This is a genomic window from Stenotrophomonas sp. Steno-C17 (assembly GCF_056393165.1).
The window spans coordinates 1-56,907 of record NZ_JBWJPD010000014.1 but is presented as its reverse complement, the minus strand read 5'-3'; the positions used below and the strand labels follow the sequence as shown (position 1 = coordinate 56,907).

Annotated in this window: 54 protein-coding genes and 4 tRNA genes (1 of these 58 only partly in view); 10 read left to right on the top strand and 48 right to left on the bottom strand. The window is 66.3% G+C overall.

Annotated elements, in window-relative coordinates; translation table 11 throughout:
• On the top strand, positions 1-493 hold the 3' portion of the coding sequence (locus AC06FA_RS13600) for a TetR/AcrR family transcriptional regulator (RefSeq protein ID WP_478068757.1). 104 nt of this gene lie to the left of the window's left edge; 493 of the gene's 597 nt are visible here — the last part of the coding sequence; the start codon falls outside the window, past its left edge; the stop codon is at positions 491-493.
• On the opposite strand, the gene AC06FA_RS13595 is transcribed toward AC06FA_RS13600, so the two are convergent.
• The 14 genes from AC06FA_RS13595 to thrS all read right to left on the bottom strand — a co-directional run bounded on the left by AC06FA_RS13595 (position 490) and on the right by thrS (position 10,520).
• Complete coding sequence (locus AC06FA_RS13595) at positions 490-663, bottom strand: DUF1328 domain-containing protein (protein WP_108750190.1); 174 nt, start codon at positions 661-663, stop codon at positions 490-492. The genes AC06FA_RS13600 and AC06FA_RS13595 overlap by 4 nt on opposite strands.
• A 105-nt stretch (positions 664-768) precedes the next feature.
• Entirely contained in the window at positions 769-1,404 is a 636-nt protein-coding gene (locus tag AC06FA_RS13590) for a LysE family translocator (RefSeq protein WP_478068756.1), read from the bottom strand.
• A 94-nt stretch (positions 1,405-1,498) separates the two neighbouring features.
• Positions 1,499-1,858 carry a hypothetical protein gene (locus tag AC06FA_RS13585; RefSeq protein WP_478068755.1) on the bottom strand — a complete coding sequence of 120 codons (360 nt, stop codon included), beginning with the start codon at positions 1,856-1,858 and terminating at the stop codon, positions 1,499-1,501.
• Positions 1,859-2,061: 203 nt separating this feature from the next.
• Complete coding sequence (locus AC06FA_RS13580) at positions 2,062-2,403, bottom strand: low molecular weight protein tyrosine phosphatase family protein (protein ID WP_478068754.1); 342 nt, start codon at positions 2,401-2,403, stop codon at positions 2,062-2,064.
• Entirely contained in the window at positions 2,400-2,600 is a 201-nt protein-coding gene (locus tag AC06FA_RS13575; RefSeq protein ID WP_478068753.1) for a hypothetical protein, read from the bottom strand. Before AC06FA_RS13575 ends, AC06FA_RS13580 begins: the two co-directional genes overlap by 4 nt.
• 120 nt (positions 2,601-2,720) lie before the next feature.
• Positions 2,721-2,797 (bottom strand) — tRNA-Pro (locus tag AC06FA_RS13570).
• 68 nt (positions 2,798-2,865) lie between these two features.
• The gene (locus AC06FA_RS13565) at positions 2,866-3,222 is read right to left on the bottom strand and encodes a MerR family transcriptional regulator (protein ID WP_005410431.1); all 357 of its coding nucleotides are present in this window, start codon (positions 3,220-3,222) and stop codon (positions 2,866-2,868) included.
• A complete protein-coding gene (locus AC06FA_RS13560; protein ID WP_108750195.1) occupies positions 3,203-3,502 on the bottom strand; it encodes an integration host factor subunit alpha in 300 nt (99 codons plus the stop codon). The genes AC06FA_RS13565 and AC06FA_RS13560 overlap by 20 nt, the downstream gene beginning before the upstream one ends.
• A gap of 27 nt (positions 3,503-3,529) precedes the next feature.
• Positions 3,530-5,911: a phenylalanine--tRNA ligase subunit beta gene (gene pheT / locus AC06FA_RS13555; RefSeq protein WP_478068752.1), complete on the bottom strand. Its 2,382-nt coding sequence runs from the start codon at positions 5,909-5,911 to the stop codon at positions 3,530-3,532.
• A gap of 100 nt (positions 5,912-6,011) precedes the next feature.
• Complete coding sequence (gene pheS, locus AC06FA_RS13550; RefSeq protein ID WP_416056997.1) at positions 6,012-7,007, bottom strand: phenylalanine--tRNA ligase subunit alpha; 996 nt, start codon at positions 7,005-7,007, stop codon at positions 6,012-6,014.
• A gap of 198 nt (positions 7,008-7,205) precedes the next feature.
• Positions 7,206-7,565, bottom strand: coding sequence for a 50S ribosomal protein L20 (rplT, locus tag AC06FA_RS13545; RefSeq protein WP_005410435.1), 360 nt, complete (start codon positions 7,563-7,565; stop codon positions 7,206-7,208).
• An 11-nt stretch (positions 7,566-7,576) separates the two neighbouring features.
• Entirely contained in the window at positions 7,577-7,774 is a 198-nt protein-coding gene (rpmI, locus tag AC06FA_RS13540) for a 50S ribosomal protein L35 (protein WP_002811096.1), read from the bottom strand.
• A gap of 253 nt (positions 7,775-8,027) precedes the next feature.
• Complete coding sequence (infC, locus tag AC06FA_RS13535) at positions 8,028-8,570, bottom strand: translation initiation factor IF-3 (RefSeq protein ID WP_478068751.1); 543 nt, start codon at positions 8,568-8,570, stop codon at positions 8,028-8,030.
• A gap of 48 nt (positions 8,571-8,618) precedes the next feature.
• Positions 8,619-10,520, bottom strand: a complete 1,902-nt coding sequence (gene thrS, locus AC06FA_RS13530; protein WP_478068750.1) for a threonine--tRNA ligase — start codon at positions 10,518-10,520, stop codon at positions 8,619-8,621.
• Between the two features lie 422 nt (positions 10,521-10,942).
• On the opposite strand from thrS, the gene AC06FA_RS13525 reads away from it, so the two are divergent.
• The 3 genes from AC06FA_RS13525 to AC06FA_RS13515 are packed head-to-tail and all read left to right on the top strand — an operon-like array spanning position 10,943 to position 13,072.
• Complete coding sequence (locus tag AC06FA_RS13525) at positions 10,943-11,239, top strand: hypothetical protein (protein ID WP_478068749.1); 297 nt, start codon at positions 10,943-10,945, stop codon at positions 11,237-11,239.
• Entirely contained in the window at positions 11,239-11,502 is a 264-nt protein-coding gene (locus AC06FA_RS13520) for a hypothetical protein (protein WP_478068748.1), read from the top strand. Before AC06FA_RS13525 ends, AC06FA_RS13520 begins: the two co-directional genes overlap by 1 nt.
• Positions 11,503-11,512: 10 nt before the next feature.
• A complete protein-coding gene (locus AC06FA_RS13515; RefSeq protein ID WP_478068747.1) occupies positions 11,513-13,072 on the top strand; it encodes a PepSY-associated TM helix domain-containing protein in 1,560 nt (519 codons plus the stop codon).
• A gap of 228 nt (positions 13,073-13,300) precedes the next feature.
• Here AC06FA_RS13515 and AC06FA_RS13510 read toward each other — a convergent pair whose 3' ends face one another.
• On the bottom strand, positions 13,301-14,491 hold the full coding sequence (locus AC06FA_RS13510; protein WP_478068746.1) for a glycoside hydrolase family 18 protein: 1,191 nt from the start codon (positions 14,489-14,491) through the stop codon (positions 13,301-13,303).
• Between the two features lie 205 nt (positions 14,492-14,696).
• Between AC06FA_RS13510 and AC06FA_RS13505 the strand changes: the two genes are divergently transcribed.
• On the top strand, positions 14,697-15,674 hold the full coding sequence (locus AC06FA_RS13505; RefSeq protein WP_478068745.1) for a hypothetical protein: 978 nt from the start codon (positions 14,697-14,699) through the stop codon (positions 15,672-15,674).
• A 161-nt stretch (positions 15,675-15,835) separates the two neighbouring features.
• The gene (locus AC06FA_RS13500; protein ID WP_478068744.1) at positions 15,836-16,888 is read left to right on the top strand and encodes a serine hydrolase domain-containing protein; all 1,053 of its coding nucleotides are present in this window, start codon (positions 15,836-15,838) and stop codon (positions 16,886-16,888) included.
• Here the strand turns inward: AC06FA_RS13500 and AC06FA_RS13495 are convergent.
• The 28 genes from AC06FA_RS13495 to AC06FA_RS13360 all read right to left on the bottom strand — a co-directional run bounded on the left by AC06FA_RS13495 (position 16,857) and on the right by AC06FA_RS13360 (position 46,553).
• Positions 16,857-18,425 carry a winged helix-turn-helix domain-containing protein gene (locus tag AC06FA_RS13495; RefSeq protein WP_478068743.1) on the bottom strand — a complete coding sequence of 523 codons (1,569 nt, stop codon included), beginning with the start codon at positions 18,423-18,425 and terminating at the stop codon, positions 16,857-16,859. The genes AC06FA_RS13500 and AC06FA_RS13495 overlap by 32 nt on opposite strands.
• A 135-nt stretch (positions 18,426-18,560) precedes the next feature.
• The gene (pnp, locus tag AC06FA_RS13490; RefSeq protein WP_108750207.1) at positions 18,561-20,669 is read right to left on the bottom strand and encodes a polyribonucleotide nucleotidyltransferase; all 2,109 of its coding nucleotides are present in this window, start codon (positions 20,667-20,669) and stop codon (positions 18,561-18,563) included.
• Between the two features lie 150 nt (positions 20,670-20,819).
• A complete protein-coding gene (rpsO, locus tag AC06FA_RS13485) occupies positions 20,820-21,080 on the bottom strand; it encodes a 30S ribosomal protein S15 (protein WP_005410445.1) in 261 nt (86 codons plus the stop codon).
• A 173-nt stretch (positions 21,081-21,253) separates the two neighbouring features.
• Positions 21,254-22,162, bottom strand: a complete 909-nt coding sequence (gene truB / locus AC06FA_RS13480) for a tRNA pseudouridine(55) synthase TruB (protein ID WP_478068742.1) — start codon at positions 22,160-22,162, stop codon at positions 21,254-21,256.
• Between the two features lie 107 nt (positions 22,163-22,269).
• Entirely contained in the window at positions 22,270-22,653 is a 384-nt protein-coding gene (gene rbfA / locus AC06FA_RS13475; protein ID WP_312708167.1) for a 30S ribosome-binding factor RbfA, read from the bottom strand.
• Positions 22,654-22,878: 225 nt separating this feature from the next.
• Complete coding sequence (gene infB, locus AC06FA_RS13470; protein WP_478068741.1) at positions 22,879-25,524, bottom strand: translation initiation factor IF-2; 2,646 nt, start codon at positions 25,522-25,524, stop codon at positions 22,879-22,881.
• Between the two features lie 92 nt (positions 25,525-25,616).
• Positions 25,617-27,128, bottom strand: coding sequence for a transcription termination factor NusA (nusA, locus tag AC06FA_RS13465; RefSeq protein ID WP_478068740.1), 1,512 nt, complete (start codon positions 27,126-27,128; stop codon positions 25,617-25,619).
• Between the two features lie 4 nt (positions 27,129-27,132).
• A complete protein-coding gene (rimP, locus tag AC06FA_RS13460; protein WP_108753687.1) occupies positions 27,133-27,723 on the bottom strand; it encodes a ribosome maturation factor RimP in 591 nt (196 codons plus the stop codon).
• 399 nt (positions 27,724-28,122) lie between these two features.
• A tRNA-Met gene (locus AC06FA_RS13455) sits at positions 28,123-28,199 on the bottom strand.
• 82 nt (positions 28,200-28,281) lie between these two features.
• A tRNA-Met gene (locus AC06FA_RS13450) sits at positions 28,282-28,358 on the bottom strand.
• Positions 28,359-28,485: 127 nt separating this feature from the next.
• Positions 28,486-29,946 (bottom strand): NADH-quinone oxidoreductase subunit NuoN, encoded by a 1,461-nt coding sequence (gene nuoN, locus AC06FA_RS13445; RefSeq protein ID WP_478068739.1) that lies wholly within the window; start codon positions 29,944-29,946, stop codon positions 28,486-28,488.
• Between the two features lie 15 nt (positions 29,947-29,961).
• Positions 29,962-31,470 (bottom strand): NADH-quinone oxidoreductase subunit M, encoded by a 1,509-nt coding sequence (locus AC06FA_RS13440; protein ID WP_478068738.1) that lies wholly within the window; start codon positions 31,468-31,470, stop codon positions 29,962-29,964.
• A 23-nt stretch (positions 31,471-31,493) separates the two neighbouring features.
• Positions 31,494-33,671 (bottom strand): NADH-quinone oxidoreductase subunit L, encoded by a 2,178-nt coding sequence (gene nuoL, locus AC06FA_RS13435; protein WP_478068737.1) that lies wholly within the window; start codon positions 33,669-33,671, stop codon positions 31,494-31,496.
• A 7-nt stretch (positions 33,672-33,678) separates the two neighbouring features.
• Positions 33,679-33,984: an NADH-quinone oxidoreductase subunit NuoK gene (nuoK, locus tag AC06FA_RS13430; RefSeq protein ID WP_006381125.1), complete on the bottom strand. Its 306-nt coding sequence runs from the start codon at positions 33,982-33,984 to the stop codon at positions 33,679-33,681.
• Positions 33,981-34,637: an NADH-quinone oxidoreductase subunit J gene (locus tag AC06FA_RS13425; protein ID WP_478068736.1), complete on the bottom strand. Its 657-nt coding sequence runs from the start codon at positions 34,635-34,637 to the stop codon at positions 33,981-33,983. Before AC06FA_RS13425 ends, nuoK begins: the two co-directional genes overlap by 4 nt.
• A 9-nt stretch (positions 34,638-34,646) precedes the next feature.
• Complete coding sequence (nuoI, locus tag AC06FA_RS13420) at positions 34,647-35,135, bottom strand: NADH-quinone oxidoreductase subunit NuoI (RefSeq protein ID WP_108750217.1); 489 nt, start codon at positions 35,133-35,135, stop codon at positions 34,647-34,649.
• A 3-nt stretch (positions 35,136-35,138) separates the two neighbouring features.
• A complete protein-coding gene (nuoH, locus tag AC06FA_RS13415) occupies positions 35,139-36,233 on the bottom strand; it encodes an NADH-quinone oxidoreductase subunit NuoH (protein WP_478068735.1) in 1,095 nt (364 codons plus the stop codon).
• Positions 36,230-38,464: an NADH-quinone oxidoreductase subunit NuoG gene (gene nuoG / locus AC06FA_RS13410; protein WP_478068734.1), complete on the bottom strand. Its 2,235-nt coding sequence runs from the start codon at positions 38,462-38,464 to the stop codon at positions 36,230-36,232. The genes nuoH and nuoG overlap by 4 nt, the downstream gene beginning before the upstream one ends.
• Positions 38,461-39,801, bottom strand: a complete 1,341-nt coding sequence (gene nuoF / locus AC06FA_RS13405; RefSeq protein ID WP_108750220.1) for an NADH-quinone oxidoreductase subunit NuoF — start codon at positions 39,799-39,801, stop codon at positions 38,461-38,463. Before nuoF ends, nuoG begins: the two co-directional genes overlap by 4 nt.
• A 4-nt stretch (positions 39,802-39,805) precedes the next feature.
• The gene (gene nuoE, locus AC06FA_RS13400) at positions 39,806-40,333 is read right to left on the bottom strand and encodes an NADH-quinone oxidoreductase subunit NuoE (protein ID WP_006381132.1); all 528 of its coding nucleotides are present in this window, start codon (positions 40,331-40,333) and stop codon (positions 39,806-39,808) included.
• A 97-nt stretch (positions 40,334-40,430) separates the two neighbouring features.
• Positions 40,431-41,738, bottom strand: a complete 1,308-nt coding sequence (locus tag AC06FA_RS13395) for an NADH-quinone oxidoreductase subunit D (protein ID WP_108753693.1) — start codon at positions 41,736-41,738, stop codon at positions 40,431-40,433.
• Positions 41,735-42,484: an NADH-quinone oxidoreductase subunit C gene (locus AC06FA_RS13390; RefSeq protein WP_478068733.1), complete on the bottom strand. Its 750-nt coding sequence runs from the start codon at positions 42,482-42,484 to the stop codon at positions 41,735-41,737. Before AC06FA_RS13390 ends, AC06FA_RS13395 begins: the two co-directional genes overlap by 4 nt.
• Before the next feature lie 34 nt (positions 42,485-42,518).
• The gene (locus AC06FA_RS13385) at positions 42,519-43,073 is read right to left on the bottom strand and encodes a NuoB/complex I 20 kDa subunit family protein (RefSeq protein WP_079222612.1); all 555 of its coding nucleotides are present in this window, start codon (positions 43,071-43,073) and stop codon (positions 42,519-42,521) included.
• Positions 43,064-43,420, bottom strand: a complete 357-nt coding sequence (locus AC06FA_RS13380; RefSeq protein WP_079222613.1) for an NADH-quinone oxidoreductase subunit A — start codon at positions 43,418-43,420, stop codon at positions 43,064-43,066. The genes AC06FA_RS13385 and AC06FA_RS13380 overlap by 10 nt, the downstream gene beginning before the upstream one ends.
• A 110-nt stretch (positions 43,421-43,530) precedes the next feature.
• Positions 43,531-43,615 (bottom strand) — tRNA-Leu (locus tag AC06FA_RS13375).
• Positions 43,616-43,666: 51 nt separating this feature from the next.
• On the bottom strand, positions 43,667-44,104 hold the full coding sequence (gene secG, locus AC06FA_RS13370) for a preprotein translocase subunit SecG (protein WP_108750224.1): 438 nt from the start codon (positions 44,102-44,104) through the stop codon (positions 43,667-43,669).
• A 50-nt stretch (positions 44,105-44,154) separates the two neighbouring features.
• Positions 44,155-44,910, bottom strand: a complete 756-nt coding sequence (gene tpiA / locus AC06FA_RS13365) for a triose-phosphate isomerase (RefSeq protein WP_478068732.1) — start codon at positions 44,908-44,910, stop codon at positions 44,155-44,157.
• A 707-nt stretch (positions 44,911-45,617) separates the two neighbouring features.
• On the bottom strand, positions 45,618-46,553 hold the full coding sequence (locus tag AC06FA_RS13360) for an isopenicillin N synthase family dioxygenase (protein ID WP_478068731.1): 936 nt from the start codon (positions 46,551-46,553) through the stop codon (positions 45,618-45,620).
• Positions 46,554-46,740: 187 nt separating this feature from the next.
• Between AC06FA_RS13360 and AC06FA_RS13355 the strand changes: the two genes are divergently transcribed.
• Genes AC06FA_RS13355 through AC06FA_RS13345 form a run of 3 tightly spaced genes read left to right on the top strand, consistent with a single transcriptional unit; the run spans position 46,741 to position 50,640 of the window.
• Positions 46,741-48,624 (top strand): sulfatase-like hydrolase/transferase, encoded by a 1,884-nt coding sequence (locus AC06FA_RS13355; protein ID WP_478068730.1) that lies wholly within the window; start codon positions 46,741-46,743, stop codon positions 48,622-48,624.
• A 20-nt stretch (positions 48,625-48,644) separates the two neighbouring features.
• The gene (locus AC06FA_RS13350) at positions 48,645-49,790 is read left to right on the top strand and encodes a glycosyltransferase family 4 protein (RefSeq protein ID WP_478068729.1); all 1,146 of its coding nucleotides are present in this window, start codon (positions 48,645-48,647) and stop codon (positions 49,788-49,790) included.
• Positions 49,783-50,640, top strand: a complete 858-nt coding sequence (locus AC06FA_RS13345; RefSeq protein ID WP_478068728.1) for a polysaccharide deacetylase family protein — start codon at positions 49,783-49,785, stop codon at positions 50,638-50,640. Before AC06FA_RS13350 ends, AC06FA_RS13345 begins: the two co-directional genes overlap by 8 nt.
• Before the next feature lie 83 nt (positions 50,641-50,723).
• Here AC06FA_RS13345 and glmM read toward each other — a convergent pair whose 3' ends face one another.
• From glmM to trpB, 5 genes are all read right to left on the bottom strand, one after another.
• Positions 50,724-52,088 (bottom strand): phosphoglucosamine mutase, encoded by a 1,365-nt coding sequence (gene glmM, locus AC06FA_RS13340; RefSeq protein WP_199934485.1) that lies wholly within the window; start codon positions 52,086-52,088, stop codon positions 50,724-50,726.
• Positions 52,088-52,963 carry an acetyl-CoA carboxylase, carboxyltransferase subunit beta gene (accD, locus tag AC06FA_RS13335; protein ID WP_108750230.1) on the bottom strand — a complete coding sequence of 292 codons (876 nt, stop codon included), beginning with the start codon at positions 52,961-52,963 and terminating at the stop codon, positions 52,088-52,090. Before accD ends, glmM begins: the two co-directional genes overlap by 1 nt.
• Before the next feature lie 159 nt (positions 52,964-53,122).
• Positions 53,123-53,932, bottom strand: coding sequence for a tryptophan synthase subunit alpha (gene trpA, locus AC06FA_RS13330; protein ID WP_478068727.1), 810 nt, complete (start codon positions 53,930-53,932; stop codon positions 53,123-53,125).
• Between the two features lies 1 nt (position 53,933).
• On the bottom strand, positions 53,934-54,623 hold the full coding sequence (locus AC06FA_RS13325) for a hypothetical protein (protein WP_478068726.1): 690 nt from the start codon (positions 54,621-54,623) through the stop codon (positions 53,934-53,936).
• Complete coding sequence (gene trpB / locus AC06FA_RS13320) at positions 54,620-55,837, bottom strand: tryptophan synthase subunit beta (RefSeq protein WP_108750233.1); 1,218 nt, start codon at positions 55,835-55,837, stop codon at positions 54,620-54,622. The genes AC06FA_RS13325 and trpB overlap by 4 nt, the downstream gene beginning before the upstream one ends.
• 97 nt (positions 55,838-55,934) lie before the next feature.
• On the opposite strand from trpB, the gene AC06FA_RS13315 reads away from it, so the two are divergent.
• Positions 55,935-56,819 carry a LysR family transcriptional regulator gene (locus AC06FA_RS13315; protein ID WP_478068725.1) on the top strand — a complete coding sequence of 295 codons (885 nt, stop codon included), beginning with the start codon at positions 55,935-55,937 and terminating at the stop codon, positions 56,817-56,819.
• Positions 56,820-56,907 lie beyond the last annotated feature (88 nt).

Here is a 56,907-nt window from a genome sequence, read left to right as displayed (position 1 = left end):
CCTGAAAGTGCAGGACGTGGCCGACGCTGCCGGCGTCAGCAAGGGCGCCCTGTTCCACCACTTCCCCAGCAAGCAGGCGTTGGTCGAGGCGGCCCTGGCCGCGCTCACCGAGGATTTCGAGGTCCACGTCCGCTACCTGCTTGAACAGGACGAGGACGAGTACGGGCGCTTCAGCCGCGCCTATGTGCGTGCCTGCTTCGATCACCTGCTGCAGCAGGAGCAGGCTCATGACATCGGGCTGACCCTGGCGAACCTGCTTGAACCTGCACTGCTGGCGCACTGGCGGCAGTGGATGCGGCGGCTGTTGGGCGAGTTCCCTGCCGAGGCCTGCGATGCGCGCCTGTACGCGGCGCGCTGCGCGGCCGATGGTTACTGGGCCACGGCTTACGGCCAACCGCTCAACGAGCAGGAACGGCACACGGCCCTGGCCATGGCCGACGAGGCCCTGAAGCTGTGCCGCCCCCTGCCGTCGAGCACACCGATGGCCGCCTAGGCGACCTTCTTGGCCACCTTCATGCCCAGCACGAACAGGATCACGGCAATGATGATGCCGGCCCAGAACAGGAACTTGGCGATGCCCACGGCGGCGCCGGCGATGCCGCCAAAGCCGAGCACGCCGGCAATCAGGCCGATGATGGCGAAAATGATGGCCCACTTGATCATGTCAATCCTTTCCCCTGCGGGGCGTTCATTGGTGTGATCAGGCTAGGCAAACGCCGATGCCAGGTCCGTGAACAGGCTGCGCCTGCAGCGTGAAAGCATTGCCGCTCAGCGCGGCCGGAAGCGCAGCAACGCGACGGCGAACGCCAGGAACACCGTGCCCACCAGACGCTCGAACCAGCGTTGCGCGAAAGGCCTGGCCAGCCAGCGCCGCAGGCCGTGGCCGCCGGCGGCGTACATGACATACCAGAACAGCTCGCAGCCGGCGAACGTGGCCACCAGCACCGCGTACTGCATGCTCTGCGCACGCGCCGGATCGATGAACTGCGGCAGGAATGCCGCCGCGAACAGCAGCAGCTTGGGATTGCTCAGGCCCACCAGCAGGCCACCACGGAACACCGCCAGCGTGCCGTGCACGGCGGCCGGCAACGGCGCCGCGGTGCTGGCCGCAGTCACCTGCAGACTGTCGCGCCAGGCCTTGATGCCCAGCCAGGCCAGGTAGGCCACGCCCAGATAGCGCAGCACGTCGAACACCCGCGGCGATGAGCGCAGCACCGCACTCAGGCCCGCTGCCGACGCCGCCAGCACCAGCAGCATGGCCAGCAGGCAACCGGCCATGGCCGGTACGCTGCGGCGGAAGCCCAGCCCGACACTGCGGCCCAGGATATGCAGCATGTTCGGCCCGGGCGTACCACACAGCACGAACACGGTGGCCAGGAACCACCACCAGGTAGACAGGGACATCGGCAGACTCACACGCGGGACCGACCAGCATAGGCGCGCGCCGAGCGCGCCGGTACATACAGCCAGGCGGCACTACGGTGGGTACAGCGCAGGATCAGCCGGGCTGGATTTCCAGCGCCGTTTCCAGCCAGTCGACCACGGCGGGTGAATCGCACAGGAAAAACAGCGCATCGCCGCTGCGGGCTTCGGTCAACAGACGATAGACGCTGATGGCCACGCCGGACTGGCTGGCAATGAACACTTCGCCGCTGCGCGGGCCTTCCACCTGGCGTGACAGGTGCTGCAGCGCCCGGCGCGCGGCCACGGTATCGGGCGGTTCTGCCTCGCGGCTCAACTCGACCCCGCGCAGGCCCCAGGACACGAACACGCGCTTGCCCTTGAACGTCGTGTCCAGGACCTGCACAACGGCGCTGCCTTCGCCCGCCGAACGATGAATGACGATACTGCTGATCAACGCAACCCCCTGTGGTCGTCGTGGTCCGCACACCGCCCGCACGTACTACGCCGCAACCCGGGGCAGGCACAAGCTCCTGCCCGCTGGCGCGGTGAAAAACGCGAGGGAACACCGATGCGATCGGATGTGCGGCCGATGATACGGGAAGTACCCTGGCGTATGGGTCCGCAGGCTGAACGGCAGCGCTCCGTACCGCCACGGCGTCAGGCGTCGGCGACGCCCGCGCCCAGGCACGCGTGCACGCGACTTTCCAGCAGCGTCATCAAGGCGGGGTCCATGCAGGCGTAATCATCGGGAATGTCCAGGCAGTGCAGCGGCGTGTGCAGCAGCAGTCGCGGGAACTGCGCCTGCAGGCGCTGCTGGTGCTTGGCTTCCATCACGAAGATCACATCGGCCCAGCGCAGGTCCTGCACGCTGATCGGCCGCCGTGCGTGCGGACTGGTGCCAGCGGAGCGTGCGCTGAAGCCCGGCCGCCGTCGCCACAGGGCTTCGGCGGTCGGGCTGCGCAGTTGGTTGCGGCTGCAGACGAAGAGCAGATGGATCACGACTGCTCCCGTTGCTGGCTCGCACTCTGGATGGGATAGACGAAGCCCAGTTGCCGTGCACGCGCAAGCTTCGCGCTGCGCAGGTACATCAGCTTCCAGTTCTTTTCGGGCTTGATCGACGCCACGCGCGTTGCGCGATCGCCGCCATGCAGGCGCGCCGCGGCACGACGCCAGGCGCGGGTTCGGGGATGGTGCATGAAATGTTCTCGTAAGGACCGGGTTCAGCAGCCGCGGTGATACGAGTGGCGCGCAGCATACACTGGCGCAACAAAAAAGCCCACGCAGTGATGCGCGGGCTTTTCGGTTCATTGCAGTAATGGTCGGGACGGCCGGATTCGAACCGACGACCCTCTGCCCCCCAGGCAGATGCGCTACCAGGCTGCGCTACGCCCCGACTGATGCTGCAATGTGCCCGCCGCTGTGGCGGGCCGTGAAGTATAGCGGATTCCTTGGAAAAAAGGTTCAGCGACGCAGTAGTTGCAGCACTTCTTCCAGTTCCATCCGCACCTGCTTGATGATCTGGTTGCTCAGCGCCGATTCTTCGCGCGCATCCGGACCGTCCAGGCGCAGGCGCGCGCCGCCGATGGTGTAGCCCTGTTCGTACAGCAGGCTGCGGATCTGCCGCACCATCAGCACATCGTGGCGCTGGTAGTAGCGACGGTTGCCACGGCGCTTGGCCGGCTCAAGGCTGGGAAATTCGGTTTCCCAGTAGCGCAGCACGTGCGGCTTGACGTCGCACAGCTCACTGACTTCACCAATGGTGAAGTAGCGCTTGGCCGGAATCGGCGGAAGTTCGCGGTTACTGCCCGGATCCAGCATAAGCTTCCACCCTCTCCTTGAGCTTCTGGCCCGGACGGAAGGTGACCACCGTACGGGCGGAAATGGGAATTTCCTCGCCGGTCTTGGGGTTGCGACCCGGGCGCTGACTCTTGCGCCGCAGGTCGAAATTACCGAAGCCCGACAGCTTCACCTGACGTCCCTGTTCCAATGCTTCACGCAGCACATCGAAAAACGCGTCGACGAATTCCTTGGCTTCCCGCTTGTTCAGACCGACTTCGTCGAACAGCTTTTCCGCCATCTCCGCCTTGGTCAATGCCATTGCCTGCTACCCCCGAGTGCTGCCCGCTCAGCCGCGGATCCGGGCGTGATGTTCACGCTCGATGGCAGTGACCGCCTCGGCCACCACCGCTTCCACGTCGCGGTCCGTCAGAGTGCGCGACTTGTCCTGCAAAATCAAGCCCATAGCGAGACTCTTGAACCCCGGCTCGACCCCTTGGCCGACGTAACGGTCGAACAGGTTCAGCTCGCGCAGCAGCGGACCGGCGGCCTGGCGGATGGTGGCGGCCAGGTCGCTCCAGGCCACCTGCTCGGGCACCAGGAAGGCCAGGTCACGGCGCACCGCCGGGAACCGCGACAGCTCGCCGGCACGCGGCAGTGCACGGGCGCTGAGCGGCTCCAGGTCCAGCTCGAACGCATAGACATCCACTTCAATGTCCATGGCCTTGGCCAGGCGCGGGTGGATCTGGCCGATCCAGCCGATCGCCACGCCGTCACGGTAGATATCGGCCGAACGGGCCGGATGGCCGAACGGGCGCTGCGACGGGCGGAACTCCAGCACCGCGCCACTGGCCGCGGCCAGCGATTCCAGGTCGCCCTTCAGGTCATGGAAGTCGACCTTGCGGGTCGGCATGCCCCACTGCACGGCCTGCGCGTCGCCGCATACGGCCGCCGCCACGCGCGGGGTTTCCAGCGGTGCCGGTTGGCCTTCGCCATCCTGCTGGGCGAACACCCGGCCCACTTCGAACAGACGCACGCGACCCAGCTGACGGGCCGCATTGCGGCCGAGGGTGGCGACCAGGCCCGGCAGCAGCGCCGGGCGCATCACCGCCAGCTCGGCCGACAGCGGGTTGGCCAGCGGCACCAGGTGGTCGCGCAGCTGCCACTGGGTCAGCAGGGCGTCGTCAACGAAGGCGAAATTGAGGGTTTCCTGCAGATCGCGGGCGATCAGCTGGCGGCGCACGCTGAGCACGTCCAGCTGGGTTTCGGTCGGCATCGCCACGCGTGCCGCCCCGCCCGGCAGGGTGGTCGGAATCTGCTCGTAACCGTGGATACGGGCCAGTTCCTCGATCAGGTCTTCTTCGATGGCGATATCGAAGCGGCGGCTCGGCGCGGTCACCTGCCAGCCTTCGCCGGTCGCGGTCACGCCCATGCCCAGCGCGCGCAGGATGCGCTCGACTTCGGCGTCTTCAATGGTGATGCCCAGCACGCGGGTGATGCGCGCGCGGCGCAGGGTGATCGTTGCCGCCTGCGGCAGATCCGCCTGGTTGACCGCCTCGGTCACCGGCGCCGGGGTACCGCCGGCCAGGTCCAGCACCAGGCGGGTGGCGTACTCGATCGCCGTGCGCGGCAGCGCCGGGTCGACGCCACGCTCGAAACGGTGGCCGGCATCGGTGTGCAGGCCCAGCTTGCGACCACGGCCCATGATGGCGGCCGGCGCGAAATGCGCAGCCTCCAGGAACACGGCGGTGGTGTCATCGGTCACGCGGGTGTCAAAGCCGCCCATCAGGCCAGCCAGGCCGACCGCACGGTCGGCATCGGTCACCACCAGGAAGCTGTCGTCCAGCACCGCATCGCGGCCGTCCAGCAGCTTGATCGCTTCACCGGCGCGCGAACGGCGCACGCTGATGCTGCCCTGCAGGGTGCCCAGGTCATAGGCGTGCATCGGCTGACCCAGTTCCAGCATCACGTACTGGGTGATGTCGACCAGCAGCGACACCGGGCGCACGCCACTGCGGCGCAGGCGCTCGGCCATCCACAGCGGCGTCGTCGCGGCGGCATTCACGCCTTCGATGACGCGACCCAGGTAACGCGGCGCTTCAGCGCCGGCGTCGAGCTGGATGGACAGTTCACGGCTGCCGGCAGCGGGAATCGCCTCGGCGGCGAACGCCAGCACTTCGCTGCGGGTGGCGGCGGCTACGTCGTAGGCGATGCCGCGCACGCTGAAGCAGTCGGCGCGGTTGGGGGTCAGCTTGATCTCGATGCTGGCGTCGGGCAGGCCCAGGTACTCGACCAGGGTCTGGCCGACCGGCGCGTCATCGGGCAGTTCCAGCAGCCCCGAGGCATCGTTGTCCAGGCCCAGTTCCTTGGCCGAGCACAGCATGCCGTTGGATTCCACGCCGCGCAGCTTGGCCGGCTTGATCTTCAGGTCGCCGAACTGCGCGCCGACCATGGCCAGCGGTGCGACCAGACCGGGGCGCGCGTTCGGCGCACCGCAGACGATCTGCAGCAGTTCACCCTGCCCTGCATCGACCTTGCACACCTGCAGGCGATCGGCTTCGGGGTGGCGCACCGCCTCGACGATGCGGGCCACGACCACATGCTGCAGGCCGTTGCCGAGCGCGGTCACCTCTTCCACTTCCAGGCCGATGGCGGTCAGCACCGCGCTCAGTTCATCGCGCGAGGCAGAGGTCGGGACGTGGCTGCGCAGCCAGTTTTCGGAGAATTTCATGGTGTCACCCTGGTGGGCCCGGCGCATGCGCCTGGGCCTGCGAATTTAGGAGCAGTCGATTCAGGAACCGTCGAGCAAGCTCGACTCTACGGGTCGGCGCTTACGCGAACTGCTTGAGGAACCGCACGTCGTTTTCGAAGAACGCGCGCAGGTCGTTCACGCCATAGCGCAGCATCGCAAAACGCTCCACGCCCAGGCCGAAGGCGAAGCCGGTGTAGCGCTCGGGGTCGATGCCCACGTTGCGCAGCACGTTCGGGTGCACCATGCCGCAGCCCAGCACTTCCAGCCAACGCGTGCTGCCGTCGGGCTGCTGCCAGGCAATGTCCACTTCAGCGCCCGGTTCCACGAACGGGAAGTAGCTGGGGCGGAAGCGCATCTCGAAATCGCGCTCGAAGAACGCGCGCACGAACTCGGCCAGCGTGCCCTTCAGGTCGGCGAAGGTGGAATGCTCGTCCACCAGCAGGCCTTCCACCTGGTGGAACATCGGCGAATGGGTCTGGTCGCTGTCGCTGCGGTATACCTTGCCGGCGGCGATCATGCGCAGCGGCGGCTGGTGCTCGCCCATGTAGCGCACCTGCACACCCGAGGTATGCGTGCGCAGCAGGCGGCCGTCACCGAAATAGAAGGTGTCGTGCATGGCCCGCGCCGGATGGTGCGGCGGGAAGTTCAGCGCTTCGAAGTTGTGCCAGTCATCCTCGATCTCCGGCCCCTCGGACAGCTCGTAGCCCAGTCGGCCGAAAATGCCGGTGATGCGCTCCAGGGTGCGGGTGATCGGGTGCAGGCCCGCGCGGTCGCCATTGCGGCCCGGCAGGGTGATGTCGATGGCCTCGGCGGCCAGGCGTGCATCCAACGCCGCATTTTCCAGCAGCGCCTTGCGCTCGCCCAGCGCGCTGGACAGCGCGTCACGGGCCTGGTTGATTGCTTCGCCGGCCGCCTTGCGCTCATCGGCTGGCAGGGTGCCCAGCTGCTTCAGCTGCGCGGTGATGCTGCCGCTCTTGCCGAGCAGGGCCACGCGCAGCTGTTCCAGCACGTCGGGGCTCTGTGCGGCGGCCACGTCGGCCAGCGCCTGGGTGGTGAGGGATTGGATGTCGCTCATGGGGGGCCGGAACTCCAGTCGGTCTGCCATCGCGATGCGCGAAGGGCCGACCCCTGTCGCCACCGCCGGTCCCCGCAACGCGCGCCTGCGGCATTGCCGGAACCCAAAAAAAAGAATGGGGAAGGACTTGCGCCCTTCCCCATGCATTGCCTCTACCTGACACCGTTCACCGTGAACGGAAACGGCATCGGGAAGGACTTATGCCGCCAGTGCGCCCTTGGCCTTTTCGGCCAGCGCAGCAAAACCAGCTGCGTCGTGCACGGCGATATCAGCCAGGACCTTGCGGTCCAGGGTGATGCCGGCCTTCAGCAGGCCGTTCATGAAGCGGCTGTAGCTCAGACCGTTGATGCGGGCAGCCGCATTGATACGGGTGATCCACAGCGAACGGAAGTTGCGCTTCTTCTGCTTACGGCCGATGTAGGCGTACTGCTGTGCCTTGATGACCGCCTGCTTGGCGACGCGGAAGACCTTGCGACGGGCATTGTAGTAGCCCTTGGCGAGATCCAGAATCTTCTTGTGGCGGCGACGCGCCTGTACGCCACGCTTAACTCGTGCCATTTTTCAGTTCCTCAGAGGTAAGGGAGCATACGATCCAGACGGCCGGCGTCTTCTGCGCGGACGTGGTTCGTCTGACGCAGGTTACGCTTACGCTTGGTCGCTTTCTTCGTGAGGATGTGGCTACGGTTGGCGTGGCCGCACTTGTACTTGCCCGAGGCGGTCTTGCGGAAACGCTTGGCCGCTGCCCGGTTGGTCTTGATCTTGGGCATTGCAATGTCCTTGATGGGGGTGACCCTGGTTTCTGACTGATCTGGCGGTGGCCATTGCCACTCTTTCCGTCCTGCCATGATCGGCGTACGACCCGTCCTGGGTGGGTCGAGCCGGGCATGATACAGGCAAAACCGCCCTGTCACCAGCCCTTTCGACCCATTCCGTGCACATCCGCAAATGCAAAGGGACGCCAACGGCGTCCCTTTACACTGAACCGTTCAGCCAGGCGCCCGAAGGGCGGCCCGTCAGGCGTCAGGTCTTCTTCTTCGGCGCGATCATCATCACCATCTGGCGGCCTTCCAGACGCGGACGGCTTTCAATGATGATGTCTTCGCCCAGATCGGTTTCGATCCGGTTGGCCATCTCACGACCCAGTTCCTGGTGGCTCATTTCACGGCCACGGAAGCGGATGTTGACCTTGATCTTGTCACCGTCTTCGAGGAAACCGCGCATCTTGCGCAGCTTGATCTGGTAGTCGCCCTCGTCCGTGACCGGACGGAACTTCACTTCCTTGATCTCGACCTGCTTGGTCTTCTTCTTGGCCTCGCTGGCCTTCTTCTGCGCTTCGAACTTGAACTTGCCGAAGTCCATGATCTTGCAGACCGGCGGATCGGCCTGCGGCTGGATTTCGACCAGGTCCAGGCCTTCATCTTCGGCCATGGACAGCGCTTCGTCGCGCGACAACACGCCGATCATTTCTCCGTCACTGCCGATCACGCGGACGCGCGGCACACGGATTTCCTGATTCCTGCGGTTCTGTTTGTTGTCAGGGGTGCTGATATTACGTTCTCCCAAGGGTATCGAACCGGCCCGGGTGCCTATGCCCCCGGACCGGACCTTTGCTTACGCGCCCTCGGCCTGCAGCCGTTCGATGAAGGCCTGCAGGCTCATGCTGCCCAGGTCTTCGCCAGAACGCGTACGCACCGCCACAGCCCCATTTTCCTTCTCGCGGTCACCAATGACCAGCAGGTAAGGCACGCGCTGCAACGTATGCTCGCGGATTTTATAGCCGATTTTCTCGTTACGCAAATCCGAGCTGACGCGGAAGCCTTGCTCCGCAAGGGTTTGGGTCACGCCCTTGACGTATTCAGCTTGGGCGTCGGTGATATTGGCCACCACCACCTGGGTCGGCGCCAGCCAGGCCGGGAACTGGCCGGCATGGTGCTCGATCAGGATGCCCAGGAAGCGCTCCATCGAACCGACGATGGCCCGGTGCAGCATGACCGGGTGCTTTTTCTGGCTGTTCTCGTCCACGTACTCGGCGCCCAGGCGGCCAGGCATCATGAAATCGACCTGCATGGTGCCCAGCTGCCAGGTACGGCCGATGGCGTCCTTCAGGTGGTACTCGATCTTCGGGCCGTAGAAGGCGCCCTCGCCCGGCAGCTCCTGCCATTCCACGCCGCAGCTGGACAGCGCCGAACGCAGCGCGCCTTCGGCCTTGTCCCAGGTGGCATCGTCGCCCAGGCGCGATTCCGGACGCAGCGCGATCTTGATCTGGATCTCGTCGAAGCCGAAGTGCTGGTACACCGCCAGCGCCTGCTGGTGGAACGCGGTCACTTCCGATTCGATCTGGCTTTCGGTGCAGAACACATGGCCGTCGTCCTGGGTGAAACCACGCACGCGCAGGATGCCGTGCAGCGCGCCGGACGGCTCGTTGCGGTGGCAGGAACCGAATTCACCGTAGCGGATCGGCAGATCGCGGTAGCTGTGCAGGCCCTGGTTGAACACCTGCACATGTCCCGGGCAGTTCATCGGCTTGACCGCGTAGGTGCGCTTCTCCGATTCGGTGAAGAACATGTTGTCCTGGTAGTTGTCCCAGTGGCCGGACTTCTTCCACAGGCTCACGTCCAGGATCTGCGGGCAGCGCACTTCGCCGTAGCCGCTGCTGCGGTAGACCTTGCGCATGTACTGCTCGACCACCTGCCACAGCGCCCAGCCCTTGGGGTGCCAGAACACCAGGCCCGGCGCCTCTTCCTGCAGGTGGAACAGGTCCTGCTGCTTGCCGATGCGGCGGTGGTCGCGCATTTCGGCTTCTTCGATGCGCTTGATGTAGGCCTCAAGCTGCTTCTTGTCGGCCCAGGCGGTGCCATAGATGCGCTGCAGCTGTTCGTTCTGCGCGTCGCCACGCCAGTACGCGCCGGAGATGCGGGTCAGCTTGAAGGCCTTCAGGAAGCGCGTGTTGGGCACGTGCGGGCCGCGGCACATGTCCACGTATTCCTGGTGGTAGTACATGCCCATGGCCTGGATATCGTCGGACATGTCCTCGATCAGGCGCAGCTTGTAGTCCTCGCCGCGGGCCTTGAAGATCTCGATCACTTCCGCGCGCGGGGTCACCTTCTTGATGACGTCGTAGTCCTGGGCAATCAGTTCGCCCATGCGCTTTTCGATGGCGGCCATGTCTTCCGGCGTGAACGGGCGCTCGGAATAGATGTCGTAATAGAAGCCCTCGGCAATGACCGGGCCGATCACCATCTTCACGTCCGGGTACAGCTGCTTGACCGCATGGCCAACCAGGTGGGCGCAGGAGTGGCGGATGATTTCCACACCCTCCTCGTCCTTGGCAGTGATGATGCGCAGCGATGCGTCCTCGCTGATGACGTCGCTGGCATCGACCAGCACGCCATCGACCGAACCGGCGATGGTGGCCTTGGCCAGGCCGGCGCCGATCGACTGGGCGACGTCCATGACGCTGACGGGGTTTTCAAATTCGCGGCGGCTGCCGTCGGGAAGGGTGATGTTGATCATCGATAGGGCTTCGTGCGGGGCCCGCGCTGCGGGCTGGAATGCAGTCCCGGGCGGACGCCCGGGCAATAAAAAAGCGCCACGAGGGCGCCTGGAAAAGGGCCTTCGGGGGCAGATCAGCGATGGGCGGTGGTAGTGCTCATGTCGCACGCTCGGCCGGCGCATCGGCGCGGGCCACCTTGTTCCAGAGGGTCAGGCACTGATCTTAAACCAGCGCACGGCAAAGCCCAAGCGCCTGCGCGCACGACTGAATGGGACGTGCTGGCGGGGTGAAATAGCAATGATTACCATGTGCGGGCCGCGCAGCCGATGCCCGCCTGCCCGCTTGCCCAGGACCCCGTGATGCGCCACCCGCCTCGACCGGCCGCCGCCGGCCCCGCCCGTGACCCGCAGCCGATGGCCTGGCGCCAGCACGGGAACCGCCGATGATCACGGTGGCCCTGTCCAGCCTGGGCTTCTGCAGCCTGGGCCTGCTGGCCTCGATGTTCTCGACGCTGGCCTTCTATGCCGCCTCGCCGCACTGCCGTTGGCCGCGCCTGCGCCGCGCCGGGCGCCTGGGGCGGCAGATCGGGCTGGTGGCCGCCGCCGCCGCACTGTGGCTGTGGATGGCCGAACTGGGCTTCGCCACCGGGCTGGTGGTGATGCTGTGCACGTGGATGCTGACGGCCCTGCTGCTGCCGGCGCTGGCCGCCTGGCACCGGCCTGGCGGGGAGCCACGCTGATGTGGATGCGCGCCTTCGCCGGCCTGCTGGCCGGATTCCTCCTGGCCGCTGCGGCCACCGGCCTGCTGACCTGGCTGCCGCCCGGGCCGTGGACCCGCGCGCTGGTTCCGGGCCTGATCGCCTTCGTGCCGCTGTGGATGCTGGCCGCGTTGTGGGCCTTCAGCTTCCGCTCGCCCACCCGCGCCTGGCTGGTACTGTCGGCGTGCGCCGCCGCCGGCTTCCTTGCCCTGTGGCTGCTGCGCCTGACCGGCGCGGTGCAGTGAGACTTCCCGCATGAAATTCAGTTCGCAGACCCTGCGCACCTTCACCACGCTGCATACCTGGGTTGGCCTGGTGGCCGGCTTCGGCCTGTTCGTGGCCTTCTATGCCGGCGCATTGACCCTGTTCCACCACGATCTGCCGCTGTGGCAGACGCCGGGTGCCGCCTCTGCCCTGCCCGCCGGGCTGGACGATGCGCAGTACCTGCTCGATGACGTGCTGGCCCAGCACGCCGAGGCGCGGCGGCACGTCGGCATGACCTTCCCCGGCGCCGACCACCCGCGTCCGCTGGCGTACTGGCAGGCCGACGATGGCAGCTGGCGCTACGCCTGGCCGGGCCACACCGCCGGCAGCGCCACGCCGCCGCAGACCGGCCTGGCCGAGCTGGTGAACGAGCTGCACTACAGCCTGGGCCTGCCGGTGGCGGGCCTGTACGTGATGGGCATCGTCAGCCTGTTGTACGGCATGGCCCTGCTCAGCGGCCTGGTCATCCACCTGCCCAAACTGCTGGGCGACCTGTTCGCGCTGCGGCCGGGCCGCAACCTGAAGCAGATGTGGCAGGACGCGCACAACGTGATCGGCGTGCTCAGCCTGCCCTTCCATCTGATGTTCGCGGTGACCGGCGCCCTGCTGTGCCTGGTGTTCATCCAGATTGCCCTGCTGAACCCGCTGATCTACGAGGGCAAGGCGATGCAGGCCGTACCCGCGGCCATGGATACGGCGCCGGTGCGCGAGGCCAGCGGCGTGCCGACCGCGCCGGGCAGCCTGCGGCTGCTGCATGCGCGTGCCGTCGAAACCGCCCGCGCGCAGGGCGTGAGCGATTTCGAACCGGCTTACCTGAAGCTGGCCAACGGCGGCGACAGCCGTGCCACCATCGAGATCACCGGCGAATCCAGCGGCACGCTGGGACCGCTGGGCTCGGTAGCGCTGGACGTGGCCACCGGCGAGGTGCTGGCGACCCAGTTGCCGGGACGGCGCGATGCCAACCACGCGACGTTGAGCGCGGCCTATGCCCTGCACTTCGGCGAGTTCGGCAACGGCGTGGTGGTCTGGCTGTACTTCCTACTGGGGCTGGGCGGTGCCTTCCTGTTCTATTCCGGCAACCTGCTGTGGATCGAATCGCGGCGCAAGCGGCGCCAGGTCGAGCAGCCGCGCAGCGGGGTCAACATGGCGCGGGCCACGGTGGGCGTGTGCATCGGCCTGTGCGTGGCGATTTCGGTCGCCTTCATCACTGCACTGGTGCTGGAACGGGTCGCACCGGCCAGCGTGGACCACGGCATCCGCTGGGCCTGTTTCGGCACGTGGGCGGCGTGCGCGCTATGGGCGGCACTGCGCCGCCCGGCCCAGGCCGCGCGTGAACTGCTGTGGGCGGCGGCGATCAGCACGGCGCTGGTACCGGTGGCGCATGGCGCGCTCAATGGCGATTGGCTGTGGCTGGCCGCAGGGCGCGGGCACTGGCCGCTGTTCTGGATCGACGTGGTGGCACTGGCCATGGCCGCCGGCTTTGCGCGGCTGGCAGTGGCCAGCCACCGCCGCGCGCGCAACGGTGACCCGAACAGCGTCTGGGCGAATTGACCCTTCCGCCGGGCATGGCCCGGCGCACTACGGCTCGCCTCGGTAGAGTCGAGCTTGCTCGACTGCTGTTGCTCCGCGCCCCGGTAGAGTCGAGCTTGCTCGACTGCTGTTGCTTCGCGCCCCGGTAGAGTCGAGCTTGCTCGACTGCTGTTGCTTCGCGCAAAGGGCAGTCGAGCATGGCTCGACTCTACAATGGCACGTTCGTGGCCCAGATACGCAGGGGCCGGCTCAATCGCCGACACGGGCCTTCTGCCACGGCGCCAGCATCGCGTTGAGCAGGCTGGCCTGTTCGTCGTCGCCGGTCAGCTCCCACATGAACACGCCCGCCAGGCCCTGCTCACGCGCGAACTGCGCCCGCAGTGCGATCGAACGCGGGTCTTCATAGCTGATGAACACTTTCTGTGTGGCGTTGTACAACCACGGGCTCTGCGCCTGCGGCTGCCAATGCCGGGTCCAGCCTGGCTGATCAAGATAACGCGCCTTGATCACCCGCCAGTCGCCGGCATCGGCCGGTGCGCTGTAGGCCTGGTAGAGGCCGTCGGCGGCATCGCCAGTGACCTTGAAGCCACGCCCGTAGAACGGCACGCCCAGCACCAGCTTGTGCGCCGGCACGCCGTGTTCGCGGTAGTACTGCACCGCGCCGGCCACGTTGTTCCAGCGCCGCAGTTCCGGTGCCAGCGGATCGGAGGGCACTTCCTGCAACGGCGCATTGAAGGTGGACACCGCCGAGAAGCCGGTGCCCATGTCGTAGCTCATCAGGTTGATGAAATCCAATACCTCGGCCAGCGCCGGCAGGTCGTAGCTCGCCGCCGGGTCGTACGGGCCATCGGTCTGCAGGCGACCGGCAGCCAGCGCTGCGGTCAGCAGCATCGGCTGCCCTGCCCTGCGGCCGCGCGCATCCAGCGCCACGCGGAAGGCCTGCGCCAGACGGGTCAGGTTGGCGCGATCCTGCGGACGATGTGCCAGCTCCTTCGGGCCGCCACTGACCGGGAACTCCCAGTCGATGTCCACGCCATCGAAGCTGCCCGCATGGCGATCAAAGAACAGCGCCATGCATGAATCGACCAGGCGCTTGCGGCTGGCCTCGGTCAGCGCCGCATCGGAGAACCCGCCCGCGCCCCAGCCGCCGATGGAGATCAGCGTGCGCAGGTGCGGATGGGCCTTTTTCAGCGCCGCCAGTGCTTCGAAGTGCTTCGCTGCGTCCGCACCGATCGTGCAACGCCCCTCCTTGAGGGTGGAGAACGCGTAGAACAGGTGGGTCAGCCGATCAGCCGGAATACGCGAGACCGGATAGCGCTCGGCAGAGCCACCGGGGTAGTACGCACCGACTATCGGCGGCGGTGCCGGTGCGGCCCGTGCGACCGTGGACAGAGCGCCGACGATCAGCACGGCAAGGACGGCGACGGACTGGCGGAACATGGCACCTCCCGGGTCAATGACGCAGCCACGTTAGCAAACGCATGGCGCCGCGGCGCGGATGTCCGGTCATGTCGTCCAATGGACACCCGGCGTGTACTGGAAACAGCCACGGACCGGGCTGAGCCGCGTACAAAGCCCGTTACGGCAGGACAGCATGCGACCGTCCTGCGCTATGGTGGCGCTGGAATTTAAACGGCACATGGACATGACCGCAGAACACAACGCAGACGACGAACTGCTGGACGAGCAGACGCTGGAAAAGCTGCAGGCACTGGAAGCGCGTGCCTATGCCGCGTTCGACGACGGCGACCTGCGCGATGCAGCCAGCCTGTTCGGCGAACTCGTCGAACAGACGCCCGAGATTCCCCATCTGCACTACATGCGCGGATTGGCCCACAAATACCTGCGTGACTGGCACGCGTCGCTGCGCGACAACCTGCAGTCGGAACAACGGCGCGATGCGTTTGACGAAGCCACTGCGTGGAATGCCGCTATTGCCGCGACCGGCGCCGGCGACTGGGCCGAAGCACGCCGGCAGTGGAACCGCTGTGGCATCACCCTGCCGGAAGGCGAAGGCCCGATCGAAGGCAACTTCGGCGTGGCCTGCGTACGCCTGGCGCCTTGGTCGGACGCCGAAGTGGTGTACATGACGCGCATCGATCCGGTGCGTGCACGCATCGACAACGTGCCACTGCCGGAAAGCGGCTTCCGCTTCGGCGACATCGTGCTGCATGACGGTGCGTCGACCGGCCATCGCACCTACAGTGGAGACGAGGTGCCGGTGTTCAATGCGATGCAGCGCCTGCACCGTTCCGACATGGCGACCTTCACCGTGTTCGTACAGTGCGATTCCGCCGCTGACATCGCTGCCCTGCAGGCGCTGACCCTGCCCGGCATCGGCATGGTCGAGGATTGGACCGCCAACATCCGCCGGCTGTGCCGTCGCTGCAGTTATGGCACCCCGCACCAGCATGACGGCGAGGCACAGGCCGCCGCGGACGGCACCTGGACGCGCGCGCGCGATCTGGGCATCGCCGCGCAGGGCCGGGCGGCGGTCGAGAAGCTGCTGGCGACCTGGGTCGCGGCGGCACCGGGACGGGTCCTGGAGGCGATCGAACAGCGCGAGCATCCGCTGAGCGATCCCGAGCCGGGCCAGGTCTGGTGGCTGGGGGAAGAAGAGTAGAGTCGAGCTTGCTCGACTGCTTCTGCGTCCATCAGTCGAGCAAGCCCGGCGCTACCTGCAGAGGCTTGCCACACAAGGCCTTCAGAATTCTTCAGCCGGATTTCCAGCACTTCAGACGGCGCTCTGGCCGAATCAGGGCTCCTTTCAGCGGAGCCTTGCCGATGCGTACGATCACCCCCCTCATCCTGCTGCTGTGCACCACCCTGCCCTGCACCGCCGCGCCATTGGATACGGCGCGCCTGAAGGCGCTGGAACAGGCCATCGCCAGCGATGAACTCAAGCAGATCCGCAGCGTGCTGCTGCAGGTCGACGGCAAGGTGGTCTACGAGGGCTACTTCAACGGCGCCGACGCGCAGACCCTGCATGACGTGCGCTCGGCCAGCAAGAGCGTGACCGCACTGCTGGTGGGTGCCGCCATCGGCCAGCATCGGCTTCCGGGGGTCCAGGCCCGCGTGTACGACTACTTCCCCACCTACACCGCCCGGCACACCGTTGATCCTCGCCTGCGCGCCACGACCGTGCAGGATCTGCTGACCATGAGCAGCCTGTGGGAATGTGATGACGAGAATCCATTCTCGGCCGGCAACGAGGAGCGCATGTATGTCGGCGAGCGCTGGCTGGACTTTGCACTGGGCCTGCCAGTGAAGGGGTTTGCCCCCTGGATGCAGCGACCGCAGGACAGCCCACATGGCCGCGCATTCGCCTACTGCACCGCCAACACCTTCGTGCTCGGCGCCCTGCTCGAGCAGGCGACGGGCCAGCCGTTGGCCGACTTCGCCGCCACGGCGCTGGAGCGCCCGCTGGGGATCACCGAGCGGCACTGGAACCGTTCGCCCGAAGGCATCGGCATGGGCGGCGGCGGCACCCGCTACCGCAGCCGCGATCTGGCACGGTTTGGACAACTGGTACTCGACCAGGGCCGTTGGCAAGGCCAGCAACTGGTCCCGCAGGACTACATCGAGGCGATGGTGCAGGCACAAGCGGCCACTGCCGATGGCAGCGATTACGGTTACCAGTGGTGGGGCCTGAAACTGGAAGTGCGGGGTTCATCGCGCACCGTTTGGGCGATGTCCGGCAACGGGGGCAACTATGTGTTCGTGCTGCCCGAACTACGGGCGGTCGCGGTGGTCACCAGCCAGGCGTTCAACCGCAGCTTCGCCCACCCGCAGTCGCGGCGCATCCTTACCGAGTTCCTGCTGCCGGCGCTGGACTGAGGCTGGCCACATCTTCCGGCCGCCAGCCGGCGGCCAGCACCTGCGCGCGCTGGCCGGCGATGTCGGCATCAAGACGGTCCAACAGTGCCGGCCAGGCCGGCGCGCTTCGCAGGGGCACGAACAAGGGCGTCGCACGCAACCACGCCGCGTCGCGGAAGCCACCCTCGACGGCCTGCTGCAGCGCCGCCACCGCGTCATCGGCCCGGCCCTGCGCCTGCAGCAGCAAGGCCCGTTCGATGGCCGCATCGGGCCAGCCATCCCCGGCACCTGCTTCAGCACTCAGCTGCTGCAGGCGCTGGTTGATCCATGCGGCCTGCACCGGTTGCTCGCCATGCAGGGCCGCCAGGGTCTGGCCAAGCGACTGTTGCGGCCGCAGTTGCCGGCCCCGTTCGAAGGCCTCGGCTGCCGCCGCCCGGTCGCCTGCCAACAGCGCAAGCTCGCCCTGCAGGCGCCTCAGCTGCGGATGCGGCGTGCCACGTGCCAGGGCTTCGTCCAGCGCCTGCCGCGCCTGCTGCGGCGCCCCTGCCAGGTACAGGCTGCGCGGCCAGGCGATGTTGGAGAACACATTGTCCGGGTACAGCTGGAAGCTGCGGGCGTGGCGCTGTGCAGCTACCTGGGTGAAGCCAAGCAGTTCCAGCTCACGCGCAACCTGCACGTCACGGAAGCGCACACGCTCAGGCGCCTTCAGCGACAGGTTCTCGCGCAGTGCACTGGCCAGCTCGCCGCGCTCCTGCTGCAGATAGGCCAATGACGCGCGGCTGCGCTCGTCGCTGGGGTCCAGCGCGATGGCACGACGGTAGCCGGCCATGGCCTGGTGCATGTCGCCCAGGCAATCGTGGGCGTAACCCCACAAGGCATGCGCGGCGGATTCACCCGGTGCGCGCTGGCGCTCCTGCTCCGCCAATGCCAGCGCCTCTTTCATCTGCACAGGGCTGCCATTGAACAGACACCCCTGCGCCGACAGGGCGCGTGACAGACCCCGCCGGGCCAGCACGGATTCCGGGTCGGTCTGCAATGCCTGCCGGTACAGGCTGATCGCCCGTTCGTTGTTGCTGGCTTGGCCGATGCTGGCGTAATAGTCGGCACGCTGCAGCAATGACTGCGCTGCGCCCGGCGGAGCTGGCTGCGGCCACAACATCAGCGTGGCGCCGACGCCCAGCAGCACGGCCACCGACGCAGCCAGCGCGGTCCAGCGGCCCCTGCGTGATCCGGGCGCGGGGGCCGCGACCGGTAGCGGCGGCGCACACAACTGGTAACCGCGCCCGCGCACCGAACGGATGTAGCGCGGGTTGCGGCCGTCGTCACCCAGCGCCTGGCGGAGCAGCTTTACCCGTTGGCTGATCGCGTCTTCGCCCACGACCGCCGGCGCCCAGACCTGGGCGGCCAGGGTGTCGAAATCCACGACATCCGTGCCGTGGGCAAGCAGCACGTCCAACAGCGTCCAGCTCAGGCCGCTGACGGGCAAGGTCTCACCGTCGCGACGGACCCGTTGCGACGGGCGATCGATCTGCAGGTCGAGCAGGCGCAGGGTGTCCATGGCCGCAGCATAGCGGCAAGACCGGGGGCGGAGCGCAGGCAAAGAAAAAGCGGGCCGAAGCCCGCTTTTTCATTTCAGCGATTCCAGAAGCGTGTCAACCAAGGTTGACACCTACCGTAATCGGCCGGAGGCCGATTACTCGGCGCTGGCGCCTTCGCCTTCTTCAACGGCCTTCATCGACAGGCGGATACGGCCCTGCTTGTCGACTTCCAGCACCTTGACCTTGACCACATCGCCTTCCTTCAGCACGTCGCCGACCTTCTCGACGCGGTCGCTGGAGATCTGCGACACGTGCACCAGGCCGTCCTTGCCCGGCAGGATGGTGACGAACGCACCGAAGTCCATGATCTTGGCGACCTTGCCTTCGTAGATGCGGCCCGGCTCGACGTCCGAGGTGATCTGCTCGATGCGGGCCTTGGCGGCCTGGGCAGCGATGGCGTTGACCGAAGCGATGACGATGGTGCCGTCATCCTGGATGTCGATCTGGGTGCCGGTTTCCTTGGTGATGGCCTGGATGGTCGAACCACCCTTGCCGATCACTTCGCGGATCTTGTCCGGGTGGATCTTGATGGTCAGCAGGCGCGGCGCGTAGTCCGACAGCTCTTCGCGCGGCGCGGTCAGGCCGTGGGCCATTTCGCCCAGGATGTGCAGACGGCCAGCCTTGGCCTGCTGCAGTGCCTGCTTCATGATCTCTTCGGTGATGCCTTCGATCTTGATGTCCATCTGCAGGGCGGAGATGCCCTCAGCGGTACCGGCCACCTTGAAGTCCATGTCGCCCAGGTGATCTTCGTCACCCAGGATGTCGGACAGGACGACGAAGCGATCGCCTTCCTTGACCAGACCCATGGCGATACCGGCCACCGGCGCCTTCACCGGCACGCCGGCGTCCATCAGGGCCAGCGACGAGCCGCAGACCGAAGCCATCGACGAGGAACCGTTCGACTCGGTGATTTCCGAGACGACGCGGATGGTGTACGGGAAGGCTTCCAGCGACGGCATGACAGCCAGCACGCCGCGCTTGGCCAGGCGACCGTGGCCGATTTCGCGGCGCTTCGGGCCCATCATGCGGCCGCACTCACCCACCGAGAACGGAGGGAAGTTGTAGTGGAACAGGAAGTTTTCCTTGTACTCACCGGCAACGGCGTCGATGACCTGGCCGTCACGGGCGGTGCCCAGGGTGATGGTCACGATGGCCTGGGTTTCGCCGCGGGTGAACAGCGAGGAACCGTGGGTACGCGGCAGCACGCCGGTCTTCACGGCGATCGGGCGGACGGTGTCCAGCGCACGGCCGTCGATGCGGACCTTGGTGTCCAGCACCGAGTCACGCATGGTGCGGTATTCCAGCTCGCCGAATTCCTTCGACAGCTCAGCCGGGTTCCAGCCTTCGGCGGCCACGCGGCCAGCCAGGCTTTCGACCACGTCCTTCTTGATCGCCGAGATGGCGTCACGGCGCTGCAGCTTGTCGCGCACCTGGAAGGCTTCGCCCAGGCGCGGGCCGATGGCTTCCTTCAGGGCGCCGATCAGCACGTCGTTCTTGGCCGGGGCTTCCCAGGTCGACGGCTTGGTGCCGGCTTCGACGGTCAGCTCGTTGATCGCGTTGATGACCTTCTGCATTTCGCGGTGACCGAAGGTCACGGCGCCCAGCATCACTTCTTCGGACAGCAGCGCGGCTTCGGATTCGACCATCAGCACGGCGTTGGAGGTACCGGCGACGACCAGTTCCAGCTGCGAGTCAGCCAGTTCGCTGACGGTCGGGTTCAGGATGTACTCGCCGTTCTTGTAGCCGACCTTGGCAGCGCCGATCGGACCCATGAACGGGGTGCCGGCCAGGGCCAGGGCAGCCGAGGCGCCGATCAGGGCCGGGATGTCGCCGTCCACGTCCGGGTTCAGCGACATGACCGTGGCGATGATCTGCACTTCGTTCTTGTAGTCTTCCGGGAACAGCGGACGGATCGGACGGTCGATCAGGCGCGAGATCAGGGTTTCCTTCTCGGTCGCACGGCCTTCACGCTTGAAGAAACCACCCGGGATACGGCCGCCGGCGTAGAACTTTTCCTGATAATCGACGGTCAGCGGGAAGAAGTCCTGGCCTTCGCGCGCGCTCTTGGCGGCGACGGCGGTGACCAGCAGTACGGTGTCGTCCATCTTGACGATGACGGCACCGCTGGCCTGACGGGCGACTTCGCCGGTCTCAAGCGTGACGGTGTGCTTGCCGTACTGGAAGGTTTTGGTGATTTTTGCCACGGAGGGTGTCCTTGGGGATGCTGTCTGCGAGTTGGACCGTCGGCGACCCTTGCCGCCTGCGGGTGGCCGGATCGTTCCGGCCTGAATCGGGGATTACGGTGCTACAAAACAAAACCGCGGCGCATCGCTGCGCCGCGGGGGATTCGTTGCTTAGCGACGCAGGCCAAGCTTTTCAATCAGGGCCTTGTAACGCTCGACGTCCTTCTTCTTCAGGTAGTCGAGCAGGCTGCGACGGCGGTTGACCATCTGCAGCAGGCCGCGGCGGCTGTGGTGGTCCTTCTTGTGGGTCTTGAAGTGGCCGGTCAGCAGCTCGATGCGGGCGGTCAGCAGGGCGACCTGCACTTCCGGGGAGCCGGTGTCAGCCGAGCTGCGCTTGTTGTCTTCAATGACCTTCTGGGTGTCGATCGACATTTCTTTTTTCTCTGTGATGCGTGGCCGGCAGGAACGCGCTTCGCGCACCGCCAGGCTCGCCGTGGACTACGAGGATGAAACCTGCCGGGGCAGGCTGCCGGAAAACGGCCGCGAAATTGTAACGGTCAGGGCCCGGCGGAACAAGGACCCGGGCTGAATGCGGCCCGGTCCGGTCAGAGGTTGAAGCGCCGCTGCGGGGCCAGCAGGCCACCGTCATCGACCTGGCCCAGGCCCTGCGGGATGCCGTCAGGCCCGAACACCGCCACCAGACCGTGCGGCCAGCCGACATCGCGCTGGCGCTGGCCCACGCAGAAGCGGTGCGCCTGGTCGGCGTCCAGTTCGACCCGCGGGTATTCGGCCAGGCCCGCCGCCAGCGGCAGCAGCAGCGCGTCCATGCCGGCCTCGTCGCCGGCCTCGACCATCGCCCGCAGCTGGTCCAGGGTCACCATGGCCGGCGCCCGGAACGGTTCGACCCACAGCCGCCGCAGCGCGCTGATGTGCGCGCCACAGCCCAGCGCCTCGCCCAGATCGCGGGCCAGGCTGCGGATGTAGGTGCCCGAGCCGCAGGTCACGCGCAGGCGCAGGCGCTCGTCCTGCTGCTCCAGCACCTCGATGGCATGCACCTGGACCTCACGCTCCGGGGCCTCGATGGCCTCGCCGCGGCGGGCCTTCACATACAACGGTTCACCGCCCTGCTTCAGCGCCGAATAGATCGGTGCGCGCTGGCGGATGCTGCCGGTAAGGGGGGCCAGCGCAGCCTGCAGGGCGTCTGCGCTGATGGCCGGCACCGGGCGCTGCAGCAGCACCTGGCCTTCGGCATCATCGGTATCGGTGGTCTGGCCGAGCACGATCTCGGCGTCATACGCCTTGGCCGAGCCGAGCAGCAGGCCGGCGATCTTGGTCGCTTCGCCAAAGCACAGCGGCAGCAGGCCGGTCGCCAACGGGTCGAGGCTGCCGGTGTGGCCGCCCTTCTCTGCGCGGAACAGGCGGCGTGCCACCTGCAGGGCGGCGTTGGAGCTCATGCCGGTCGACTTGTCGAGCAGCAGGATGCCATCCAGGCGGCGGAACTGAATTCGGGTCATGACAGGATTTCGTAGAGTCGAGCCATGCTCGACTGCCGCAGCGCTGCCTGCAGCAGACACCGCGCAGCGGGAATGCAACAACGCCGGGCAGGCCCGGCGTCGCGCGATTATTCTTCGTCGCTCTCGCGACGCTTCTCGGCGGCCAGCGTATCGGGCAGGTCGCGCAACAGGTTGTCGATGTGCTCACCACGATCGACCGAATCGTCGTAGTGGAAATGCAGCTCGGGCACATGACGCAGCTTCATTGCACGGGCCAGGTCCATGCGCAGGCGGTAACCCAGTTCCTTCAGGCCCTTGACGGCCTCGGCCGAGCGTTCCGGCATCAGCGCGGTGACAAACACCTTCGCATGGGCCATGTCGCGGGTGATTTCCACGTCGGACACGCTCACCGATGGCAACCCATGCTCGCGCACGGCGTTGTGCACCAGGGTGCCGAGTTCACGGCGCAGCTGGGCGGAGACACGGTCGGTTCGATGGAAAGTCTTGGGCACGCGTGAGGCTCTTGATTTGAATGTGACCCGACCAAGGTCGGGCCCTACCAGGGATGCTGACCCGACCAAGGTCGGGCCCTACCAGGGATGGTGACCCGACCAAGGTCGGGCCCTATCAGGGATGGTAACCCGACCAAGGTCGGGCCCTACCAGGGAGGCAACCCGACCAGGTTCGGGCCCCACCGGGGTGGCGGACCGGCCCGCGGGGGCCGGCCCGTTACAGCATTACAGGGTGCGCGGCACTTCGATACGCTCGAAGCACTCGATCTGGTCACCCGGCTTGACGTCGTTGTAGGCCTTCACCGCGATACCGCATTCGGTACCGTTGCGGACTTCCTCGACGTTCTCCTTGAAGCGACGCAGCGATTCCAGCTCGCCCTCGAAGATGACCACGCTGTCGCGCAGCACGCGGATCGGCTTGTTGCGCTTGACCACGCCCTCGATGACCATCGAGCCGGCCACGGCACCCAGCTTGGAGCTGCGGAACACGTCGCGGACCTCGGCGATACCGATGATTTCTTCGCGGATTTCCACGCCCAGCAGACCGGAGGCCACCTGCTTAACCTGGTCGATCACGTCATAGATGATCGAGAAGTAACGCAGGTCCACGCCGTTGGATTCGATGATGCGACGGGCCGAAGCGTCCGCACGCACGTTGAAGCCGATGACGGTGGCCTTCGAAGCAGCCGCCGAGTTGGCGTCCGATTCGGTGATGCCGCCCACGCCGGAGTGGATCACGTTGATGCGGATGTCCTCGTTGGACAGCGCGACCAGTGCCTGGCTCAGGGCCTGCACCGAACCCTGCACGTCGGCCTTGATGACCAGGTTGAGGACCTGCTGGCCCTCGCCCTTGCCCAGGGTCGCCATGATGTCTTCCATGCGGCTGCCAGCGGTGGCCACCAGGCGCGATTCACGGCGCTTGGTCTCACGCTGCTGGGCAACGTCCTTGGCCAGGCGCTCGTCCTCGACCACCACGAAGTCGTCACCGGCTTCCGGCACGCCGGACAGACCCAGGACCTGCACCGGGATGGACGGGCCGGCGAATTCCGGCTGCTTGCCGGTTTCGTCGAACAGCGCACGCACGCGGCCGTACTGGATGCCGCACACCAGGTAGTCGCCCTTCTTCAGGCGGCCCTGCTGCACCAGCACGGTAGCGACCGGGCCACGGCCCTTGTCCAGCGACGATTCGATCACCACGCCCGAGGCGCGGCCTTCGTCGACGGCCTTCAGTTCCAGCAGTTCGGCCTGCACCGACACGGCGTCCAGCAGGTCGTCGATGCCCAGACCGGTCTTGGCCGAGATCTCCACCATCTGGATATCACCACCGAAGTCTTCGGCCACGACCTGCTCGGACAGCAGTTCGTTCTTGACCCGCATCGGGTCGGCACCGGACTTGTCGATCTTGTTGATCGCCACGATCAGCGGCACACCGGCCGAACGGGCGTGCTGGATCGCTTCCTTGGTCTGCGGCATGACGCCGTCGTCGGCCGCCACCACCAGCACCACGATGTCGGTCAGCTTGGCACCGCGGGCACGCATCGAGGTGAACGCGGCATGGCCCGGGGTATCCAGGAAGCTGATGACGCCCTTGGGCGTGTCAACGTGGTACGCACCGATGTGCTGGGTGATGCCGCCGGCTTCGCCGTGGGCGACCTTGGTGCGGCGGATGTAATCCAGCAGCGAGGTCTTGCCGTGGTCGACGTGGCCCATGATGGTGACCACCGGCGGACGCTGCACGGCTTCGCCCTGGTTTTCACCGGTCGAGGCCAGCAGTGCGTCTTCGGCGTCGTTGTCATTGGCACGGATCGCCTTGTGGCCGAGTTCTTCGGTCACCAGCGCAGCGGTGTCGTGGTCGATGGACTGGGTGATGGTGGCCATCACGCCCATCTTGAACAGCGCCTTCACCACCTCGCCGCCCTTCAGCGCGAGCTTCTGCGCCAGGTCGGCCACGGTGATGGTTTCGCCGATCGCCACTTCACGCACCACCGGTGCGGTCGGACGCTCGAACGCGTGCGGGCCGGCATTGTTGCCACCACGCGACATGTCACGACGACCGCCGCTCTGGTTGCGGCCACCCGGGCGACCCCGGGTGTTGCTGTTGTTGCTGTTGCCACGACGCGCACGATCGGCTGCCGACAGGTGCATCTGGCCGGCGAAACGATCGCCCGGGCCACGCTCGTTGCGCGGCGCACTGCGGTTGTTGCGGTCGTCGCTGCGCGGCGGCGGCGGCGCACTACGCGGCGCAGCCGGAGCGGCGGCCGGGGTGCGCGGCGGGCGCGGCGCGGTTTCGTCGATCGGAGCGCGCTTGGGCTTGCTGGCGGCAGCCGCCTCGGCAGCCTTGGCGGCAGCCGCTGCTTCTTCGGCAGCCTTCTTCTCAGCCTCGGCGCGTTCCTTGGCAGCGGCCTCTTCCTCACGGGCACGGACGATGGCTTCGTCGCGCAGACGATCCTTCTCGGCCAGGGCCTGCTGTTCGGCAAGGTTGCGGGCGCGCGACTCTTCCAGCTTGCGCAGGATGTCGGCACGCTCTTCGTCCGGCGTCATCGGGCGCGCACCATCCTTGACGTAGGTACGCTTCTGGCGCACCTCGACATTCACGGTCGTCTTGCTGCGACCGGAATTGACCGTCACTTCCTGCTGTTTCCGGCGGTTGAGCGTGATCTTCTTTGCAGACTGATCGGTCTCTTCCGGAGCCTGCTCGGGCTTGCCATGCGAACGACGAAGGAAGCCCAGGAGCTTGACCTTCTCGGTGCTGGTCACGACCTGGTCCGGACCGCTGAACTTCATGCCGGCACCGGCCAGCTGTTCCAGCAGTTTTTCGACCGGCGTATTGACCAGTTCGGCAAGCTTGCGGATGGTGGTTTGCTGCGACATTCGGATCCTATGATCTTGTGGGCGCCCCCCCGCAGATGGAGGTGGCGCGGATTCTACGCCCTGATCGGCTCAGGGCCCTGTTCATTGCCGGCTCATTCGCCGCGTTCCAGTCGGGCGATCTCCTCGGCACGCGCGGCCAGGATCAGCGCCGCGGCGCGCTCCTGGTCCAGCCCTTCAATGCCGAAGTCCATGACCTCGTCGGCGGCCAGGTCGGAAAGCTCCTCGCTGGTACGCACGCCGTGGCCGGCCAGCGCATACGCGATGGCTTCGTCCATGCCCTTCAGGGACAGCAGGTCCTGCGCCGGCTGGCCGTCTTCAAGGCCTTCTTCGACTGCCAGGGCCTCATTGAGCAGCGCATCGCGGGCACGAGCGCGCAGCTCTTCGACGATGTCTTCGTCGAAACCTTCCACGGCCAGCAGTTCGCCGACCGGGACATATGCAATTTCCTCGACCGTGCCGAAGCCTTCGGTCACCAGGATGCCGGCGATTTCCTCGTCCACTTCCAGCTTGTCCATGAACAGCTGGCGGGCCGAGGCCTGCTCGGCTTCGGACTTGGCGGTCACCTGGTCCTGGGTCATCACGTTCAGCTGCCAACCGGTCAGGCGGCTGGCCAGGCGCACGTTCTGGCCGCCCTTGCCGATGGCCTGGGCCAGACGGTCTTCGGCCACGGCCAGGTCCATCGAGTGCTTGTCTTCATCGACGATGATCGACTGCACTTCGGCCGGCGCCATGGCGTTGATGACGAAGTTGGCCGGGCTCTCGTTCCACAGCACGATGTCCACGCGCTCGCCATTGAGCTCGTTGGACACCGCCTGCACGCGCGAACCACGCATGCCGATGCAGGCACCGATCGGATCGGTACGGGTATCGTGGGCCAGCACGGCGATCTTGGCGCGGTCGCCCGGATCGCGGGCGCAGGCCTTGATTTCCACCAGGCCCTGGCCGACTTCCGGCACTTCCAGCTTGAACAGCTCGATCATGAACTCCGGCGCGGCGCGGCTGATGAACAGCTGCGGGCCACGCGGTTCCGAACGCACTTCGGCCAGGTAACCGCGCACGCGGTCGCCGGCGCGCAGCACGTCGCGCGGAATGCCCTTGTCCTTCGGAATGAAGCCCTCGGCGTTGCCGCCCAGGTCCACATAGATGTTGCCGCGCTCGGCACGCTTGACCACGCCGGTGATCAGCTCACCCACGCGGTCCTTCCACGCATCGACCACCTGCTGGCGCTCGGCTTCGCGCACGCGCTGCACGATCACCTGCTTGGCGGCCTGGGCGGCGATACGGCCGAAATCCGGGTTTTCGATCTGCTCTTCAATGTAGTCGCCGACGTCCACGCCTTCGGCTTCGTCGACGGCGTCCATCAGGCGGATCTGCCGGTCCGGCGATTCCATGACCACGTCATCGGCCACCACTTCCCAGCGGCGGTAGGTTTCGTAGCTGCCATCCTTGTGGTCGATGACCACGCGGGTCAGCACTTCCTCGTCGGGATAGCGCTTCTTCGCTGCCGAAGCCAGGGCGGCCTCGATGGCATCGAAGATCACTTCACGCGGCACGCCCTTCTCGTTGGCGACCGCGTCCACTACCAGCAACAGTTCCTTGCTCATTGGCTCACTCCGCGCGCGGCTTCTTTGCCGCCGGCTCGTTGGAAGAAGAATTCTTGTCCGTCTTCGGACGCTTCGGCGCCGGGCCAGTCGGCTTGCTCGGGGCCAGGCCCAGGGCAACCCAATCCGGCATGATCCGGGCCTTGTCGATGTTGTCGGCCGACACCACCACTTCGGTCTTGTCGACGATGAAGGTGATGGTATCTGCGGCCTCGTCGGTCGCTTCGATGCGGCCCTGCAGGCGACGACGGTTGTCCTGCGGCAGCTTCAGCACGACCTTGGCCATTTCGCCCAGGTGACGGCCGAACTGCTCCAGGTTGAACAGCGGGCGATCGACGCCCGGCGAAGACACTTCCAGCGTGTAGTTGCCGCTGATCGGGTCTTCCACGTCCATCTGCGCGGACACTTCGCGGCTGACGCGCTCGCAGTCGTCCACGTTGATGATCCGCTCGGGCTGTTCAGCCAGCGGCACGTCGATGTAAAGGCGCAGGGTCGCACCGCCGGGGGCCGGCAGATACTCAACGCCCAGCAGCTCGAGGCCCAGCGACACAACGGTCGGGGCGAGCAGATTCGCGATGTCGGTTGCCTTGTCGCTCACAGCCTGCCTTGATCTCTTGGTTGGGTGCCGGCCACGGCCGGCAGGAAAACATGACGCCCCGGAAACGACAAAGGGCCCGCTGGGCCCCTTTTCCGGAAAGACTCCGGTGACTGGATTCCGGTTGCAGCACCGTATGGAAGCGTGCCGCGGCCCTCCTTCCGGGTCCGGACTCCCGCTGGGAGGCCGCCTTCAGGGGTACTGCTAGGCCGCTGATGATAGCGGCTGCACCGCGCTGGTGCAAGGCGGGAGGCCACCTGAAACCAACCGCTGCGCTCGCCGGGCATGGCCCGGCGCTACCGGGACAACGCGCGGCGGTAGCGCCGGGCCATGCCCGGCGGACCCACCGGCCCCCAAAGAAAAACGCCCTCGAAGCAGGACTTCGAAGGCGATCTCTTTACTTGGTAGCGGGGGCAGGATTTGAACCTGCGACCTTCGGGTTATGAGCCCGACGAGCTGCCAGACTGCTCCACCCCGCATCAGAAGCGGAATTATGAGTGATTGCTTCAAGACATGCAAGCCTTCCCTCATTCATCACACCGGTTGGCGCCGATATGAAGTTGGTAGCGGGGGCAGGATTTGAACCTGCGACCTTCGGGTTATGAGCCCGACGAGCTGCCAGACTGCTCCACCCCGCACCGGAAGTGTTTGAACTGCTGCCCTGCTCTTTCGAGGAGGGCTACCGCAACGATGTTCTGGCTGAACCGCTGCAGTGACAACTCAGGCTGCGCATATTACACGAATCGCGCAGCTTTGTGTCAACTTTTATGCAAGATGCGCAAAAGCCTTCTGGCACCAGACCATGATCGGGTTCCAGGACAGGCCCAGCGCCAGCAGCGCCAGTGCGTTCACGCCCAGCACCACGCCCAGCACGCGATCGTTGCTGCGCGGCATGGCCTCGCCCACCGGCTCATCGAAGTACATGACCTTGATGACGCGCAGGTAGTAGAAGCAGCCGACCACGGCGCACAGCACGCCGAGGATGGCCAGCCACAGCAGGCCACCGTTCACCGCAGCGCCCAGCACGGCCAGCTTGGTCCAGAAGCCCAGGAACGGCGGGATGCCGGCCAGCGACGCCATGATGCACAGCACCAGGCCGGCCATCCACGGGTTGCGGGCATTGAGGCCCTTGAAGTCTTCGATGTTCTCGGCTTCAAAGCCCGCACGGGACAGCGCGATGATCGCGCCGAACGCGGCGGTGGACATGATGGCGTAGGCCAGTGCGTAGAACAGCGCGGCCGCGTAGCCCTGCGCGCCGCCGCCGGCGATGCCCATCAGCAGGAAGCCGATGTGCGACACGGTGGAGAACGCGAGCATGCGCTTCAGATTGCTCTGCGCGATGGCCATCAGGTTGCCCAGCACCAGCGACACCGCGGCCAGGCCGCCAATCAGCAGCTGCAGTTCGGTGGACAGCGGACCCACGCCCATTTCCAGCAGGCGGTAGGCCATGCCGAACGCGGCCAGCTTCGGCGCCGAGCTGATGAACAGCGCGATCGGGGCCGGGGCACCCTGGTAGACGTCGGGCAGCCACATGTGGAAGGGCGCGGCACCGAGCTTGAAGGCGACGCCGGCGATCATGAACACCGCACCGGTGATCAGCAGCACGCGCTCTTCCGAGTGCGGGATGGCGTCACGGATGACGTCCAGGTGCAGGCTGCCGGTGGCGCCGTAGATCAGCGACATGCCGTACAGCAGCAGGCCCGAGGCCAGCGAACCCAGCACGATGTACTTCATCGCCGCTTCCGAGGCCAGACCGCTGTCGCGGTTGCTGGCGACCAGGGCGTAGGAGCACAGGGCCAGCAGTTCCAGGCCCAGGTAGACCATCAGCAGGCTGCCGGCCGAGACCAGGATCATCATGCCGGCCGTGCCGAACAGGATCAGCACCGGGATCTCGCCCTGGAACAGGTTGCGGTCACGCAGGTAGCGCCAGCCGTAGACCAGGGTCAGGCCGCTGAGCAGCACGATACCGGTCTTCATGACGTCGGCAGCCGTGTCGCGCACGAACATGCCGTGGAACACCTCGCCCTGCCCGCCCACGCCGGTTGCCAGCATGAACAGCACCACGGCCAGCGCCGCGAGCGAGAACAGATGGGTGACGATCTTGTTCCGGTTGCTGACGAACAGGTCGAGGATCATCAGGGCGAAGGCGCTGCCGATCAGCACCAGCTCGGGAGCGAGCGGTGGCAGGTCGGCGGCGGTCAATGGCAGCAGCGGCGAGGTGGTCATCATCAAATCCTGGAATTACAGCAGCTTGCTGGATGCGATCTGCATGGCCAGCTTGGCGATCGAGGGCTCCATCAGGTCGGTCAGCGGCTTGGGGTAGATGCCCAGAGCCAGCACGCCGACGGCGAACACGCCCAGCACCAGCCATTCGCGGCCGTTGATGTCCTTCAGTTCGGCCACGTGGCTGTTGGCCACTTCACCGAAGAAGATGCGCTTGTACAGCCACAGGGTGTAAGCCGCACCGATGATCAGGGTGGTGGCTGCGCCCAGGGCGATCCACGGGTTCCGCTGGAACGCCGACAGGATGACCATGAATTCACCGACGAAACCGCTGGTGCCCGGCAGACCGGCATTGGCCATGAAGAACAGCATGGCGAAGGTGGCGAACCAGGGCATGACATTCACCACGCCGCCGTAATCGGCGATGCGGCGGCTGTGCATGCGGTCATACAGCACGCCCACGCAGGAGAACATCGCGCCGGACACGAAGCCGTGCGAGATCATCTGCACCATTGCACCCTGCAGGCCCAGGCGGGCGGCATCGGCGTTGCCGGCCTCACGCACCAGCCACAGGGCAATGAAGGTACCCAGGGTGACAAAACCCATGTGCGCGATCGACGAATAGGCGATCAGCTTCTTCATGTCGTCCTGCACCAGGGCGACCAGACCCACGTAGATCACGGCAATCAGCGACAGCGCGATGACCAGCCAGGCCCATTCGTTGGAGGCGTCCGGCACGATCGGCAGGTTGAAGCGCAGGAAGCCGTAGCCACCGATCTTCAGCGCGATGGCGGCCAGGATGACCGAACCGGCGGTCGGCGCTTCCACGTGGGCGTCCGGCAGCCAGGTGTGCACCGGGAACATCGGCACCTTCACCGCAAAGGCGATCAGGAAGGCGAAGAAGATCCACGTCTGCTCGGTGGCCGACAGCTGCAGCGCGTACAGGTCGGCCAACTGGAAGCTGCCGCCCTTCATGTACAGGTAGATCAGCGCCACCAGCATCAGCACCGAGCCGAGGAAGGTGTACAGGAAGAACTTCAGCGCTGCGTAGATGCGGCGCGGGCCGCCCCAGACACCGATGATCAGGAACATCGGGATCAGCATCGCTTCGAAGAACACGTAGAACAGCATCGCGTCGGTGGCAGCGAAGATGCCGACGGTGACGCCTTCCAGGATCAGGAAGGCGGCCACGTACTGGTTCACGCGCTTGTTGATGGCGCTCCAGGCACCGATCAGGGCGAGCACGCTGACCAGAGTGGTCAGCAGGATCAGCGCCACGGCAATGCCGTCCACGCCCAGGTTGTAGCCGATGTTGTACGCCGGGATCCACGCGTGGGTCTCGACGTACTGCAGGGCATCGATGCCCGGATCGTAGCCGGCCAGCAGCGGCAGGCTTGCCGCGAAGGTCAGCAGCGCGACGCCCAGCGACGCCCAGCGGGCGGTCTGCGCATCACGGATCGCAAGGATCAGGGCACCGCCGATGATCGGCAGCCAGATGAGGACACTGAGTAGGGGCCAGTTCGACACGTCTTCTTATTCCGTACAGGTCATCAACGCAGGTAATGCATCAGCACGCCCAGCAGGGCAATCAGGCCGATGATCATCGCGAAGGCGTAGTGATAGAGGAAACCGGATTGGGTACGACGCAGCACACCGGCTGCAACGTCCACAACACGTGCCGAGAGATTGACCACGCCATCGACGATGTTGCTGTCGATCCAGCGCGACACCTTGCCGAGCTTGACGCTGCCACCGGCAAAGCCATCGATCCACAGCTTGTCGAAGCCGTACTTGTTTTCCAGGACCGACACGAGCGGAGCGAAGGTCTTGCGTGCCTTGCCCGACAGGTCCGGCTTCCACAGGTAGAACAGCGCAGCCAGCAGGAAGCCCGCCAGGGTCAGCCAGAACGGCGGCAGCATCATGCCGTGCAGCGCGAACGCGACCGGACCATGGAACTCTTCACCCAGGAAGGCGACCGTGTTCTTGGCCGGATCGTAGAAATCAACGATGCCGGTGAAGAACGTATTGACCTGCCCCTTGATGGCCGCGTGTGCGTGGTGGCCGGCCCAATCGGTGCCATGCAGCATCGGACCGATGCTGAAGAAACCGATGGCAATGGACGGAATGGCCAGCAGGATCAGCGGCAGGGTCACCACCCACGGGGTTTTGTGCGGCTCATGCGGACCGTGGCCATGGCCGTGGTCGTCATGGGCATCGCCATGGTGGGCATCGGCATGATGCGCATCAGCGGCGTGGTGGTCGTCATGGCCGTGACCATGGTCATCGTGGTGCGCGTCACGGAAGCGCTCCGGACCGTGGAAGGTCAGGAACAGCAGGCGGAAGCTGTAGAAGCTGGTGACCAGCACGCCACCCAGGACTGCCCAGTAGCCGTAGGTGGCCACCCAGGTGTGCTGCATGTGGGCGTGGATCTCGGCCGCCTCGATGATGGTGTCCTTCGAGTAGAAGCCGGAGAAGAACGGCGTACCGACCAGGGCCAGCGTACCGATCCACATGGTGATGAAGGTGATCGGCATGTACTTGCGCAGGCCGCCCATCTTGCGCATGTCCTGCTCGTGGTGCATGGCGATGATGACCGAACCGGCACCCAGGAACAGCAGCGCCTTGAAGAAGGCGTGGGTCATCAGGTGGAACACGGCGGCCGAGTAAGCCGACACGCCCAGCGCCACGGTCATGTAACCCAGCTGCGACAGCGTGGAGTACGCGACGACGCGCTTGATGTCGTTCTGCACGATACCGATCAGGCCGGTGAAGAAGGCCGTGGTGGCACCGATGAACAGGATGAAGTTCAGCGCAGTCTGCGACAGCTCGAACAGCGGCGACATGCGGGTGACCATGAAGATACCGGCGGTCACCATCGTCGCGGCGTGGATCAGCGCCGAAATCGGGGTCGGGCCTTCCATCGAATCCGGCAGCCACACGTGCAGCGGAACCTGGGCCGACTTGCCCATGGCGCCGATGAACAGGCTGATGCAGATGACGGTGGCGATCGACCAGACCACCGGGCCGTTCAGCAGCTGCATGCCGAACAGGGTGCCGTCCCAGATCTGCATCTTGGCTTCAGGGCTGGCCAGGGCGCCGGCCTGCGAGAACACCTGCGAGTAGTCCAGGGTACCGAACACCCACAACACACCGGCGATACCCAGCAGGAAGCCGAAGTCGCCGACGCGGTTGACCAGGAACGCCTTCATGTTGGCGAAGATCGCGGTCGGGCGCTTGAACCAGAAACCGATCAGCAGGTACGACACCAGGCCCACCGCTTCCCAGCCGAAGAACAGCTGCAGGAAGTTGTTGCTCATCACCAGGGTGAGCATCGAGAAGGTGAACAGCGAGATGTAGCTGAAGAAGCGCTGGTAGCCCGGGTCCTCTTCCATGTAGCCGATGGTGTAGATGTGCACCAGCAGCGACACGAAGGTGACCACCACCATCATCATGGCGGTGAGCTTGTCGACCATGAAGCCGACATGGGCCGAGTACTGGCCCACTTCGAAGAACGTGTACAGGTTCTGGTTGAACGGCTGCGCGCCGCCCCACAGCAGCTGGTACAGCGTGTACATCGATAGGCCGCAGCTGATGGCCACGCCAAGGATGGTGACGGTCTGCGCGCCGAAGCGCTTGACCTGGCGACCGAACAGGCCGGCGATGATGCTGCCGAACAGCGGTGCAAGCACCACTGCGATCAACAGACTCTTGGAGAGAGTGATTTCCATCTGTGGATCAGCCCTTCAACGAATCGACTTCGCCGACATTGATCGTGCGGCGGGTACGGAACAGGGTCACCAGGATCGCCAGGCCGATGGCGGCCTCGGCAGCGGCAACGGTCAGGATGAAGAACACGAACAGCTGGCCGGACGGATCACCCAGCTGGCGGGAGAACGCAACGAAGTTCACGTTCACCGACAGCAGCATCAGTTCGATCGACATCAGCAGCACGATGACGTTCTTCCGGTTCAGGAAGATGCCGGCCAGGCTGATGGCGAACAGCACCGCGCCCAGCGCAAGCATGTGGCCAAGGGTAATCACGGCTGGGTCTCCTCGCCGGTGGCCGGCTTGCTGTTGCTGTGCACGACCGGCTGTTCTGCGCCCATCTTGACCATGCGCAGGCGGTTGCCTGCCTTGACCATGGTCTGGTCGCCCGGGTTCTGGCTCTTCACACCGGTACGGCGACGCAGGGTCAGCATGACGGCGGCCACCACGGCCACGGTCAGGATGACGGCGGCGAATTCGAACGGCAGCAGGTATTCAGTGAACAGCGTGCGTGCCAGCCAAGTGATGTTGGAGCTGTCAGCCGCCAGCGCAGCGGCGTTGTCGGCCGGGAAGGCGTTGACCGCCCTGCCCTTCACGCCGATCAGGATCAGCATCTGCACCAGCATGGCCACGGCAACCACCAGGCCGACCGGCAGGTAACGCACCCAGCCCTCGCGCATCTTCGTGGGGTCGATGTCCAGCATCATCACCACGAACAGGAACAGCACCATCACCGCACCGACGTAGACCAGCACCAGCGCCACGCCGAGGAATTCGGCGCCCACCAGCAGCCACACGCAGGCGATGGAGAAGAAGGTCAGCACCAGGCAGAGCACGGCGTGAACCGGGTTGCGCACGCTGATCACCGCACCGGCCGAAACCGTTGCCGCGATGGCGAACACCCAGAAAGCGATATTTACCCAATTCATCTCTGGACCTCAGCGGTAAGCGGCATCGGCGGCACGACGCTCGGCGATCTCGGTTTCGAGACGGTCGCCCAGGGCCAGCAGCTGCGGCTTGGTAACGATGTTTTCGCCACGCTTCTCGAAGTGGTACTCGAGGATGTGGGTCTCAACGATCGAGTCCACCGGGCAGCTTTCTTCGCAGAAGCCGCAGAAGATGCACTTGAACAGATCGATGTCGTAGCGGGTGGTGCGGCGGGTGCCGTCCTCGCGCTTGGCCGAGTCGATGGTGATGGCCAGCGCCGGGCAGACCGCCTCACACAGCTTGCAGGCGATGCAGCGCTCTTCGCCGTTGGGATAACGGCGCAGCGCGTGCAGGCCACGGAAGCGCGGCGACTGCGGGAACTTCTCCATCGGGTACATCATCGTGTACTTCGGCTTGAAGCTGTACTTCAGCGTCAGCCAGAGGCCGGCCAGCAGTTCGAGCAGCAGCAGGCTCTTGAAGTAATGGGTAATCCTGTTCATCACTTAGACGCCCTTTTGAATCACGCCGAAGAACACCATGACGGCGGTAACCGCGATCCACAGAATGGCCAGCGGAATGAAGACCTTCCAGCCCAGGCGCATGATCTGGTCATAGCGGAAGCGCGGGAAGCTGGCACGGAACCAGATGTAGGCACTGGCGAAGAAGAACACCTTGACGAACAGCCACGGTGCACCGCCCTTCCAGATCCAGTCGACCAGCGGCGAGATGTTGCCCAGGTCGACCCAGCCCTGGATCGGGCTCAGCCAGCCGCCGAGGAAGAAGATCGAGATCAGGAAGCTGATCAGGATCATGTTCGCGTATTCGGCCAGGAAGAACAGCGCGAAGGCGCCGCCGGAGTACTCGACCATGTGGCCGGCCACGATTTCCGATTCGCCTTCCACCACGTCGAACGGCGCGCGGTTGGTTTCAGCCACGCCCGACACCCAGTAGATGACGAACAGCGGGAACAGCGGCAGCAGGAACCAGTCGAAGAAGCCGGAGCTGCCGGCCTGCGCCATCACGATGTTGCTCAGGTTCAGGCTGCCCGCCGCGATCATCACGCCGACCAGGGCGAAGCCCATCGCGATTTCGTAGCTGATCATCTGCGCCGAGGCGCGCATGGCACCCAGGAACGCGTACTTCGAGTTCGACGCCCAACCGGCCAGGATGATGCCGTAGATGCCCAGCGAGGTCATCGCCAGCAGGTACAGCAGGCCAGCATTGGCGTTGGACAGCACGATCTGCGAATCGAAGGGCACCACCGACCAGGCCGCGAAGGCCGGGGCCAGGGTGATCAGCGGGGCCAGCAGGTAGATCGCCTTGTTGGCGCTGCTCGGCTGGACCACTTCCTTGAACAGCAGCTTGAAGACGTCGGCGAAGGCCTGGAAGATGCCCATTCCCACGTACATCGGGCCGTGGCGGACGTGCATCCAGCCGATCAGCTTGCGTTCCCAGACCACGTAGAAGGCCACCGAGACGATCACCGGCACGGTGATCACCAGGATCTTCAGGATGATCCAGATCAGCGCGCCGATGTCACCGAGGGCAAGCAGCCACTGGTGCAGCGGGTCGACCGCGTTCAACAGCAATTCGTTCATGCAGCCACCACCGATACGCGAGCGGCACCCAGCGGCGCGGTCGCGCCGTGGCCCGATTCAATCCAGACCGAACCCGCAGCGACGCGGGCGTCGACCACCACCGGCAGGGTGGCCTTGCCGGCATCGGTGCCGACCTTGGCCATCTGCCCTTCCTGCAGCTGCAGGCGTGCGGCATCGTCAGCGTTCAGCACGATGCGCGGGGCATTGTTCAGCGGGTGCGACTGCAGCGCCGGCGCGCGACGGACCACCGCATCGGTGCGGTAGATCGCAGCGGTCGAAGCCACTTCCAGGCCTTCGCCGGCAACGGCCGGCTGGGCCGAAGCAGCCACGGCGACCGACACCGGGGCCAGGCTGGCGCGCAGGCCGGCCAGGTCGGTGAAGTCGAAACCGGCCAGTGCCATTTCGCCGCCCAGTGCACGCAGCACGCGCCAGCCTTCACGGGCCTCGCCCGGCAGCTTGCCGCCGGCACGGGCCGACTGCTCGCGACCATCGAGGTTGGTCAGGGTGGCGTCGATTTCCGGCAGTGCGCCGATCGGCAGGATGACGTCGGCAACGTCGCGGGTGGAAACGCAGGCGAACTGGCTGAAGGCCACCACCTTGGCACCGACCAGCGCCTTGCGCGCGGCCGGGGCATCGGCGAAGTCCAGGCCCGGTTCCAGGCCGTACACCACGTAAGCCTGGCGCGGCTGCGCCAGCATGGCGGCCACGTCCTTGCCGGCCGGCAGCACGCCGGCGCGGGTCAGGCCCACGGCATTGGCGCCCTGCGGGATGCGGCACAGCTTGGCACCGGTAGCGGCAGCGAAGTCACGCGCGGCAGCGCGGATCGCGGCGGCCTGCGGGTGGTTTTCGGCGATGCCACCGACGATCAGCACGGTGTTGCTGCCGCCCTGCACCGCCGAACGCACCTCGGCGTCGGCCAGTGCTTCGACGAACTTCGACGGCGCGACGATCTGCTTGCCGGCGATGCCGAAGGCGAAGTCGAAATCAACCGGGTTGATGACGTGGATCTTCGCACCCTTGGTGGTCTGCGCCTTACGCAGACGGGCGTGCAGCAGCGGCAGTTCGTGGCGGATGTTGCTGCCCAGAACCACGATGCGGTCGGCGCCTTCGATCTCGGCCAGCGGCAGGCCGAACACTTCGGCGGTCGCAGCGTCGGAGAAGTCGCGGTTGTTGATGCGGTGATCGATGTTGTGCGAGCCCAGGCCCTTGGCCAGGCGGGCCAGCAGCGCACCTTCCTCGTTGGAGGTGGACGGGTGCACCAGCACGCCCAGGTGGTCGCCCTGGTGCGCCTTGAGGATCTCGGCGGCGGCGGCCAGGCCTTCGGCCCAGCTCACTTCCTTCCACTCGCCATTGACCTTGCGCAGCGGCTTGACCGCACGGTCTTCGCTGTACAGGCCCTGGTGCGAGTAGCGGTCGCGGTCGGACAGCCAGCACTCGTTCACGGCTTCGTTGTCACGCGGCACGGTGCGCAGCACTTCGCCGCGACGCACGTGCAGGAACAGGTTCGAGCCCATTGCATCGTGGTAGCCCAGCGATTCGCGCGCCGTCAGCTCCCACGGGCGGGCGCGGAACTGGAACACCTTGTTGGTCAGCGCGCCCACCGGGCAGACGTCAACCACGTTGCCGGACAGCTCGGTGGTCAGCGGCTTGCCGTCGTAGGTACCGATCTGCAGGTTCTCACCGCGGTACATGCCACCCAGTTCATAGGTGCCTGCCACGTCGGCGGTGAAGCGCACGCAGCGGGTGCACTGGATGCAGCGGGTCATTTCGGTGGCAACCAGCGGACCCATGTCTTCATCGGGCACCACGCGCTTGCGCTCGTTGAAGCGGCTGACCGAACGGCCATAGCCCAGCGAAACGTCCTGCAGCTCGCACTCGCCGCCCTGGTCGCAGATCGGGCAGTCCAGCGGGTGGTTGATGAGCAGGAACTCCATCACCGAACGCTGGAACTTGAGCGCCTTCTCACTGCGGGTGGCGACCTTCATGCCGTCCATCACCGGGGTGGCGCAGGCCGGCGCCGGCTTCGGCGACTTCTCCACGTCCACCAGGCACATGCGGCAGTTGGCGGCGATCGGCAGCTTCTCGTGGTAGCAGAAGCGCGGAATGGAGATGCCGGCCTTGTCGGCGGCCTGGATGATCATCGAGCCCTTGGGCACGACCAGCGACTTGCCATCGATCTCGATGGTGACGTGATCGGGTGGGACGCTCGGATTTACGGGTTGCGCGCTCATGCAGCGGCTGCCTCCACCTTCTTGCCGTCAACCATCGAATGACCGTTGACGATGTAGTACTCGAACTCGTCCCAGAACTGGCGCAGGAAGCCCTGGATGGGCCATGCAGCCGCTTCGCCGAACGCACAGATGGTGTGGCCTTCGATCTGGCCGGCCACTGCCTTCAGCTGGTGCAGGTCTTCCATCGTGGCCTTGCCGGCGACGATGCGCTCCAGCACGCGGTGCATCCAGCCGGTACCTTCGCGGCACGGGGTGCACTGGCCACAGGATTCCTTGTGGAAGAACTGGCTGATGCGGCAGGCGAACTTGACGCAGCACACGCTGTCATCCAGCACCACGACGGCACCCGAACCCAGGCCCGAGCCCAGTGCGCGGATGGTGTCGTAGTCCATCGGCAGGCCCTTCAGCTCGGCCGCGGTCAGCACCGGCATGGACACGCCGCCCGGAATCGCGCCCTTCAGGGTGCGGCCCGGACGCAGGCCACCGGCCATTTCCAGCAGGTCGTCGAAGGTGGTGCCCAGCGGCACTTCGAAATTGCCACCGTTCTGCACGCAACCGGACACCGAGAAGCACTTCGGGCCGCCGTTGCCGGTCAGGCTCAGGCCCTTGAACCACTCCGGGCCGTTGCGGATGATCGCCGGCACCGAACCGTAGGTTTCGGTGTTGTTGATGGTGGACGGCTTGCCGTACAGGCCGAAGTTCGCCGGGAACGGCGGCTTGTAGCGCGGCTGGCCCTTCTTGCCTTCCAGCGATTCCATCAGCGCGGTTTCTTCGCCGCAGATGTACGCGCCGGCGCCCAGGGCACCGTAGATGTCGATGTCCACGCCCGAGCCCATCACGTTCTTGCCCAGCCAGCCATTTGCATAGGCGTCGGCCAGGGCCTGTTCGAAGTGCTCGAACGGCTCGTGGTGGAACTCACCGCGCAGGTAGTTGTAGCCCACGGTCGAACCGGTGGCGTAGCAGGCAATCGCCATGCCTTCCACCACCGAATGCGGGTTGTAGCGCAGGATGTCGCGGTCCTTGCAGGTGCCCGGCTCGGATTCGTCCGAGTTGCAGAGGATGTACTTCTGCATGTTGCCCTTGGGCATGAAGGACCACTTCAGGCCGGTCGGGAAGCCAGCGCCACCGCGGCCGCGCAGGCCCGAAGCCTTGACCATCTCGATGACCTGTTCCGGCGGGATCTTCTCTTCGAGGATCTTGCGCAGGGCGGCGTAGCCGCCGGTCTTCAGGTAGCTTTCGTACGACCACGGGGTGTCGTAATGCAGGGTGGTGTAGACCACCTGGTGCGGCAGCGGCGCGGGGCCGACCGGACCCTTGGATTCGTGGTGATGTGCCATGCCCTTACTCCAGCCCGTCCAGCAGCTCGTCGACCTTTTCCAGGGTCAGACGCTCATGGTAGTGACCGTTGATGACCATCATCGGCGCGCCACCGCAACCGGCCAGGCACTCTTCCTCGCGCTTGAGGTAGACGCGGCCATCGGGGGTCGACTCACCGTGCTTGATGCCCAGCTTCTTCTCGCAGTGGCGCACGATGTCTTCGGCGCCATTGAGCCAGCAGCTGATGTTGGTGCAGATGGCCACGTTGTTGCGGCCCACCTTCTCGGTCTCGAACATCGAGTAGAAGCTGGCCACTTCGTAGGCCCACACCGGCGGCAGGTCCAGGTACTTGGCCACGCCGGCGATCAACTCGTCGGTCAGCCAGCCCTCGTTCTGCTCCTGGGCCGCATGCAGGCCCTGCAGCACGGCAGAGCGCTTGCGGTCCGGCGGGAACTTGGACAGCCAGTGATCGATGTGAGCGCGGGTCTTGTCGCTCAGCACCACCATCGGGTCGACGTCGCGCGCCGCCTCGAAATTACCTGTCGCCTTCATCGGCCGACCTCAGCGAAATGCATAACGTGAAATTCCAGGGACTGCGGCGCCGGCTTGCGCCGGCTGCCTGCAGCGGGCGTTGGCGTGGCGGACGGCATTACCGGTCAACCTCGCCGAACACCAGATCGTAGGTACCGATCATGGCCACCACGTCGGCCAGCATGTGGCCGCGCACGATCGAATCGATCGAGGACAGGTGGGCGAAGCCCGGTGCACGCAGGTGCACGCGGAACGGCTTGTTGGCGCCGTCGGAGACCAGGTAGCAGCCGAACTCACCCTTCGGGGCTTCCACCGCCGAATAGGTTTCGCCGGCCGGCACGCAGTAGCCTTCGCTGAACAGCTTGAAGTGGTGGATCAGCGCTTCCATGTCGTCCTTCATGTCCTCGCGCTTGGGCGGAGCGACCTTGAAGTTCTTCACCATCACCGGGCCCGGGTTGGCCTTCAGCCACGCCACGCACTGCTTGATGATGCGGTTGGATTCGCGCATTTCGGCAACGCGGACCAGGTAACGGTCGTAGCAGTCGCCTTCCTTGCCCAGCGGAATGTCGAAATCGACGGCATCGTACTTGGCGTACGGACGCTTCTTGCGCAGGTCCCAGGCAACGCCCGAGCCGCGCAGCATCACGCCGGTCATGCCCCACTGGTGGGCCAGTTCCGGGCTGACCACGCCGATGCCGACCGTACGCTGCTTCCAGATACGGTTGTCGGTCAGCAGGGTCTCGTATTCGTCCACGCGACCCGGGAACTCGTTGGTGAAGTTCTCCAGGAAGTCCAGCAGCGAGCCTTCACGCGAAGCATTGAGCTGCTTCAGCGCCTTGCCCTTGTGCCAGCGCGATTCCTTGTACTTGGGCATGTGGTCCGGCAGATCGCGGTAGACACCGCCCGGACGGTAGTACGCCGCGTGCATGCGCGCGCCGGAGACGGCTTCGTAGCAGTCCATCAGCTCTTCGCGCTCACGGAAGGCGTACAGCATGACCGCCATGGCGCCCAGATCGAGCGCGTTGGAACCCAGCCACATCAGGTGGTTCAGGATGCGGGTGATTTCGTCGTACATGGTGCGGATGTACTGCGCACGCTCGGGCGCTTCGATACCCATCAGGGTTTCGATCGCGCGCACGTAAGCGTGCTCGTTGCACATCATCGACACGTAATCCAGGCGATCCATGTAGCCGATCGACTGGTTGAACGGCTTGGACTCGGCCAGCTTTTCGGTACCACGGTGCAGCAGGCCCACGTGGGGGTCGGCACGCATGATGGTTTCGCCGTCCATCTCCAGGATCAGGCGCAGCACACCGTGCGCGGCCGGATGCTGCGGGCCGAAGTTCATGGTGTAGTTGCGGATTTCCTGCCGGCTTTCGGCGGGGTTGCTGGCAAACGCTTCGCCAGCCTGGTGTACGTGGCTCACTTCACTGCCTCCTGCGCGCGCTCGCCTTCTGCGGTCTGCAGGCGGGCGTCGTCGCGGATCACGCGCGGCACGCCGACACGCGGCTCGACCGAGGTGACCGGTTCGTAGATGACACGCTTCTTCTCTTCGTCGTAACGCACTTCGACGTTGCCGATCAGCGGGAAGTCCTTGCGGAACGGATGGCCGACGAAACCGTAGTCGGTCAGGATCCGGCGCAGGTCCGGGTGACCTTCGAAGATCACGCCGTACAGGTCGAACGCTTCGCGCTCGAACCAGTTCAGGCCCGGCCAGATGCCGGTCAGCGAGGACACCACCGGCAGCGCTTCGTCAGGCGCGAAGCAGCGCAGGTGCAGCATCAGGTTGTGCTGGTACGAGCGCAGCTGGGCAACCACGGCGAAACGCTGGGCCGGCATGTGCTGCGGGCGGGCGCCATCGGCACCGTTCTCTTCGGTGGGGAATTCACCCCAGGCGAAGCGGCCCTGGCCCTTGCCTTCCACGCCACGGCTGAAGCCCTGCGAGGAAACGTCGGCGGTGTCCCATTCGTCCGAGCCGTAACCCAGGTAATCGACGCCGCACAGGTCCACGGCCTGCTCGAAACCAAACTCGTCACGCAGCGCCAGGGCAGTGGCGTGCCACTCAGCCGCAGGCACCTCCAGCGTCACTTCGCCGCGGGGTTCGACCACGATGACCTTCGCACCAGCGAAACGTGCGGAGAGTCGGTCGATGAAGGATGCTTGCTCTGCCATGGGGGCTTGGCGCGCTCTTGTCAGGTGAAAAGGGTCAGCGGGCGATGGTCTGTGTACGCCAGATCTTCTTCTGCAGCTGCAGGATCCCGTACACCAGCGCCTCGGCGGTCGGCGGGCAGCCCGGGACATAGACGTCCACCGGCACCACGCGATCACAGCCGCGCACGACAGAATAGGAGTAATGGTAGTAGCCGCCGCCGTTGGCGCAGCTGCCCATCGAGATGACCCACTTCGGGTCCGGCATCTGGTCGTAGACCTTGCGCAGCGCCGGGGCCATCTTGTTGACCAGGGTGCCGGCCACGATCATCACGTCGGACTGACGCGGCGACGGGCGGAACACCACGCCGTAGCGGTCAAGGTCCAGACGCGCCGCACCGGCGTGCATCATTTCCACCGCACAGCAGGCCAGACCGAAGGTCATGGGCCACATGGAGCCGGTGCGCGCCCAGTTCAGCAGGGCATCGACACTGGTGGTGACAAAGCCCTTTTCCAGCAGGGGGTTGTCGCCTTCCGGCCGCAGGATGTCATCCACCCGCCCTTCCGGGACCGGGTTGTTCATGAGGCCATCGAGAGTCTGAATCACTCCCATTCCAGCGCTCCCTTCTTCCAGACGTAAATGAAACCGAGGAACAGCATGCCGACGAACAGGCCCATGGTGACGAGCGAACGGGCGCCCAGCTCCATGAAGACCTGGGTCCACGGCACGATGAAGATGATTTCCAGGTCGAAGACGATGAACTGGATCGCGATCAGGTAGTAGCGCACGTCGAACTTCATGCGCGCGTCTTCGAAGGCCTCGAAGCCGCATTCGTACGGCGACAGCTTTTCCAGATCGGGGCGGCGGGGGCCGAGGAATCGACCAATCAGCATCAGCGTGATGCCGATACCGGTGGCGACGATCAGAAACAGCAGAGACGGCAAATATTCGGCCAGCACAGCGATTCTCTCTTGCCTCTGCCGCCGCGCCTGCAGGCGCTTTGGCATGGGGGAGTGGACGGGAAACGGCTGGCGCATTGCGCGCCAGGAGAACCCGCTTTACTTACAAATGGTGCCCAAGAGGGGACTCGAACCCCTACGACCTAAGTCGCTACCACCTCAAGGTAGTGCGTCTACCAATTCCGCCACCTGGGCAAACGATCACATCAGATCAACATCCCGATGCGCCGCGTATTGTAACCGGCTTCAGTCTTTCTGGGAGCCTTCAGACGGCTTTTCTTCACCAGAAGTGGAAGTTTCCGCCTGAGCCGGCACAGTGGCGGCCGGAACCGGGGCCGCCGGGACCTCCGCAGCCTTCGGCGCAGCCGGCAGTTCACCTGCCGGAACGGCCGGGGCGCTGGCCGCCGGGGCGGACATCAGGCCCAGATCCTGGTCGGCCGCCGGGCGGGTGCCATGGCCGGCGTACCAGGCCATGAACAGGCTGATGCCAAAGAACACCACGGCCAGCCACTTGGTGGACTTGGACAGGAAGTTGGACGCGCCGCGCGCGCCGAACACAGTCCCCGAGGCGCCGGCACCAAAGCCCGAGCCTGCTGCCGCGCCCGAGCCACGCTGCATCAGGATCAGCGCGATCATGGCTACGGCAACCAGCACGTAGACGACATTGAGGATCAACATCAGCATTGGAAACCCGCCCTCGGACTGTTATGCCGACGCTGGGCCGGCTGTCTTGACTAAATAGTTGCCGCCGCTTGCGCGATGGCCAGGAAATCCGCGGCCACCAGCGAGGCGCCGCCGACCAGCCCACCATCGACATCCGGCTGCGCGAACAGTTCCCCGGCATTGTCGGGCTTCACGCTACCGCCGTAAAGAATGGGCAGTGAATCAGCGATTCTAGCATCCATGCGCGCGACTTCGCCACGAATGAAGGCGTGTACCTGCTGGGCCTGCTCCTTGCTGGCGGTCTTGCCGGTACCAATGGCCCAGACCGGTTCGTAGGCCACCACGGCGTTGGCAAACCCCTCGGCGCCGACCAGTGCCAGCACCGGTGCCAGCTGGCTGGCGATGACCGCCTCGGTCTGCCCGGCTTCGCGCTGTTCCAGCGTTTCACCCACGCACAGCACCGGCACCAGGCCGGCATGCAGGGCCGCGGCGAACTTGCGGGCGACCAGCTCGCTGCTTTCCTGGTGGTACTGGCGGCGCTCGGAATGGCCGACCAGGCCATAGCGGGCCCCGACCTCGTGCAGCATGGCGGCGCAGACCTCGCCGGTGTAGGCCCCCTTTTCATTGCTGCTGACGTCCTGGGCACCGAACACCAGGCCGGTCTCGCCGAAGTCCTCGACCAGTTCACCGAGGTACGGCAGCGGCGGCAGGATGACCACCTCCACCCCCGCCTTGGGCAGCCCGGCGGCCACCTGGCCGAGCAGGTCGGTGGCGAATTGACGGCTGCCGTGCAGCTTCCAGTTTCCGGCGACGATCTTGCGGCGCATGGCGGTGGCTCCTGTATGAACTCAGCCGCCCATGATACCCGCTATGGCAAAAATCCGTTTCCGTGTAAGCGGTTACATGGATTTTCAGCCAACGGCGCAGCCCCTCGTGGCGGGGGTTGGTCGTGCAATGCCCGGTGGGTTTTATTGGGTTGGCCGGGCGGGTGGGGCTGGCGGGGGACGCCGTAAACCCGTCCATGGGGGCTTGGCCGCGGCATCCATGCCGCGGACACCCCCGCCAGCCCCACCCGCCCGGCCTCTGACACATTGCGGCGGTTCCGCCCGCCACGGAAAGAAAAAAGAAGAGCAAGAGCAAGAGCAAGAGCAAAAGCAGCACCCCGGCCCCACGTCGATCTGACAGATGTGTCGACCAAGGTCGACACCTACCAAGAGCCGCCCGTACTCACCGTCACCGGGAAACTGTCGGGGGTGGGGCGGTGTGGGTGGACAGGACCGCAGGCGCCATGGATGGCGCCTACGAGCCCCCATGGATGGGTCCACGGCGTGTCCTGCCCACCCACACCGCCCCACCCAGCCAGCAGAAAACCAGAGCCGCTCTGGCTTTGGCTTTGGCTTTGGCTTTGGCTTTCGCTTTGGCTTTGGCCTCTGCGGGTGCAGGGTGCAACCCTACCGAACACCCTCCGCTGCGCTCGCCGGGCACGGCCCGGCGCTACCCGTAATGAAAAGGCCGCCTTTCGGCGGCCTCTTCATTACTTCAGCTTGATCTCGCGCAGGCGCTCTTCCAGGAAGCCGTGGGCGGTGATCGGCTCCGGGTAGCGGCTGGGATTTTCCGGGGTGATGCACGAGGGCAGCACGTCGATCAGGAAATCCGGGTTCGGGTGCAGGAAGAACGGCACCGAGTAGCGCGGCTGGCGGGCCAGCTCGCCCGGGGGGTTCACCACGCGATGGATGGTGGACGGGTACACATGGTTGGTCAGGCGCTGCAGCATGTCGCCGATGTTGACCACGATGGTGTCGGCGTCCGAGGTGAACGGCACCCACTGGCCATCATGCGACTGCACTTCCAGGCCGGCGGCACTGGCGCCGACCAGCAGGGTGATGAAGTTGATGTCGCCGTGGGCACCGGCACGGACGTTCGGGATGTCGTCGGTGGTGATCGGCGGGTAGTGGATCGGGCGCAGGATCGAGTTGCCGAAATTGGTCTTGTCGGCAAAGAAGTTTTCCGGCAGACCAATGTGCAGGGCCAGCGCCGACAGCACGCGCGAACCCAGGTTGTCCAGCGCCTGGTACAGGCCGTAGCCGCGCTCACGGAACCCATCGACCTCGGTCGGCCACAGGTTCGGCGCCATCACGTCACGGTACTTGGAGTCATCGGCGATCTCGCGGCCGATGTGCCAGAACTCCTTCAGGTCGAAGTGCTTGGAGCCCTTGGCGGTTTCCACGCCGAACGGGGTGTAGCCGCGGGCGCCGCCGCTGCCAGCCACGTGGTACTTGCGCTTGACCTCGTCCGGCAGGGCGAAGAAGGCCTTGAAGACATCATAGGCCGCGTCGATGTCGGCCTGCGGGATGCCGTGGTTGCGGATGCCCGCGAATCCCCATTGGCGGTAGGCCGCGCCCAGCTCGGCCACGAAGGCCTCGCGGTCGCTGTCGAAACGGGTGATGTCGAGGGTGGGGATCTGGCTCACAGCGGTTCCTGGCTTGTCGTGGGTCTGTTCGGCCCGACAGCTGTCTGTGGGCCACCTGAACATTGTGACAGATCGGCCGAAGTCCCACACCGATACATTGAAACAAACCGATACAATGCGCCGCCCACGCGTCTTGACGCCCTCGTCACACGCGCCCTCCCCTCCCCCTGTTGAACCCGCCGTCGCCATGGATGCCGCTTTCCCCACCGCCCCCTCCCCGCCCACGCCGGGCGCCGATCGCCGCTGGCAGCGGCTGGCGTGGTGGTCCCTGTTCATTGCCGGCAACGCGGTGCTGGCGGCACTGATCGCGCTGGGCAACGTTCCGCTGCGCGACAACCCCGGCGGCGCGCTGGGCCTGACCTACCTGGCGGTCGCCCTGCCCGGCCACCTGCTGGCGCTGGGTGCAGTGGCCGGCCTGCTGCCGCTGGCCGTCGGCCTGTGGCCGCAGCGCGCGCGCATTCTGACGGTATCGGCCATCGTGACCCAGGGGCTGTGGCTCTGCCTGCTGCTGGTGGATGCCAAGGTGTTCGCCCTATACCGGTTCCACCTCAACGCCATGGTCGCCAATATGGTGTTCGGCGGTGCCCTGAACGATCAGGTCAGCCTGTCGTGGAAGACCTGGCTGCAGGCGATCGCGATGATCAGCGCACTGTTCGCGGCGCAGGCCCTGTTGGCCTGGGCGTGCTGGAAGCTGCTGCCGGCCACGCGCCTGCGGCGCTGGGTGCTGCTGGCCTGGGTGCTGGTGGCCGTGTGGATGGCCGGTGGCCAGGTCGCGACGGCGTACTACGACGCACTGGGGGAACGCGCCGTCATCAGCCAGTGGAACTACCTGCCCTGGGCCCAGCCGATCACCGCCAAGAGCTTCATGCGCCGCCTGGGCGTGGTCAGCCAGCCGCAGGCCGGCCTGCCCGACCCGCGCCATGCACAGCTGAACTACCCGCTGCAGCCGCTGCGCTGCCAGAGCCACCAGCGCCCGAACGTGCTGATGGTGGTGCTGGAATCGCTGCGCAAGGACGCCCTGACGCCACAGTTCATGCCCAATACGGCTGCACTGGCGCAGTCTTCGCGCGTGTACGAACAGCACTTCAGCACTGGCAATGCCACCCGCTACGGGCTGTTCGGCCTGATGTACGGGCTGCCCGGCGGCTACTGGCCGACCATGCTGGCCGAGCAGCGCGGCTCGCAGTTGTTCAAGGTGCTGCAGCAGCAGGGTTACGACCTGCACCTGTACGGCAGCGCCCCCCTGTACAGCCCGGAGTTCGACCGTACCGTGTTCGCCGACGTGCGCAGCCAGCTGCACCAGGGCCCACGCGATCGTGACTCGGCCGGGCGTGACCGCGCCATCGTCGAATCCCTGCAGCAGGACATCGCCACCAGCCACGACGCGCAGCGCCCGTGGTTCGGCTTCGTGTTCCTCGATTCCACCCATGCGCCCTACCACATGCCGGCCGACTACCCGCCGGTGGCGATGCCGATGGCCGAGGACATCGACTTCCTGAAGTTCGACCCGGACCACGACCCGACCCCCGAGTTGAACCGCTACCACACCGCCGTGCACTACGCCGACAGCCTGGTGGGGCAGCTGCTGGAAACGCTGCGTGCGCAGGGGCTGGAGCAGGACACCATTGTCCTGGTCACCGGTGACCATGCCGAAGAGTTCAACGATCTGGGCCTGAACTACTGGGGCCACAACGGCAACTTCTCCGACTACCAGCTGCAGGTGCCGTTCGTGCTGCATTGGCCCGGGCAGGCCGCCGCCCAGGACAGCCGCACCAGTTCGCATGAAGACTGGGTACCGACGTTGATGCGCCATGGCCTGGGCTGCGAGAACGCGCTGGCCGACTACAGCACCGGCCAGGACCTGCTGGCCGCACCGCAGGGCACCCGATCGCTGGTGGTGGAGAGCTGGTCGCAGCGTGCGGTCCGCCATGGCAACGCGATCCAGGTGTTCGACAAGTTCGGCAACGCCACGACGCTCGACCGCCGCTATCACCCGCTGCCACAGCAGGCACCCGACCCGGCCAGCCTGCGCGCGGCCTGGGACGCGCTGACCCGCTTCCGTAATCGTTGAACCAAGGGACGGCTTCAACCATGCATCGCCCGTTGCGCATTCTGCATACCGAGGCCGCCACCGGAATGGGCGGCCAGGAGATCTACATTTTCCGCCACATGCAGGCCATGCGTGCGCGTGGCCATGAGGTCGCGCTGCTGTGCCAGCCCCATGCGCGCCTGGCCGGCCTGGCCCGCGACGCGGGGTTCACCGTACACACCCTGCGCATGGGTGGGCTGCCGCGCCTGCTGCGCGGCGTCTGGTCGGTCGCGCGGCTGGTGCGCCGCGAACGCTATGACGTGGTCAATACCACCAGCCGCCGCGACGCGCTGATCGCCGCGGCCGGCGCACGCCTGGGCGGGACCCCGCTGGTGGTGCGCTCGCGGCACCTGATGAGCCCGGTCAATTCACTGCTGACCTATACCGGGCTGCCGCACCGTGTGCTGACCGTCAGCAGCTTCGTCAAACAACTGCTGGCCGAGCGCGGCGTGCCCGCAACCAGCATCGGCATCGTGCCGCCCATTGCCGTGCCGCCGCAGTGGAGCGACGTCCGCAAGCCGGACCCGTGGCAGTGCCTGCAGGACGTGCGCGCCGAAGTGCGCGCCGAGCTGGGCTTCAGCGCCGACGACATCGTGGTGGGCTGCGTGGCGGTGCTGCGCGAACCCAAGGGCCATGCCGACCTGCTGCAGGCCATCGCGCCGCTGTGCCAGGCCAACCGCAACCTGCACCTGGTGGTGGTGGGCGACGGCGAGCCGGTGATGGCCCGCCTGCAGGCCCTGCGCGATGCGCTGGGTCTGCAGGACCAGGTCCACCTGCTGGGCTACCGCGACGGTGCCTGCCGACTGATGGCGGGCTTCGACATCTTTGCCCTGGCCTCGCACAAGGAAGCGGCCGGCACGGTGTTCCTGGAAGCGGCGTTCGTCGGCGTGCCGATCGTGGCCACGCGCGTGGGCGGCGTACCGGAAATGGTGCTCGATGGCAGCAATGCGCTGCTGACCCGGCTGGGTGACCGTGCGGCCTTGACCGCTGCGCTGCGCCTGCTGGTGGACGACCCCGAGCGCCGCCGCCTGATGGGCCGCGCCGGCTGGGACTGGATGCGCAGCGCGCACCGGTTCACCCCGGCCGGCCACGGCGAAACCACCGAATACTATTATCACCAGTGGCTGAAGGAGCTGGGACATGGCTGACGCACGAACCGTACCGGTGCTGATGCACCATCACGTAAGCCCGTCGCCGGGCATGATCACCGTGTCGCCGGAAAACTTCGAGAGCCAGATCGCGTGGCTGGCGCGCGAAGGCTGGACGTCGCTGACGCTGGACCAGTACGCCGGCTTCCTGGCCGGCAAGCCGGTGCCCCGCAAGTCGATCGTGATCACCTTCGACGACGGTTACCTGGACAACTGGGTGTATGCCCACCCGATCCTGCAGAAGTACGGCATGCATGCGGTGGTGTTCGTGGTGACCGGCTGGATGGGCGAAGGCCCGGTGCGCGCGCATGCCGGTGTGCCCGGCGCCGTGCTGCCGCCAACGCCGGACCATCGCGGCTGCGAGGCGGCGATCTTCCAGGACAACCGCTGTGACGATGTGATGATGCGCTGGAGCGAAGCGCGTGCCGCCATCGAGGCCGGCACGTTCGAGGTGCATTGCCATACCCACACCCATACCCGCTGGCTGCAGCGGCAGGACCTGGACCGCGCGCAGCGCCGCGATGGCATCGACCAGGATCTGGCCCGCGCGCGGCAGGTGCTGCAGGCGCAGCTGGGCGAGGTATCCGACACCCTGTGCTGGCCGTATGGCGACTTCGACCAGGACCACATCGAGGTGGCGCGCGCCCATGGGTTCCGCTACCTGCACACCACCCATCCGTTCGGCCGCAACGTGGTCGGTGGCGATCCGGAACGCATCTATCGCTTCGCGATCCGCAACCGCCCGGCCAGCTGGCTGCGCAAGCGCATCGCGCAGAGCTACCACCCGCTGCTGGCGCCGATCTTCAACGGCTTCAAGGCACGCCAGAAGAAGATGGTGCCCGGGCCGTAAGCCTTGCCTGCGGGCCGGCACGGCTGGAACGAAAACGCCCCGGTTTCCCGGGGCGTTTCGCATTGTGCAGGCAGGACCGCAGATCAGGCCGTCGCGGCGGATTTCACTGCGGCCGACAGCCGGTCCAGGGTGTCCTGCATCAGCGTGGCGTCGTCGGCTTCCACGGTAACGCGCACCACCGGCTCGGTGCCGGACGGACGCAGGAACGCACGGCCGCGGCCACTGACCGCCTGCTGTGCTTCCACCAGCGCCGACTGCACGCTGTCGGCCTGCACGGTGGCCTTGGCCGAGACATCGCCCAGGCGCACGTTGACCGTCTTCTGCGGCACTTTCGACAACGGCTGCAGCGCCTGCCGCAGGGTCTGGCCACTGCGCTTGAGCGCCACCAGCACCTGCAGCGCACTGACGATGCCATCGCCCGTGGTGGCGCGGTCCAGGCACAGCAGATGGCCGGACGCTTCACCGCCGAGCACGCCATTGCCCTCGATCAGCGCCTGGTGCACGTAGCGGTCGCCCACGTTGCTGCGCTGGAACGGAATCTGCAGCTCGGCCAACGCCTTTTCCAGGCCGTAGTTGCTCATCAGCGTGCCGACCACCGGACCGCGCAGGCGGCCCTCGGCCTGCCAGGCCCGCGCCAGGATGTAGAGCAGGTCATCACCATCGACCGGGGTGCCCTGGTCGTCGGCCATCAGCACGCGATCGCCGTCACCGTCGAAGGCGATGCCCAGGTCGGCGCCGGTCTCGCGCACCTTGGCGGCAAGGTTGTCGATGTGGGTCGACCCCACGCCGTCGTTGATGTTCACGCCGTTGGGTTCGGCACCGATGCCGATGACATCGGCGCCGAGCTCGCGGAACAGCAACGGCGCGATCTGGTAGGTAGCGCCGTGTGCGCAGTCCAGCACCAGGCGTACACCGCGCAGATCGAACGAGCGCGGCACGCTGGCCTTGCAGAACTCGATGTAGCGACCGACCGCTTCACGGGCCCGCGCCGCCTTGCCCAGCTGCTCCGATTCTGCCGTGGTGAACGGTACGTCCAGCGCCGCTTCCAGCGCCAGTTCGGTGGCGTCATCGAGCTTCTCGCCCTGGGCAGAGAAGAACTTGATGCCGTTGTCGTAGTGCGGATTGTGCGAGGCACTGATGACGATGCCGGCATCCACGCCCAGCGTCCGGGTCAGGAACGCCACCGCAGGGGTCGGCATCGGGCCCAGCAGCTGCACGTCGGCACCGGCGGCGACCAGGCCCGCTTCCAGCGCGGCTTCGAACATGTAGCCGGAAATGCGGGTGTCCTTGCCGATCACCACGATCGGGCGACGCCCGTGGGCACCGCGCTGGGCGACCAGCACGCGGCCCAGGGCATTGCCCAGGCGCAGCACGAAATCGGCCGAAATCGGGCTCTGGCCGACGCGCCCGCGGATGCCGTCCGTACCGAAGTACTTGCGGCCTCCCATCAAGCCACCTCCGGCCGCGGCTGACGGCCGAGCATGGCCAGCAGGTCGGCCAGACGATCACGCATTTCGCGACGGTCGCAGATCTGGTCGATGGCGCCGTGCTCGAGCAGGAACTCCGAGCGCTGGAAGCCTTCGGGCAGCTTTTCGCGCACGGTCTGTTCGATCACGCGCGGGCCGGCGAAGCCGATCAGGGCCTGCGGTTCGGCGATGTTGATGTCGCCCAGCATCGCAAACGAGGCCGACACGCCACCGGTGGTCGGGTGGGTCAGCACCGAGATGTACGGCAGGCCGGCCTCACGCAGCTTGCCCAGCGCGGCCGAGGTCTTGGCCATCTGCATCAGCGAGAACAGGCCTTCCTGCATGCGCGCGCCGCCGCTGGCGGAGAAGCACACGTAGGGGGCACCGATTTCCAGCGCGGTTTCGGCGGCCAGCGCGAAGCGCTCACCCACCACCGAGCCCATCGAACCGCCCATGAAGGCGAAATCGAACGAGGACGCCACCAGCGGGCGGCCCTTGAGCAGGCCACGCATGGCGATCAGCGCGTCGTACTCGCCGGTGTTCTTCTGCGCGATCTTGATGCGTTCGCTGTACTTCTTCTGGTCCTTGAACTTCAGCAGGTCGGTCGGGCCCAGGCGTGCGGCGATCTCGGTGGTGCTGTCCGCGTCGAACAGTGCAGCCAGGCGCGCGCGCGCGCGGATCGCCATGTGGTGGCCGCACTTCGGGCAGACCTCCAGGTTTTCTTCCAGCTCGGGGCGGTACAGCGCGCTGCCGCAGCTGCTGCACTTTTCCCACAGGCCCTCGGGGACGCTGCGCTTCTTGCTGGGGGTGTTGTCGGTGCGGATGCCGGACGGCATCAACTTGCTGAGCCAACTCATGCGGGAGGACACTTCCGTTCAGGGCGGCCCGAAGGCCGCAAAGGCCGACAGTCTAGCGCCGCTCCCCCCGCCCGTGCACCCCCGCGCGTCTGCCGGGGGTTCCGGAAAAAACCATGCTGTGACGTACGTTTAGCGCCGGGCCATGCCCGGGCGCGGCCGTCAGGCGTCCAGGGCCTGCCGCAGCGGGGCCAGGAAGGCATGCGCCTGCTGCGCCGCCTGTTCCGGCGATCCGGCATCGGCCAGTGCGGCCACCAGCGCGCTGCCGACCACCACGCCATCGGCCTGCACGGCCATGGCCGCGGCGCTGGCCGCGTCCTTGATGCCGAAGCCGGCCACCACCGGCACCTTGGCGTGCGCGCGCAGGGCCTGCAGGCGCGCACTCGCCGCCTGGCTGTCCAGGCGTTCGGACGCGCCGGTGACGCCGGCGAAACTGACGTAGTACAGATAGCCGCGTGCCAGCCCCAGCAGCGTGTCCGCACGCGCATCGCTGGTGGTGGGCGAAGCCAGCAGCACCAGCGCCAAGCCCGCCGCATCAAACGCCTGCAGTGCCTCACCGGCTTCTTCCGGCGGCAGGTCGACCAGCAGCACCCCATCCACGCCGGCCTGCACCGCCGCCTGCGCGAACGCGGCGTAACCGTGGATCTCGACCGGGTTCAGGTAGCCCATCAGCACCACCGGCGTCTGCGTGTCACGCTGGCGGAACTCGGCCACCGCCTGCAGTACGTAGCGGCTGCCCGCCCCGCGTGCCAGCGCGCGTTCGGAACTGCGCTGGATGGTGGGACCGTCGGCCATCGGATCGGAGAACGGCACGCCCAGTTCGATCACATCGGCACCGGCATCGACCAGCGCATGCATGACCGGCACCGTGGCCTCCAGCGATGGGTCGCCGGCGGTGACGAAGGGAATGAGCGCCTTGCGGCCGGCGGCACGCAGGCGGGCAAAGCAGGCATCGATACGTTCAACGGACATTTCAGCTACATCCTTCAATCAATTCAACGGCGCCACTGGCGCCCCAGTACATCCTCGATACGACGCCATCGATGATTTCCACCCGGATCGCCAGATCCGACCCCGGGTCCTGCCAGAGCAGGCTCTCACCGGCTTCCGCATCACCGCTGTAGGGCTGGGCGACGGTACCGGTGGGCAGTCGCTGCAGGGCCTGTGCGCGCGGCATGTCCAGATGCAGTCCGAACGGGCCGGGTTGCACCACCACCTGGCCGGAATCATCAATGGGCGCCAGGTCGAAGCGCACCACATCGTCATCCTGCACCAGCATCGACACGCCCTCGGGCAACAGGCCGCGCTCGTAATACTCACAACGCCCCTCGGTGGCTTCATGCAGGCCGGCCGAGTGCCACTCGCCTTCCCCCTGCAGTTCGCTGAAGCGCTGGCCGACCAGCACATCGCCGGCATGGTCCAGCGCCACCGACACCACCGCGGGCGCCTCGTCGATGGCCGGCGCTGCCGGCGGCGCAGGCGCCGGCGCGTCATCGATGGGGCGATGCGCGAGGTCGTCATCGTTGCTGGCCGGGTGCTGCGCAGCGGCAATCGCCGCCGGAGCGGCAGGCGCGGGCGCCAGCACCGGTGGCTCCGGAGGCGCGCAGCCGCCCAGGCCGACGGCCAGCGCCAGCACGCCACCGTGGCGCAGCACGCAGTTCACAGCACCAGACCCTCGCGCGCGGCGATGGTGTGCACGTCCTTGTCGCCGCGACCGGACAGATTGCACAGCACGATCTGGTCACGCGGGCGTTCACGCGCCAGCTTGATGGCCTGCGCCAGCGCATGGCTGGATTCCAGCGCGGGCAGGATGCCTTCGGTGTGCGCCAGCAGGTGGAAGGCCTGCAGCGCTTCTTCATCGGTGATGCCGAGGTAGCGCGCGCGGCCACTGTCGGCCAGGAACGCGTGCTCGGGGCCGACGCCGGGGTAATCCAGGCCGGCAGACACCGAATGGGTTTCGATGATCTGGCCATCGTCGTCGCACAGCACGTAGGTGCGGTTGCCGTGCAGCACGCCCGGGCGACCGGCGGCAATCGAGGCCGCGTGGCGGCCGGTATGGATGCCATCGCCGGCCGCCTCGGCACCGACGATCTCGACCTGGCGGTCGTTGAGGAAGGCATGGAACAGGCCGATGGCATTGCTGCCGCCACCGACGCAGGCGGTGATCGCATCGGGCAGTCGACCGTACTCGGCCAGCATCTGCTCGCGCGCTTCGCGGCCGACGATGGCGTTGAAGTCACGCACCATGCGCGGATACGGATCGGGGCCGGCCACGGTGCCGATGATGTAGAAGGTGTCCTGCACGTTGGTCACCCAGTCGCGCATGGCTTCGTTGAGCGCGTCCTTCAGGGTGGCCGAGCCGGAGGTGACCGGCACCACGGTGGCGCCCAGCAGCTTCATGCGGTAGACGTTGATCTTCTGCCGCTCGATATCGGTGGCGCCCATGTAGACCACGCATTCCAGGCCCAGGCGCGCGGCCACGGTGGCACTGGCCACGCCGTGCTGGCCGGCACCGGTCTCGGCGATGATGCGCTTCTTGCCCATGCGCGCGGCCAGCAGGGCCTGGCCGATGGTGTTGTTGATCTTGTGCGCGCCGGTGTGGTTCAGGTCTTCGCGCTTGAGCAGGATCTGCGCGCCGCCGACGTGGTCGCTCAGCCGCTGCGCGTGATAGATCGGGCTGGGCCGGCCTACGTAATGGGCCAGGTCGCGGTCATAGGCGCGCTGGAATTCCGGATCCTGGCGGGCCTGATCGTAGGCCTGGGCCAGTTCCTGCAGCGGCCCGACCAGGGTTTCGGCGACGAAACTACCGCCGTAGCGGCCGAAGTGGCCCTGGGCATCCGGAAAGGCGTGGTAGTCGGCAATGGGGGAGGCAGACATGGAAGCGACCGCTGGTTCGAGACAGGCGGATACTCTAGCGCACGGGTCGTGACCGGAAAATGGATATTATCTGGCCAATGATGTCAGGAAAACTCACATGAGCACTTCCCTGCTGCCGCCGCTTAACGCCCTGCGCGCCTTCGAAGCCACCGCCCGCCTGGGCGGGGTGGGCCGCGCCGCGCAGGCCCTGCATGTAACCCATGGCGCGGTGAGCCGGCAATTGAAACTGCTGGAAGACCATCTGGGTCTGGCGCTGTTCCAGCGCTCCGGGCGCGGCCTGCGCCTGACCGAGGCCGGGCAGCGCCTGCAGACCGCCTGCAGCGACGCGTTCGCGGGCATTGAAAGCTGCGTGCGCGAACTGCGCCGCCCGGTGCCATCGCCCGCGCTGGTACTGGGCTGCAGCGGCAGCGTGCTGGCGCGCTGGATGATTCCGCGCCTGCCCGCGCTGCAGGCGGCACTGCCCGGGGTGAACCTGCAATGGTCAGCGCTGGATGGGGCCTTCACTGAAGCACAGGCCGCGCTGGATGCCGTCCTGCTGCTGGCCGAAGGCCCGTGGCCGCGCGGCTGGCAGGTGTGCGAGCTGGCACCGGAACGGGTGGGCGTGGTGGTGGCACCCTCGCACCCGGCCGCCCAGCGGCTGCGCCATGCCGCGCCGTCGTCCCTGCTGCACGAGCCCGTGCTGCACACCCGGTCACGCCCGCAGGCGTGGCCCGGCTGGGCCCAGGCGCACGGGCTGGACGCGGCGCAGTTGCAGCTGGGTACCGGCTTCGAGCATCTGTACTACCTGCTGGAAGCGGCGGTGGCCGGGCTGGGCCCGGCGATCGCGCCGGAACCGCTGGTGGCCGAAGACCTGGCCGCGGGGCGCCTGATCGCCCCGTGGGGGTTCTCCGCAACGGGTGGGTTCTGGGTGCTGGCCTGGCCGGACGGGCCGGTTGACCCGCGCGTGGAAGCGCTGGCCGAGTGGGCCATGGCACAACTGTAGCGTCGAGCTTGCTCGACTGCTCCAAGCCGTAGAGTCGAGCTTGCTCGACTGCTCCAAGCCGTAGAGTCGAGCTTGCTCGACTGCCCCA

Coding starts and splice junctions, on each gene's coding strand:
- AC06FA_RS13595 (WP_108750190.1), bottom strand. CDS start 663: ATGATCAAGTGGGCCATCATTTTCGCCATCATCGGCCTGATTGCCGGC.
- AC06FA_RS13590 (WP_478068756.1), bottom strand. CDS start 1,404: ATGTCCCTGTCTACCTGGTGGTGGTTCCTGGCCACCGTGTTCGTGCTG.
- AC06FA_RS13575 (WP_478068753.1), bottom strand. CDS start 2,600: ATGCACCATCCCCGAACCCGCGCCTGGCGTCGTGCCGCGGCGCGCCTG.
- AC06FA_RS13565 (WP_005410431.1), bottom strand. CDS start 3,222: ATGCTGGATCCGGGCAGTAACCGCGAACTTCCGCCGATTCCGGCCAAG.
- AC06FA_RS13560 (WP_108750195.1), bottom strand. CDS start 3,502: ATGGCATTGACCAAGGCGGAGATGGCGGAAAAGCTGTTCGACGAAGTC.
- pheT (WP_478068752.1), bottom strand. CDS start 5,911: ATGAAATTCTCCGAAAACTGGCTGCGCAGCCACGTCCCGACCTCTGCC.
- pheS (WP_416056997.1), bottom strand. CDS start 7,007: ATGAGCGACATCCAATCCCTCACCACCCAGGCGCTGGCCGACGTGGCC.
- rplT (WP_005410435.1), bottom strand. CDS start 7,565: ATGGCACGAGTTAAGCGTGGCGTACAGGCGCGTCGCCGCCACAAGAAG.
- rpmI (WP_002811096.1), bottom strand. CDS start 7,774: ATGCCCAAGATCAAGACCAACCGGGCAGCGGCCAAGCGTTTCCGCAAG.
- thrS (WP_478068750.1), bottom strand. CDS start 10,520: ATGATCAACATCACCCTTCCCGACGGCAGCCGCCGCGAATTTGAAAAC.
- AC06FA_RS13525 (WP_478068749.1), top strand. CDS start 10,943: ATGATCACGGTGGCCCTGTCCAGCCTGGGCTTCTGCAGCCTGGGCCTG.
- AC06FA_RS13520 (WP_478068748.1), top strand. CDS start 11,239: ATGTGGATGCGCGCCTTCGCCGGCCTGCTGGCCGGATTCCTCCTGGCC.
- AC06FA_RS13515 (WP_478068747.1), top strand. CDS start 11,513: ATGAAATTCAGTTCGCAGACCCTGCGCACCTTCACCACGCTGCATACC.
- AC06FA_RS13510 (WP_478068746.1), bottom strand. CDS start 14,491: ATGTTCCGCCAGTCCGTCGCCGTCCTTGCCGTGCTGATCGTCGGCGCT.
- AC06FA_RS13505 (WP_478068745.1), top strand. CDS start 14,697: ATGACCGCAGAACACAACGCAGACGACGAACTGCTGGACGAGCAGACG.
- AC06FA_RS13500 (WP_478068744.1), top strand. CDS start 15,836: ATGCGTACGATCACCCCCCTCATCCTGCTGCTGTGCACCACCCTGCCC.
- AC06FA_RS13495 (WP_478068743.1), bottom strand. CDS start 18,425: ATGGACACCCTGCGCCTGCTCGACCTGCAGATCGATCGCCCGTCGCAA.
- rpsO (WP_005410445.1), bottom strand. CDS start 21,080: ATGTCGATCGACACCCAGAAGGTCATTGAAGACAACAAGCGCAGCTCG.
- truB (WP_478068742.1), bottom strand. CDS start 22,162: ATGACCCGAATTCAGTTCCGCCGCCTGGATGGCATCCTGCTGCTCGAC.
- infB (WP_478068741.1), bottom strand. CDS start 25,524: ATGTCGCAGCAAACCACCATCCGCAAGCTTGCCGAACTGGTCAATACG.
- nusA (WP_478068740.1), bottom strand. CDS start 27,128: ATGAGCAAGGAACTGTTGCTGGTAGTGGACGCGGTCGCCAACGAGAAG.
- nuoN (WP_478068739.1), bottom strand. CDS start 29,946: ATGACCACCTCGCCGCTGCTGCCATTGACCGCCGCCGACCTGCCACCG.
- nuoL (WP_478068737.1), bottom strand. CDS start 33,671: ATGGAAATCACTCTCTCCAAGAGTCTGTTGATCGCAGTGGTGCTTGCA.
- AC06FA_RS13425 (WP_478068736.1), bottom strand. CDS start 34,637: ATGAATTGGGTAAATATCGCTTTCTGGGTGTTCGCCATCGCGGCAACG.
- nuoI (WP_108750217.1), bottom strand. CDS start 35,135: ATGAACAGGATTACCCATTACTTCAAGAGCCTGCTGCTGCTCGAACTG.
- nuoH (WP_478068735.1), bottom strand. CDS start 36,233: ATGAACGAATTGCTGTTGAACGCGGTCGACCCGCTGCACCAGTGGCTG.
- nuoG (WP_478068734.1), bottom strand. CDS start 38,464: ATGAGCGCGCAACCCGTAAATCCGAGCGTCCCACCCGATCACGTCACC.
- nuoF (WP_108750220.1), bottom strand. CDS start 39,801: ATGGCACATCACCACGAATCCAAGGGTCCGGTCGGCCCCGCGCCGCTG.
- nuoE (WP_006381132.1), bottom strand. CDS start 40,333: ATGAAGGCGACAGGTAATTTCGAGGCGGCGCGCGACGTCGACCCGATG.
- AC06FA_RS13390 (WP_478068733.1), bottom strand. CDS start 42,484: ATGGCAGAGCAAGCATCCTTCATCGACCGACTCTCCGCACGTTTCGCT.
- AC06FA_RS13385 (WP_079222612.1), bottom strand. CDS start 43,073: ATGGGAGTGATTCAGACTCTCGATGGCCTCATGAACAACCCGGTCCCG.
- secG (WP_108750224.1), bottom strand. CDS start 44,104: ATGCTGATGTTGATCCTCAATGTCGTCTACGTGCTGGTTGCCGTAGCC.
- tpiA (WP_478068732.1), bottom strand. CDS start 44,910: ATGCGCCGCAAGATCGTCGCCGGAAACTGGAAGCTGCACGGCAGCCGT.
- AC06FA_RS13355 (WP_478068730.1), top strand. CDS start 46,741: ATGGATGCCGCTTTCCCCACCGCCCCCTCCCCGCCCACGCCGGGCGCC.
- AC06FA_RS13350 (WP_478068729.1), top strand. CDS start 48,645: ATGCATCGCCCGTTGCGCATTCTGCATACCGAGGCCGCCACCGGAATG.
- AC06FA_RS13345 (WP_478068728.1), top strand. CDS start 49,783: ATGGCTGACGCACGAACCGTACCGGTGCTGATGCACCATCACGTAAGC.
- glmM (WP_199934485.1), bottom strand. CDS start 52,088: ATGGGAGGCCGCAAGTACTTCGGTACGGACGGCATCCGCGGGCGCGTC.
- accD (WP_108750230.1), bottom strand. CDS start 52,963: ATGAGTTGGCTCAGCAAGTTGATGCCGTCCGGCATCCGCACCGACAAC.
- trpA (WP_478068727.1), bottom strand. CDS start 53,932: ATGTCCGTTGAACGTATCGATGCCTGCTTTGCCCGCCTGCGTGCCGCC.
- trpB (WP_108750233.1), bottom strand. CDS start 55,837: ATGTCTGCCTCCCCCATTGCCGACTACCACGCCTTTCCGGATGCCCAG.
- AC06FA_RS13315 (WP_478068725.1), top strand. CDS start 55,935: ATGAGCACTTCCCTGCTGCCGCCGCTTAACGCCCTGCGCGCCTTCGAA.